Raw genomic sequence first — 55,751 nt, 5'->3', positions numbered from 1 at the left:
GACCCTGATGGTGCGTGGCATCGCGCTGGGCCAGGTGGGCCAGAGCAATGCGCGCATCCTGCTGTGGAAGGAAGCGCGCGTGGCGCTGATCAACGGCACGCTGATCGGCCTGCTGGTCGGCCTGATTGCGTTCCTGTGGTTCCACAGCCTGCTGCTGTCGCTGGTGATCACCCTCGCGCTGATCATCAACTTCCTGGCCGCCGCACTGGCCGGCGTGCTGTTGCCGCTGCTGCTCAAGCGCATGAACGTGGACCCGGCCGTGGCCGGCACCGTGGTGGTGACCGCGGTGACCGACGTGATGGGTTTCTTCAGCTTCCTCGGCCTGGCCACCCTCATCCTGCTGCACTGATTCCCCGCACGGGGTCGGATCCCTGCACAGCAGGGCTCTGACCCCAGCTGCAAGACCTTCCGGACGCCACCATGGCCACCACGATTGAAAACTACTTCCAGCCCGGCTGGCGCGACCAGATGCACACCTGTGCCGCCTGCGAATGGAAAGGCAATTCGCGCGCGATGGTGATGGAGCTGGACGAGGACGCCACCGAGTACGACTGCCCGGTGTGCGAAAACCCGCTGCTGGTGGTGCTGCACCCGGACATGGCACAGGTGCAGGCGGCGGCCGCCGAAGGCAACGCCGAGGCGCAGGAACAGCTGGACATCATCGCCAGTTTCCCGCCCCCGCAGTGACGCGCTGCACGATGCCCGGCGCACGCCGAGCGACTACCATGAAAACGCTTCCAACCCTTGGGGAAACGTCATGGTCCGTCCGTTGCTGCGCTGGCTGCCGCTGCTGTCCCTGCTGATGCTGGCCGCCTGCGCCAGCACGCCCGACAGCGCGCGTGGCCACTTCGAATCCCGTGCGGTGAAGGTGGACGGGCAGACCGCCTACTACCAGGTCTTCATCCCGACAACGGCGGCGCGCACGCCCGGCTCGCTGCCGGTGGTGCTGTTCCTGCACGGTTCGGGTGAGCGCGGTAGCGACGGCATCAAGCAGACCCATGCCGGCCTGGGGCCCTACCTGCGCGAGCATGCCACCGACTTCCCGGCGCTGGCGGTGTTCCCGCAGGTGCCCGGCGAAGAGGAATGGAGCGGCCGCAACAACCGCGTGGCACTGGCTGCGCTGGATGCGGCGATCGCCGAGTTTGGTGCCGACCCGGCGCGGCAGTACCTGACCGGCATGTCGATGGGCGGCTACGGCAGCTGGAACATCGCCCTGGACGAACCGCAGCGCTTCGCCGCGATCGTGCCGGTATGCGGCGCCGTGCTGGCCCCGCGCGCCGTGCGCCCCACCCTGTTCGTCGAACAGGTGGCGCACGAAGCTGACCCTTACGCAGCCATCGCCCAGCGCCTGCGGCAGACGCCCATCTGGATCTTCCACGGCGCGCAGGATGACGTGGTGCCCCCGGCCGATGACCGCCGCCTGCATGCCGCTTTCGAGGCCGCCGGCGCGGGCGACGTGCGCTACACCGAATACCCCGACGGCAACCACAACGCCTGGGACGCAACCTACGCCGACCCGGCGATGTGGGCGTGGCTGTTCGCGCAGAAGCGCTGAAGCCCAAACTCTGGTCTGCTGTGGGTGGGTGCCGACCGTTGGTCGGCACTGCTCGGCTTCGGTAGGTGCCGACCGTTGGTCGGCACTGCTCGGCTTCGGTAGGTGCCGACCGTTGGTCGGCACTGCCCTTACCTGCATCAAGGTAATTACCCGATAGCAAGAAACAGTCGGCGCGCACACGCTGGTGTTCATGAACCGTGCACGCCTGCGCCTTGGCCGCCATTCCCGCATCGGGCAGTCCTACCTCCTGACTACCGTAACGCATGGGCGTCGTCGCTACTTCGATGATCCCAATGCGGCGCAGTTGGTGATGGATGTTCTCCATCGGATCGACACTGAGGGCCTCACGCACTCACTTGCCTACGTGGTCATGCCGGACCACATCCATTGGCTCGTGGAGCTTCGTGCGTTCTCGCTGGACTACCTCATGCAGCGATTCAAATCGAGCAGTGCATTGCAGGTCAATCGCATGCTCGGCCTATCAGGACGTTTCTGGCAATCGAGCTATCACGATCATGCGATCCGTTCGGATGAATCGCTGTTTCGTCATGCCATGTACGTGGTGGCAAATCCGATCAGAGCAGGATTGACCACGCAGCTTGGCGAGTATCCCCACGCGTGGTGTCGATGGGAGATGGCTGGGTAATTACAGGCAATGGGGCATTCTGGATCTACGAGATAGTGCCGACCAACGGTCGGCACCCACCAAGGCAGTTCAGTGCCGACCAACGGTTGGCATCCACCAGGGCAGTTCAGTGCCGACCAACGGTCGGCACCCACCGGGGCAGTTCAGTGCCGACCAACGGTCGGCATCCACCAGGGCAGTTCAGTGCCGACCAACGGTCGGCACCCACCGGGGCAGTTCAGTGCCAACCAACGGTTGGCACCCACCCAGCAGTTCAGTGTCGACCAACAGTTGGCACCCACCAGGGCAGTTCAGTGCCGACCAACGGTCGGCACCCACCGGGGCAGTTCACAGTGCCGACCAACGGTCGGCACCCACCAGGCACCCACCCAGGCGCCCACCCAGGCAGATCAGCCCAGCAGGGTTTCCAGCACGGCCATGCGCACGGCGACGCCGTTGGCGACCTGGCGCAGCACCCACGACTGCGGGCCGTCGGCCACCTCGTCGGTCACTTCCACGCCACGATTGATCGGGCCCGGGTGCAGCACCGCTGCATCCTTGCCGGCACGGGCCAGGCGTTCGGCGTTCAGGCCGTACTGGGCGTGGTACTGCTCCAGCGACGGCACCAGGCCTTCTTCCATGCGCTCGCGCTGCAGGCGCAGCATCATCAGCGCGTCCACGCCTTCCAGCATCGCGTCGAAATCATCGCCGACCACGCAGCCCTTCAGGGTCTCGTCGTCGGGCAGCAGCGACTGCGGGCCGCACACGCGGATCTCGCCCACGCCCAGCGTGCGCAGTGCATGCAGGTCGGTGCGGGCCACGCGCGAGTGCTTCACGTCGCCGACGATCACGACCTTCAGCTTCGAGAAGTCCGGACCCTTGGCCTGGCGCAGGGTCAGCATGTCCAGCAGGCCCTGGGTCGGGTGCGAGCTGCGGCCGTCGCCGGCGTTGACCAGGGCGGTGCCCTCGCCTGCCGCTGCGGCCAGCGCGGCGACCGCGCCGTCATCGGGGTGGCGCACCACGAAGCCGCGCACGCCCATCGCTTCCAGGTTCTTCAGCGTGTCGCAGGCGGTCTCGCCCTTGCGCGTCGACGACGTGGAGGCATCGAAGTTCAGCACGTCCGCGCCCAGGCGCTGGGCGGCCAGCTGGAACGAGCTGCGGGTGCGGGTGGAGGGTTCGAAGAACAGCGTGCACACCGCCGAACCGGCCAGCACCTGGCGCTTGTTGCCGACGCGGCCGACGGCGGCATCGCGGATCTGCCCTGCCCGGTCGAGCAGCTGCAGCAGGGTTTCGCGCGGCAGGCCCTCAAGGGTCAGCAGGTGGCGCAGGCGTCCGGAAGCATCAAGTTGCTGGGCAGTCATGGCGGGAGTCGTGCAGTCAGGGAATGGGGGTGGCGTCGTCGGGGGACGACAGCCAGCGGTCGATGATCACCGCCGCGGCCACGGCGTCGAGGGCGGCCGCATCACGGCGGCGCTTGCGCCCTTCGGCGCGCTCGACGGCGAAGCGGCGGGCGGCCTCGACCGAGCTGGAACGCTCGTCGATCATCGCCACCGGCAGCTTGAAGCGTTCCCGCAGCTGGCGGGCGAAGCCCTGCGCGCGCTTGCGGTTGGGCTGGTCCTGGCCATCCAGGGTGAGCGGATCGCCCACCACCAGGCCGTCGGGCTTCCATTCCTTCAGCAGGCGCTCGATCGCGGTCCAGTCCGGCCCGTTGCCGTGCACATCGACCACGGCCACCGCGCGCGCATGCGCCGCAAAGGCACTGCCGATAGCCACGCCGATACGACGCGAGCCGACATCGAACCCCAGCACGGTGCCATCACGGCGGATGGCCGGGGCGGCAGGAACCGGGGCGGGGGCGGCCGGCTCAGACATGGCCGCTGTAATCGGTCAGCCGGAACAGGTCCACGCCGATGCGCGAGGCCGCACCCTGCCAGCGCTGCTCCAGTGGCAGCTGGAACACCAGTTCGGCATCGGCCGGCACGGTCAGCCAGCTGTTCTCGGACAGCTCGCTTTCCAGCTGCCCGGCGCCCCAGCCGGCACAGCCCAGGGTGACCACGGCATTGGCCGGGCCTTCACCGCGGGCCATGGCCTCGAGGATGTCGCGCGAGGTGGTCAGGTACAGGCCCTCGCCCACGCGCAGGCTGGAATCCCAGTCGCGCGCGTCGTCGTGGATGACGAAGCCGCGTTCGGGATGCACCGGGCCGCCGTTGAGCACCGTGCGCGCCTGCAGCTCGCCATCACCGGTGGTGATGTCCATCTGCGAAAGCACTTCGCCCAGCGTGTATTCGGAGGGCTGGTTGACCAGCACGCCCATCGCCCCGTTCTCGTCGTGCTGGCAGATCAGCGCGACGCTGCGGGCAAAGGTGGCGTCGATCAGCGACGGCAGCGCGACGAGCAGGTGATCGGCAAGGGAGGTAGGCGTTACAGGCATGGTGCCATTCTAGCCGGTGGGCGCCTCCGGCGCCTGCACGCCGCGCATAATGGGGCGCCCGCCCGCCAGGAGAACACCTTGTCCGGATACTGCCGCATCGCCCCGGGCCACCCGGTGCATGAGTTCTACCACGCCAATGAATACGGCTTCCCGCAGCGTGACGAGCGCGAGCTGTTCGAGCGGCTGGTGCTGGAAATCAACCAGGCCGGGCTGAGCTGGGAAACCATCCTGAAGAAGCGCGAGGGTTTCCGCGCGGCCTACGATGGCTTCGACGTGGACCGCGTGGCGGCCTATGCCGAGCAGGACATCGAGCGCCTGCTGTCCGACGCCGGCATCATCCGCAACCGGCTGAAGGTGCTGGCCGCGATCCACAACGCGCAGGTGATCCAGCAGCTGCGGGCCAGCCACGGCAGCTTTGCAGCGTGGCTGGACGCGCACCACCCGCGCAGCAAGGCCGACTGGGTGAAGCTGTTCAAGAAGACGTTCCGCTTCACCGGCGGCGAGATCACCGGCGAGTTCCTGATGAGCCTGGGCTACCTGCCCGGCGCGCATGCCGAGGACTGCCCGGTGCATGCGCAGCTGTTGAAGCTGGCACCGCCGTGGGTGCAGACGGCTGGCCGCTGATGCGCATCCGCGGTGGGTCCGGTAGCGCCGGGCCATGCCCGGCGAACGCGGTGTAGGGGTTTACACGCCCATGTAGCGGCCGGGGCGGTGGTTGAACATCAGCACCAGGCTGAGCACCACCGCGCCGATCGCCGAGTACATCACCTTCGACGGTGACAGCACGAAGAACGCGGCCACCATCAGGCAGGCATCGAAGGACATCTGCACCTTGCCGGCGCTCCAGCCGCGGGTGCGCTGCAGGTACACCGCCAGGATGCCGATGCCACCGAGGCTGGCGCGGTGGCGGATGAAGAACAGGATGCCCAGGCCGGCCAGCGCGCCGCCGACCAGCGCCGAGTACAGTGGCGCGATATGCGCAAAATCAGCCCAGCGCGGCAGGATGTCGGTGAGCACGCCGCAGGCAGTGACCGCGGCAAAGGTCTTGAGGGTGAATTCCCAGCCCATGCGGCGCACGGCCACCCAGTAGAACGGCAGGTTGACCAGCACGAACACCAGGCCGAAGTTCCAGCCCATGGCGTAGTGCAGCAGGAAGGCCGCGCCGGCCATGCCGCCGATCATCAGCCCGCCCTTGGCGAAGATGGCCAGGCCCAGCGAGGCCACCAGCGTGGCCAGGACCATGCCCTGCACATCCTCGGCGACCGAGTGGCGCAGCGCTTTTTCGTCGGCGGGGGTGCCGGCGCTGTCCGGGGGCGGGGTGAGCGGACCTGCGGTGACGAGGTGGCCGTCAGCGTCGTCGCACGGCGCCGGGCCATGGGATTGGAGGGACATTCGGGTGGGGACCGCAGGTGGGGAGCGGTATTAGACACGATCCGGGTGACAGTTGCAGATGAAATCGTTCAGTCAGCGAACGGCGCAGCCCCTCGTGGCTGGGCGGAACTGCGTGGTTCATGGGCTTGGCCGGGCGGGGTGGGACCGCGGGACACGCCGTGAACCCGTCCATGGGGGCTCGTAGGCGCCATCCATGGCGCCTGCGGTCCCGCGCACCCACCCCGCCCGGCCTCTGACAGGTTCCGTGGGCGTCCAGCCACGTAAGAGAAAAAGAAGAGCAAGAGCAGAAGCGGGTCGCTGCGCTCTTTTGGGCGCGGGGTCAGCGCTGGGCGTTGAGGTGGTGGGCGACCAGGGCGTTGGCGTGGCCGTGGCCCAGGCCGTGTTCGCTCTTCAGGTAGCTGACCAGTTCCATGTGCTTCAGGCCCGGCTTCTGCGCCAGCAGGCCCAGCCAGTGCGCCACCGGCTGGCCGTAGGTCTTCTCGATGGAGGGAAAGTACGAGGCCGGGCCTTTCGGCTTGGTGTCAGTGCTCATGTGCAGCTCCCGTTGAAAGTCATTCATTCGACGAACCACAGACGTGGAAATCGACATACCCACACGTCTACACAGAATGGGGTCGGAGCCCGTTGCGCAGCAACGGGATCCGACCCCGCTTCGCCCGACAGATCGCAGCCAACTGTCGAAGGCGGGGTGGCTCAGGTTGCGGGGGAGTGAGCGCCATGGATGGCGCGACCGAGGCTACATGGACGTACTTGCGCCGTCCCCCGCAACCTGAGCCACCCCGCCATCCCACGGATAGCCAGCTTCTGCCTTTGACGTTGACGTGGACGTGGATTCGGCAGGTGCCGGGCGCAGCCCGGCCGTATCATTCCACCATGCCCCGCGAAAACCTCAACGACCTGCAGGCCTTCGTCCACGTTGCCCGCCAGGGCAGCTTCACCAAGGCCGCCGCCCAGCTCGGCGTCTCGCAGTCGGCCCTCAGCCACGCCATGCGCGGCCTGGAGGAGCGCCTCGGCGTGCGCCTGCTGACCCGCACCACCCGCAGCGTCTCCACCACCGAAGCCGGCGCGCGCCTGCTCGATACCCTCGCCCCGCGCCTGGCCGAGATCGAGAACGAACTGGCCGCGCTGGCCGAGTACCGCGAACGCCCCGCCGGCACCATTCGTATCAACGCCACCGGCCACGCCGCCGAGTACCTGGCCTGGCCACGGCTGGCGCCGCTGCTGCAGCAGTACCCCGACCTGAATGTCGAACTGACCGCCGATTACGCGCTGGCCGACATCGTTGCCGAGCGCTACGACATCGGCATCCGCCTCGGTGAACGCCTGGCCTTGGACATGGTGGCGGTGCCGATCAGCCCGCCGCTGCGCATGCGCGTGGTCGGCGCGCCCAGCTACTTCCGCCAGCACGCCATGCCCCGCCACCCGCAGGAGCTGGCCGCGCACAACTGCATCACCCTGCGCCTGCCCACCCACGGCGGGCTGATGCCGTGGGATTTCGGCCAGGATGGCAACGAGCTCAGCGTGCGCGTCAGCGGCCAGTGGACCTTCAACACCATGGGCATGACCCGCGAAGCCGCGCTGGCCGGCAGCGGCCTGGCCTGGCTGCCCGAGGACCAGGTGCTGGCGCTGCTGGAACAGGGGCGGTTGCAGTCGGTGCTGGATGACTGGTGCCCGACGTTTGATGGCTACTACGCGTATTACCCCTCGCGCCGCCATGTCAGCGTGGCGATGCGCACGGTGCTGGATGCACTCCGCGGGCCGATGGGGTGAACATAAGGAGTGCGGACCAACGGTCCGCACCCACCGCCAACATTCCGCACCCACCACCAACGGTACGCACCCACAAAGGGCAGATCAGCCCTTGGCCTGTGCTGCACGCTGCGCGTTGTAGCGCTCGCCGACGATGGATACCTCTTCCAGCACCTGGGCAATGCGCTGCAGTTCGTCGGCCGACAGCACCAGCTCGGTCGCGGCCAGGTTTTCCTCCAGGCGGTGGACCTTGGTGGTGCCCGGAATCGGCACGATCCACGGTGCCTGCGCCAGCAGCCAGGCCAGTGCCACCTGCGCCGGGGTGGCGCCACGGGCGGCGGCAATGGTGCCGATGCGATCCACCAGCGCCTGGTTGGCGCGGCGGGCCTCCACTTCGAAGCGCGGCACGCTGTTGCGGAAATCGTTGTCGCTGAAGGTGGTATCGGCGGTGATGGTGCCGGTGAGGAAACCGCGGCCGAGCGGGCTGAACGGCACGAAGCCGATACCCAACTCCTGCAGGGTCGGCAGCAGCTCGCGCTCCGGCTCGCGCCACCACAGCGAGTACTCGCTCTGCACTGCGGCCACCGGCTGCACCGCATGCGCGCGGCGCACCGTCGCGGCACTGGCCTCGGACAGGCCGAAGTGGCCGACCTTGCCTTCGGAAATCAGGTCGCGCACGGTGCCGGCCACATCCTCGATCGGCACGTTCGGGTCCACGCGGTGCTGGTAGAACAGGTCGATGTGGTCGGTGCGCAGGCGCTTGAGGCTGGCCTCGGCCACTGCGCGGATGTTCTCCGGGCGGCTGTCCAGGCCGGTATCGGTGCGGGCGTCCTTGAAGCCGAACTTGGTGGCGATCACCAGCTTGTCGCGGTACGGCACCAGCGCCTCGCCGACCAGTGCTTCATTGGTGTACGGGCCATAGACCTCGGCGGTATCGAAGAACGTCACGCCGCGTTCGACCGCGGCGTGCAGCAGGGCGATGCCCTGGCGCTGCTCGACCGGCGGGCCATAGCTGTGGCTCAGGCCCATGCAGCCCAGGCCAAGGGCGGAAACCTTCAGGCCGCTGCGGCCGAGTTCACGTGTCTGCATCGTCATGCTCCAGAGGGGGAGCGATGACGATACGCCCCTCCCCCCGCTGGATTGAACGACCTGGATGGCAGTCGGTCATGACTGGATTTCATCAATCCACCCTCGTGCCGGTCACTCCATGGCCTGCAGGGCGTCGGTGCATCCGGCCAGTTCGGCCATCATCCTGCCGGCGGTGCGGAACGTCACATCCTGCGGCACCCACCGCGCGAACCAGCGCTGCTCACCGTCCACCACGGACTCGAACGTCCACGTTGAGCCATCCAGCCCCGCGCTCGAGTCTTCGCCCTGCAGGCGCGCGAACGCGGCGGTGACGGTCTTCCATTCCTGCGCACTCAACGCGCGTGGCGGAGGGCACGTCCAACCGTTGATGATGCTGGAGGGGTGCCCGGGCGAGGATCCGGGAATCTCCCACGCGCGCGCACTGCGGCCGACAATCCACGCCTGGCCGGCGGCGTTGCGCTGCGCGCGTATCACCACGCCCGGGAAGAAGGAGGGCGACCAGACGAAACGATAGGCCTGGACCGGAACGTGGCCACAGCGGAAGGACGGCTCAGGCAGGCCCGGCAGATCCCGCAGATGGACAGCGTAGGTCGCGCTCGCAAACCCGGTGAAATCACGGAACGGCAGCGGGTCGCGGCTTTGCGCCTGTGCAGGCGGAGGCAGCAGGTACCAGGCGTGCGCCAGCGGATCGCCGCAGCTTTCGGCCGCGGCTGGCGCGGCGGGCCCGGACGTGCGGGCACACCCGGCCTGCAGCACCACGATTGCCAGCACCACGCTCGTCGTCACACGCATGCAGGCCTCCCTGGCCGGTTCATGGCGGTCATCCCGAAGCAGAGGGCGCCCGCAGGCGCCCAGCACTCAACGGACCTCGGAAATCTCCACGCCATCCAAACCCTGCGACAGGGTGCGCGCATCGCCGCCCTGGCTGAGCTTGATGCGCAGGCGCACTTCGTTCTGCGAATCGGCGTAGCGCAGCGCGTCCTCGTAGCTGATCTCGCCGGCCTGGTACAGCTCGAACAGGCTCTGGTCGAAGGTCTTCATGCCCAGCTGCACGGACTCCTTCATCAGCTCCTTGAGCTTGTGGATCTCGCCTTCGCGGATGTAATCCTGCACCAGCGGCGTGCCCAGCAGGATTTCCATCGCCACCTTGCGCGAACGCCCATCGGGCGAAGGAATCAGCTGCTGCGCGACCACGCCCTTGAGGTTCAGCGACAGATCCATCAGCAGCTGGTTGCGGCGGTCTTCCGGGAAGAAGTTGATGATGCGGTCCATCGCCTGGTTGGCGTTGTTGGCGTGCAGCGTGCACAGCACCAGGTGGCCGGTTTCAGCGAAAGCGATGGCGTGGTCCATGCCCTCGCGGGTACGCACCTCGCCGATCATGATCACGTCCGGCGCCTGGCGCAGGGTGTTCTTCAGGGCGGCTTCCCAGCTGTCGGTATCGATGCCGACTTCGCGCTGGGTGATGATGCAGCCCTCGTGCTTGTGCACGAACTCGATCGGGTCTTCGATGGTGATGATGTGGCCGGTCGAGTTCTGGTTGCGGTAACCGATCATCGCTGCCAGCGAGGTCGACTTGCCGGTGCCGGTGGCACCGACGAAGAGGATGATGCCGCGCTTGGTCATCGCCAGCGTCTTGATGATCGGCGGCAGGCTCAGTTCTTCCACGGTCGGGATACGCGTCTCGATGCGACGCAGCACCATGCCCACCTGGTTGCGCTGGTAGAAGCAGCTCACGCGGAAACGGCCGACACCGGCCAGGCCGATGGCGAAGTTGCACTCGTGGGTCTTCTCGAATTCCTCGCGCTGCGCCGGGGTCATCACGTTGAGGACCAGGTCGCGGCTCTGCTGCGGGGTCAGCGGCGTCTGCGTGATCGGCGAGATCTTGCCGTTGACCTTGATCGCCGGCGGCATGCCCGCGGTGATGAACAGGTCCGAGGCGCGCTGGTGCGCCATCAACTTGAGGAAGGAGGTGAAATCGATGGTGCTGGCGGTACTGGCGGTGCTGTTCATGGCGGGCTCCCAATGGGCATGTGCCAGAGATCGGTCGGTGGACAGGACATCGCGGGACGGCGGCATGGATGCGCACCGCCCCACCGTTGCCTCGCCTTACTCGAACAGACGCTTGTCCTTGGCGTACTCGCGCGCCTGGTTGCGGGTGATCAGGCTGCGCTTGACCAGGTCCTGCAGGTGCTGGTCCAGGGTCATCATTCCGTACTGCTGGCCGGTCTGGATGGCCGAGTACATCTGCGCGACCTTGTCTTCGCGGATCAGGTTGCGGATGGCCGGGGTGCCGACCATGATTTCCCACGCCGCCGTACGGCCGCCGCCCACCTTCTTCAGCAGCGCCTGCGAAATGACCGCGCGCAGCGATTCGGACAGCATCGAGCGCACCATCGGCTTTTCGCCGGCGGGGAACACGTCGATGATGCGGTCGATGGTCTTGGCCGCCGAACTGGTGTGCAGGGTGCCGAACACCAGGTGGCCGGTTTCCGCGGCGGTCAGCGCCAGGCGGATGGTTTCCAGGTCACGCAGTTCGCCCACCAGGATGATGTCCGGATCCTCACGCAGCGCCGAGCGCAGTGCTTCGTTGAAGCCGTGCGTATCGCGGTGCACTTCGCGCTGGTTGATCAGGCACTTCTGCGAGGTGTGCACGAATTCGATCGGATCCTCGACGGTGAGGATGTGGCCGTATTCGTTCTTGTTGATGTAGTCGATCATCGCCGCCAGCGTGGTCGATTTGCCCGAACCGGTCGGGCCGGTCACCAGGATCAGGCCCTGCGGCTGCTGGATCACCTCGCGGAACAGCGGCGGGCAGGCCAGGTCCTCCAGGGTCAGCACCTCGGAGGGAATGGTACGGAACACCGCACCGGCACCGCGGTTCTGGTTGAAGGCGTTGACACGGAAGCGCGCCAGCGACGGGATCTCGAAGGAGAAGTCGACTTCGAGGAATTCCTCGTAATCGCGCCGCTGCTTGTCGGACATGATGTCGTACACCAGCGCATGGACCTGCTTGTGGTCCAGGGCCGGGATGTTGATCCGGCGAACATCGCCGTCCACGCGGATCATCGGCGGCAGGCCTGCAGACAGGTGCAGGTCGGACGCTTTGTTCTTTACGGAAAACGCCAACAGCTCGGCGATATCCATGAGCGGCTACTCCCCAATAACGGCTTCGACTGGAAGGATCTTTCCCCTGGCGGCAGTATAGCCTCCTGTCACACTGGAACGCGTTACGTGGCCACTGCCCTGCCCGAGATCCTGAGCAATCTGCACAACGCCGCCGAGGCCGCCGGGCGGCCACCGCCGCGCCTGCTGGCGGTTTCCAAGACCCAGCCGGCCGAGGCCGTGGCGGCCCTGGCTGCGCAGGGCCAGCGCGCCTTCGGCGAGAACTACGTGCAGGAAGCCCTGGCCAAGATGCAGGCGCTGCAGGCGCTGGGGCTGGAATGGCACCTGATCGGCCACCTGCAGTCGAACAAGGCCGAAGCCGTGGCCAGCCACTTCGACTGGGTGCAGAGCGTGGACCGGCCCAAGCTGGTAAGCGCCCTGGCCCGATACCGCCCGGCCGGCCGCGGGCCGCTGAACGTGCTCATCCAGGTCAACATCGACGATGAAGGCAGCAAGCACGGCTGTGCACCGCAGGAGGTGGACGCACTGGCCGCGGCCATCAGCGCCGAGCCCGCACTGTGCCTGCGCGGGCTGATGGCCATTCCGGCGCCGTGGCCGGAGGCCGAGCGCCGCCGCGATGCCTTCGTGCGCGTGCATGCCCTTTTCCAGACGCTGGCCGCGCGCCATCCGCAGGTGGACACCCTGTCGATGGGCATGAGCAGCGATTACGCCGAGGCCATTGCCGAAGGTGCCACCCTGGTGCGCATCGGCACCGCCCTGTTCGGTGCGCGTCCGCGCCCGGCCTGAACCAAGGAATCCCGCATGACAGTTGAATCGATCACCTTCATCGGCGGCGGCAACATGGCCCGCAGCCTCATTGCCGGGCTGGTCCGCCAGGGCGTGCCGCCGGCGCAGATCCACGTGGCCGAGCCGGTGGCCGTGCTGCGCGAGGCCCTGGCCGCCGATTTCGGCGTCCAGACCCACGACAACGCCGCCGATGCCGCCGCCCAGGGCCAGACCTGGCTGCTGGCGGTGAAGCCGCAGGTGCTGCGCGAGGTCTGCCAATCGCTGCAGGCGCTGGCGCAGGCGCAGGCGCCGCTGGTGGTGTCGATCGCTGCGGGCATCACCAGCGCGCAGCTGCAACGCTGGCTGGGCGGTGCGCTGCCGGTGGTGCGCGCGATGCCCAACACCCCTGCCCTGCTGGGCGCCGGAGTCACCGGCCTGTACGCCACGCCTGCCGTGGATGCGCAGCAGCATGCGCAGGCCGAACGCGTGCTGGCCAGCGCCGGGCGCACGGTGTGGATCGAGGACGAAGCGCTGATGGATTCGGTCACGGCCGTGTCCGGCAGCGGCCCGGCCTATGTGTTCCTGCTGGCCGAAGCGATGGAAGCGGCCGGCATTGCGCAGGGCCTGCCGGCTGATGCGGCCCGCGCGCTGACGGTGCAGACCCTGCTGGGTGCCTCGCGCATGCTGGACGAAGCCGGTGAAAGCCCAGCCGAACTGCGGCGCCGGGTGACCTCGCCCAACGGCACCACCCAGGCCGCGATCGAGAGTTTCCAGGCCGATGGTTTCGAGGCTCTGGTGGCCAAGGCGCTGCGCGCAGCGCAGCAGCGCGGGCGGGAGTTGTCGGCGGCGAATGATTGACCGCGATCTGTGATGTCGTGCCGACCAACGGTCGGCACCTACCGCAATGCCTCGTCAACGCGCCAATGTGGCCATGACGAAATCGATGAAACACTGCAGCCGCGGGCGCGGGCGCCGGTCCGGCAGGTAGATCAGGTGCATCGGCCGCGGTGCCGGCACGTAGTCGCGCAACAGCGGCTTCAGGCGCCCGGCTGCGATGTCTGCGGCCAGCAGCGCAGTCGGCTGCAGGATCAGGCCGGCCCCGGCCACCGCCGCTTCGCGCAGCGCATAGCCATCGTTGCTGGACAGCCGCGCCTCCCAGTCCACCTGTTCGCCATTGGCCAGCTGCCAGCCATGGCCGCCACGCCACGCCAGGTGGCTAAGGCAGTCATGTCCGGCCAGGTCGGCCGGCGTGCGCGGCGTACCGCGCCGGCGCAGGTAGGCCGGTGATGCGCACAGGCTCATCGCATACGGCGGCAGCGGGCGCGCCACCAGTTCCTGCGACGGCAGCGGTCCGACCCGGATCGCCGCATCGAAGCCATCCTCGATCAGGTCCACGCGGCGGTTGCTCAGGTCCAGCTCGATGTTGAGCAGCGGCTGCGCGCGCAACAGCCCCGACAGCAACGGCGCCAGTACGCAGCTGCCCCAGGTGGTGGGCGCGCTGATGCGCAGCAGGCCCTGCGGCTGCCGTTGCAGCCCGGCGACGTCAGCCTCGGCCTGCTGCACCTGCTCCAGTACCTGGCGGCAGCCGGCCAGGTAAGCCGCGCCCGCTTCGGTCAGGCGCTGGTGGCGGGTGTTCCGCTGCAGCAGCGCGGTGCCCAGGTGTGCCTCCAGCTGCTGGATGTACTTGCCGACCATCACCGCCGACACCTGCAACTGCACGGCGGCGGCCGCGAAGCTGCCGTGCTCGGCCACGGCCACGAAGGCCTGCATGCAGCGCAAAGTATCCATTGCTAACCCCGGGTTAGGAATGTGCGAATCATACGCCGCTTACCAAACCCGCAACCGGCGGCGCAGACTGGAGCCCTTCCCCTTGAGGACGCCACCATGAAGATCCTGCTTGTCGGTGCCAGCGGCACCCTCGGCCAGGCGGTCGCCCGCCACCTTGGCCAGCACCACGAGATCCTCGCTGCCGGCCGCCGCAGCGGTGCGCTGCGCGTGGACCTGGCCGACGATGCCAGCGTCTCGGCGCTGTTCGCGCAGACCGGCCCGGTCGATGCGGTGATCTCCACCACCGGCAACGTGCATTTCGGCCCGCTGCAGACGATGACCGCCGCGCAGTTCAACAGTGGCCTGCAGGACAAGCTGCTCGGCCAGGTGCGGCTGGCGCTGGCGGCGCAGCATCACCTCAACCCGAGTGGCTCGATCACCCTCACCACCGGCATCATCAGCGCGCAGCCGATCCGCGACGGCGTCAATGCCACGGCGGTCAACCAGGCGCTGGAAGGTTTCGTGCGTGCTGCGGCGCTGGAACTGCTGCCGCGCGGCCTGCGCATCAACGCGGTCAGCCCGAACGTGCTGGCCGAATCGCTGGATTCCTACGGCCCTTATTTCCCCGGCTTTGAAGCGGTACCCGCGCAGCGCGCGGCACTTGCCTTCCAGCGCGCGGTGGAAGGTATCCAGAGCGGCGAAACCCTCACCGTCTGGTAGAAAGCGTTCTTCACCCAATTCAGGGAGAAGGCTGGGCGGACGTTATTGACTTACTGCGCCTCGTCCCGGTATCCGTAGCCGATGCGCTTGATGACCTTGATTTAGTTATCGTTCCCCTCGAACAAACGCGTCCCGAGGGGCCATTGGCAACCCAGAGCTCCCGTTTGCGTGACGGCCCCACTTTCCCCGTGGCGCAGCGATGACCCATTCTCATTATGAGTCCGTCCATCGCAAGAATGCCCCTCGAAAGATCCACCGAGCCCAATATTTTCTGCATACTTTTAGAATCAAGGACTTGACTGCATTCAACCCCAACCCATTTCACTTGACTGTGGCATGGATCGAAATCGTGACAAGCATCAGCAATATGCCCGCCAGGAATCATCCAGGCGACACCCCGCCCTGCTGGAACGGCATGCAATCCAGCTTGGCCACACGCCGACACCAGTTTTAGTATCGACCACCACAGTCCGGTTTGTCGGCCGTGAGCCCTTTCCCTGAGATGGAAGAAGTGCCATAAGAAAAGCCCCGCTGAGCGGGGCTTTATTTTGTCAATGAACTTTCACTGACATGACATGCGCTGCTGATGGCCTAGATGATCTGAACTGTTCCGAGATCTCAAGAATGGAGTTCTGCATGAACACTTTTGACTGATCATCATCATGGCAATAGATGGCGATGTCGCCTCTGCCACTATCCCATGCGATAACACCAAAAGCACGCACGTCGCATTGCCAGTCGCTGAGGTCGTATGGGTACATCGCAATCGCCATTCGCATGAAACCACCCACGACTTCCGTGATGTCGTCCAGATCGAAGTCAAATTCGTTTCGGACTTGGTTGATCGCGGCCTTGGTGACATTCTTCAGCAGACCCTCGCTCACACCATATCCCTCGTCATCTTCACCCAAGACCTTGGCGAAGATCATGAAATGAGGGCTTAGCGTCTCAAAAAGCGCAGTTGCCTCTTCATCATCCACTTCAGAGCCGATCAGCTGTTCAACAAGAAGTCCCATTGTTTCGTTCACCCACGATTCGCCTTCGCCTTCGCCAGCGTCCGATAACCCATCAAAGCTGTTCATCGCATCCGCGCAACTTTGGAAGTGTCTGAGGGAGCGCGTGTCCACATCAATGAATAGCGCATCGCCAGTCATGCGTTCAAAATTCAGCGGCTCCAGGAAGGCTTTCCGCTCCTCGTTATCGCTGTAGTTCGTGATCAACACGAAGGACATGTTCGGCTCATAGATGAAGCCAGATACGACTTGTGCGCCCCTGAAATCACCCATGATCGGCTTGAGATAGCTAAAAACCTTGACGGGTTCAAAGTTGACGCCATTAAACTGCAGCAAAGATGCGGCGGCACGCGCATACGCCATCGCAACTTTCCAGATCGGATCGTCAGCGCTATCAGCCTCATGTTCAGACATTGCGCCACTGAGGATCGGCCTGATTGCGCTGATCGCGGTTTCCGTCGCCTGATGGTTGGTCTCACGCGCATCTGGATCAAAGATGACGGACACGGTCTCCCGCGCCAAGAGGATGCGCCGATGCTTCTCAGGGATGCCAGCGAACTGGTGATTCGGCGGAGTGATCACGAACTGATCGAAGGTCTGGGTGCGGATGTCGACGAGATGGACCACGTGACCCAGATACTTCTTATCTACGGACGACATGATCGCCTCAAGCTCAGCACGGTACGTGTCATTAGTGATGAGAACGACAGTCTTGGTCTGGGGATGAGCCCATCCACCAATGACCGTCCAACCGTCCAAGTTGGCCCAGATTATTTCAACATCTGAAAAAGGCTCATAGGTATTGTAGGGAACACCAGACAATGAAAGCGCCTTGACTGCTGCCATCGACTGAACGTAGACGGCGGTCAGCAGCATCTCATCGTCACGAGCGAGATGCTGGGGAGTGATCTCTTTATTGAAAATCTTTCGGATCAGCCCGATCACAAGTGGCTTTACTTCATGATGACTCTCGGGATCAAACGGCGTGGCCGCAAGCTTACGGATTCGAAAAAGATCAACTTCCACTTTCAATAACCCCCTGTATGAACGCACGAATGCGCCGCGATTTGTACATCAAGTTGCGCTACAAGAGCAAGTAAGCGAAGGATCGGAAGGGGCATCGAACGATCCTGGATTGCTGCTTGATTGAAGGTATCAGCAACGATCAAGAGAACTCACAATCAATTCCTTACGAAAGCAAGTCTGCCAGGCTGTTCCCTGGGTGAGACTGCCCTTCTTCTGCATGCACTTTGCAAGACAGGCTATTGATCGAGTCAACTGCTCTTTTGATGACTTCGTCTCCATCGAAGGTCTTTGGTGGTTTTTCCGCTTCAAAGACGAGGTCACCGCACTTCAGCGTCAAAGCGTCTTCGCGCTTCTGGTCTGAAATAGCTCAATCCGCGCCAAGCGCAGGCTGTTGACGTTGTCTTTGCAGAGCCCGATTGAACCAATGCTTTCAACACATATAGGGACATCGCCACCACTGGCCCTCACATCAAGATCGACGCTCTTCACTTCTCCATTCAGCCCCAGCGCATGGGGCCGTCGCCGCGCTCGCCGAGCACGTCGTCGGGGTTGGCAAGGCGGCAGCGTTTCAGCGACAGGCAGCCGCAGCCGATGCAGCCGGTCAGTTCATCGCGCAGCAGCTGCAGCATGTGGATGCGTTCTTCCAGTTCCTGCTGCCAGCGCGCGGACAGCCGCGCCCAGTCGGCCTTGGTTGGTGCGCGGCCCTGCGGCAGGGTCTCGAACGCGCGTGCCACCGCCTCCAGCGGCATGCCGACCCGCTGCGCCACGCGGATCACCGCCAGCCGACGCAGCACGTCGCGCGCATAGCGGCGCTGGTTGCCCGCCGTGCGCAGGCTGCTGATCAGGCCCTTGCGCTCGTAGAAGTGCAGCGCCGATACCGCGACACCGCTGCGGCGGGCCACGTCACCCACGCTCAGTTCCTGTTCCTGCATCGCTTGACCTCAACCATGGTTCAGGTGTCATGCTGCGTCCTTCGCCGCCGGATGACAAGCGCGGCCCGAGTACCCGTCTCCGCATGAACACCCCCTCCACCGCTCCGGCGACGGCCACCGCCGCGCCCGACTCCATCCTCTCGCCCGCCCACCGCGGCACCACCGTCGGCATGGTCGTGCTGGTCGCCCTGCTCGCCTTCGAAGCGCTGGCCGTAGCCGCGGCCATGCCTACCGTGGCCGAGGCTCTGGATGGCCTGCGCCTGTACGCATTGGCCTTCGGTGGCACCCTGGCCACCAGCGTGGTGGGCATGACCGTGGCTGGGCGCTGGACCGACCGCAGCGGCCCGGCGCGACCGTTGTGGTGGGGGCTGGCCTGCTTCGTGCTGGGCCTGCTGCTGGCCGGCCTGGCCACGCGCATGGGCGTGCTGGTGGCCGGGCGGCTGCTGCAGGGCCTGGGCAGCGGCGCGATTTCGGTGGCGCTGTACGTGATGGTCGGACGCAACTACCCCGAGGCGCTGCGGCCGAAGGTATTCGCCGCGTTCTCGGCCGGCTGGGTTGTGCCGTCGATGGTGGGACCGGCGCTCAGCGGCATGATCGTGCAACACCTGGGCTGGCGCTGGGTGTTCCTGGTCGTGCCCCTGCTGGCGATACCGGCAGCGCTGATGCTGCGCCCGGCGCTGGCCCGGCAGGCCCCCGTCGAAACCCGCGACGGGGACGATGGCGGCGATGTCGTGCGCTGGGCCGCCGGTGCATCGCTGGCGGCGCTGCTGCTGTACTTCGGTGGGCAGCAGCAGGGCGTGTCGGCGCTGGCGTGCATGGCGGTGGCCGTGGCCAGCCTGCTGCTGTGCGGGCACCGCCTGCTGCCACCGGGCACGCTGCGCCTGCGCCGCGGGTTGCCCAGCGTGATTGCACTGCGTGGCGTGGCGGCCGCCGCGTTCTTCGCCTGCGAAGCTTATCTGCCGCTGCTGCTGCAGCGCGAACGTGGCCTGTCGCCGAGCTGGGCCGGCGCGGTGCTCAGCCTGGGCGCGCTGGGCTGGTTCAGCGGCTCCTGGCTGCAGGGCCACCAGCAGCGCGGCTGGTCACGGCAGCAGCTGCTGCGCGTGGGGACGGTGCTGATGACCCTCGGCATCACGGCCACCCTGGCGGTGCTGTTCAACGCGGTGCCGCTGCCGGTCGCGCTGGCCGGCTGGACCCTCACCGGCTTCGGCATGGGCATGATCTACGCCAGCCTCTCGGTGCTGACCCTGTCGCTGTCCGCGCCGCAGGAACAGGGCCGCAACAGTTCGGCCCTGCAGCTGAGCGAAGCGCTGTGCGTGGCCACCGCGCTGGCGCTGTCCGGTGCGCTGTTCGCGTTGTTTGTGGAAACCGCGCCGCATACCGGCTATGTGCTGTGCCTGGCCATCACCGTGGGCCTGGCCGTGCTGGCCACCGTGGTCGCGCGGCGGGTGTAGCGCAACGGGATGGATTCCGCCGGGCGTGGCCCGGCGCTACCCTGCGTGTCCTTCGGTAGCGCCGGGCCATGCCCGGCGAGCGCCGCGATCAGGGTGATTCGTCGGCCCCCACTTCGTCGATGTCACGGTGCAGGATGCGCCGCACTTCCAGCACCGCCTGCGGGCTTTCCTGCACGCTGTGGCCGGAGATGATCACCTTCTCCGACTGCGCGCCCGGCAGGTGCGCGCTCCAGTACGGCACCAGGCCATCGTCGGATTTCTCCAGCGGCAGTTCCGGTTTGCGCTGGGCGATGATCGAGTGGTACTTCAGGCCCGGCTCGATCGGCAGCTGCGCGGCCGCCTTCACGAACGGATCGCTGGCCTTGAGGTTGTCGATGCTGTTGGGGATCTTCGGCTTGGCGGTGCCATCGACCTGCTGCTCGGCCTGCGCCAGCGCCAGGAACACATCCTCGAACTTGCCCAGGATGGTCAGCGGCAGGCGCACCAGCCGCCCGATCAGGCGGCCGACCTTGTTGCCGGCGATATCGGTGCCCTGGTGCGGGGCGGCGATGAAGATCGCGCGCTCCACCTCCGGCTGTGCCTTGAAGTGCAGCAGCGGCCCCAGCTTGCTCTGCACGCGTTTCAGGCGCTCCCCTTTCAGGTCGTAGTTGGCCAGCAGGTCGTTCCACAGCACATCACCCGAATCGCTCACCAGCAGCCGCGCCAGCACGCCGCCCATGCTGTGGCCGATGTAGACCATGTCCTTCGACGCACGCGTGCTGCCGTTGGGATCGAAGTGCTTCAACGTATCGTTGAAGGCAGTGGCGATCTCGTAGCGGTTCAAGGCGATGGGCGCGTTGGTGGGGTAATAGACCTGCCACACCTGGAACTGCCGGCGCAGCTCGGGGTCGCCCATGATCTCGTTGGCCAGGTTCACCCAGGCTTCGGGGCTGCTGGCCAGCCCGTGCAGCATGAAGATGATGCGGCGGTTCGGGTCCCATGGCTGCATCAGGTAGATGTGCGGTTCGCCGATGCCTTCGCTCAGGCCGAACAGCGTGCGCAGCGACTGCGTGGCGAACCCGCTCTGCGCCAGCCACAGGCCGTAGGCCGCGGTGAAGTTGCCGGCCAGCGGCACCTGCTCGCCATGCAGGGTGATGCGTTCGGTGGCTTCCGGCGAGTAGGCATCCAGTTCGACCCGCCGCGTGCGCATCACATCGTCCAGGCTGTCGCCTTCGAAGCGCAGCAGCGCGGTGACGTTGATCGAGGACATCTCGCTGAACTCGGGCACGCCGTCGTCATGCCGATGGCGGCGGCCGCGTGCCGCGTCATCGTCGTCCGCCGCGGGTTCGGCCTTGGGGCCATCGGCTGCCACCACCGGCACCACCAGCTTCGGCGGGTCCATCACCATCACCAGCTCGGCACCGAAGCCATCGCGGCGGTAGGTGCTGCGCAGGCCGACGAAGCTGACCGTACCGGCCGGCACCAGCTGCGACGGGATGCTCTTCAGCGCCAGCTGCTGGTAGTTGGCGGCCAACGTCCAGCTGCCGGCAGACATCGGCCGGGTGTAGTCCTCGCCGGCCAGCGCCGCCGCACGCGCACGCGCGAACAGCACCACCGCAGCCTTTTCCGCCGCGTAGTTGTAGTAGTCGCGCACCTGCGTCTGCCGGTCTTCGAACGCGCGGTCGGAGGGCGAGCGACCGCTGAAGAACAGGTAGGCGTAGCCGTAACGCGCCGCCTCCAGCCATGCGTCGAGCGCGGCATCGCTCATCGGTGGCTCGCCGGCGGCATGCTTCTTCGGGGTCAGCGCCAGTGCGGCCTTGACCCAGAGTTCGGACAGCGTCGACAGCCGCTGCTCGACATTGAGGTCGTCTGTCATCAACAGCGTGCTGCGGCAGACCAGGAAGTCCTTCTCGCACTGCGATTCATCCAGGCCGGCGGCGCTGAGCGTCTCGCGCGAGGCCGGGCTGAGCTTGCCGGTGTTGAGCACGTCAGCGCGCTTGTTCACCAGCGAATCGCTGGAGGCCACCTGCTTGACGGTAACCATGGCGCAACCGCTGCTTGCCAGCAGGACGCACACCGCCAGCAGCGCCGGCAGCACGCGCTGCCAGCGGATCGGGGAAACGAAGGTCATGGCTGCGGATCCTGCCCGGTGCCGGGAATGCCGCGACGGATCACGGCGGAGAAGTTGTCGCCCGGCGCCATCTGCAGCGCGCGTTCGGTGATGCGGCCCTTGGCCTGCAGTTCGGCATACGGCACGCCGGGCGCCAGCGCACCGACATCCTGTGCGTACTCGGCCAGGTAGCCGGACAGCAGCAGGCGGTAGTCCAGCGGCAGGCCCGGGGCGATGTGCCGGGCCAGGTCGAAGACGATCGTGGTGCAGTTGCTGGTGGCCGTGTTGTAGAAGGCCGGCGCGGCATCCAGCTGCCTGGCCTCATCAAGGTAGGCGGCGAACAGCGCCTTCAGCTGGCTGCGGTCCAGGCCATGCAGGCGGTACAGGTAGACATCCTCGCCCCGCGCATTGGTGCGCGTGCGCAGGATGTCGGTCTCTTCCGAGGCCACCAGGGTCATCTCGAAGCGGCGGAAGAAGCCTCCCAGCGCCGAGAACGATTCACCGCGCTCCTTGCGGATCTCCAGCGAGAACACCAGGTGGCGGCCATCGTCGAAACCGAACGAGACCAGCGTGTGGGCGATGGCCGGGCCCATCCAGTAGGACAGCACCAGATCGGCCGAGCGCAGCTGGTCCAGGTCGTACTCGCGGCGCACCCAGCGCGCGTCGTAGTCGGTCTCGCTGCGCCAGGTGAAGTCGCGCACATTGTCCAGCACCACGTGGCGGCCATCGAAGGACGCCACGTGCAGGCGCTGCGCCACATCGTCGGCCCAGTCGCGGTCCTGGCGCGGGGTCAGCAGCAGCCACCACAGGCCGGCCAGCACCACCGAAGCCACGTAGAAGCCGCTCCAGCGGCGGGTCTGCATACCGCGCGCCACTGTCCAGCTGGTCCACAGCGCCGCCAGCAGCCACAGCCCGGCCACGCCCGCCGACAGCCAGCCCGGCCCGGGCAGCTGGTAGGCAAACAAGCCGGCCATCCACAGCGCCAGCAGCGCCATGGCACATCCTGTCATCCAACGTCCTGCGGCTCTCACGGGCATCCTGTCGCGTTCGGGGGGCGGCATAGTTAGCCACAAGCGAGCTGACGCTGGCATCACCGGCCCATTCAGCAACGGGCGCCGGCCGCCGGGGCAGCGCATACTGGCCGGGTCACCACCTTCGGGAACAGCGATGGGAATCACATCTGTAGCCGGTGTTGCGGTACAGGCCCGGCACCGCGCCACCTGCCATTGCGGCGCGGTCGAGCTGCTGCTGGACCTGCCCGACGGCATCGTCGACCCGCGCCGCTGCGACTGCTCGATGTGCCGGCGCCGCGGCGCCATCGCCGCCAGCGTCACCCGCGAGGGGCTGCAGGTGGTGCGCGGCCAGGACCACCTGCGCCTGTACCAGTTCAACACCCACGTGGCTGAGCATTACTTCTGCGGGATCTGCGGCATCTACACCCATCACCGGCGCCGCTCCAAACCGGACCAGTACGGCTACAACGTGGCCTGCCTGGAAGGCATCGACCCCTTCGCGCTGGGCATCATCCCGGTCAACGACGGGGTCAACCACCCGGCCGACCAGACTGCCTAGTGGCGCGTGCGGCGCATGGCCGGGGTGACCTTCTGCCACGGTGCCATGCCGCTGCGCCCTGCCCGTACGGGGCGCTTCAGCCAGGGCCTGCGCGGCGGCGGCGGCGGGTCGACCGCCATCGGCGGCGGCAGCGGACGGCGGCTGGGCCAGAGATGATCAAGCAGCCACATGGCGGATCTCCGTGGGGGACGGGGATGATCGACTCTAGGCCTGCGGCGGCATGGACCGCGTGAGTCCCTGACGACACGACGATGACATGCCGGGCGACTCACGCGCGTTCCGCACTGGTTTCGTGCAACACCTCGCTGCGCCCCAGCAGCAGCTGCCCAGCGCGCGGCTGCGGGTGTTCATCGATTACCTGGTCGAACACCTGTTCCGTGCTCGATAGACTGGGCAGCCGCATTGGAAGCAGTTGCGCACATGGCGATCAAACACCTGGACGTACTGAAACTGCTTGCCGCCGCCGGGCTGGTCGAGGCCATCGATGGCGACGTCAAGCGCTGCGCGCACTGGGCGCGACTCGGCCCTGCGGCAGCCGAGCGCGAGCCTGCGCAGATCGGTGCAGAGGTGATGGAAAACGTACTGCTGCGCTGGAACTGCATCCTGCAGGCCGACCCGGCCGAGGTGGCGCCGCTGTATGTCCACAAGACCGCGTTGGCGCTGGCGGTGTGCCTGCATCGCCAAGGCTTTGCCGACGCGGAACTCACCGACGCAGCGGTTGCGGCGATCGCCGCCTTGAATGCCGCCGTGGCATTGAATGACACCTTCCATCGCCGCAGTGCGGACATCGAAACCCTGCTGCGCAGCCCCGCGTTGATGCCGGCACGCCGCCCCTCGCAGGCGAAAGCGCACACCGCGTGGCGCGCCGGTGACGTGGTCGGCATGCAGGTGGGCGACCGCCACCATGCCTTCCATGTACGGGAGGTCAGCCAGGGTGCGCCCATCGTCGAGTTCTACGACATCGTGCAGGACACGCCGCTGGCATGGGAACACCTGCAGGGCGTCGTCGCCCGTGGCGAACGGCTGAACGACGGCCGGGCGTACGTGGACCGGCATGCGCTGTATGGGCTGCAGTACCAGCCCGACCCTGCCCACCAGTTCCGTCTGCTGGCCAGCGGCATCGCGCAGGGGCCGGACAACGCGCACCTTGCCCGGCACAGCGGCCTGTACGCGGTCACCGATGTCTTCCGCATGGCGCGTGACCTGCTGCCATAGTCCAGGCCTGCGAAGAATGCACCGCCCGCCGCCACTCCCCAGATGAGGTGCGCTCTGCCTGCACAGAGCTGCAGCGCTCACACCCACGCTGCGGCGTGGATGGGCGGCGGGCGATGCGGGTTGGCGTACCGGAAGACTCTGGAGCGGACCGGCGGATCGGGATGATCCCCACGCATCACCCGCCACGGACCAGCGGGCCGCGCCGTCCGGAAGCCGTCCTCCCTGAACAGCCTCCGGACACGCGCCAGAGTTTTCTGGGACGCCAATCCCAGCCAGCCACGAAGGCCGGCGAAGGGATGCTGACGGCGCGTGCCGACGTTGGCTGTAGGGCTTATCCGCAGACCCGCCTCAGGAATGTGCGAATCGCCAATGCGACGCGCTGAAGCCCTTGTCCTGCAGTGCCCGCGCACCGGCGTCGCAACGCGTTGCGACCGGTATTTCAGGCACCACCGGCGCGGCAAAGACACGCCGCAATGTCGATCACGACAGATGCTGCTGGGCGGCCAGTGCCAAGAAGTGCTGCAGCACCGGCCCAGCCACGCCCTGCCGCGTGCAGAACTGCAGTTCGAACGCCGCCTCGGCGCCGTCGATCACGCGGTACACCACTTCCTGCGGACGGAAGCTGGCCATGCTGGCCGGCACGATTGCCACGCCCGCATCCACCGCCACCAGCGACAGCACCGCGTGCATGCCCTGCGCCTCCTGCACCACGCGCGGGGTGAAGCCTGCGGTGGTGCACAGGCCCAGCACCTGGGCGTGGAAGCCAATGCCCTCGCCCGCCGGCCAGGACACGAACGGTTGCTCGGCCAGCATCGCCACGGTAAGCGCCGGGCACTCCGCCAGGGGGTGCGTGCGCGGCAGGGCGATGGCCAGGCGATCCTGGTCGAACCCCTGCAGCGCCAGCTCGGTGGACGGAATGGGTGGGATCAGCACGCCCAGGTCGATGCGCTCTTCGCGCAGCCACTGCTGCTGTTGCCGCGAGGTGGCCTCATGCAGGTGCAGCTGCACCTGCGGAAACGCCTGGCGGAACTGCCGGATCAGGCCCGGCAGGCGACCGTACAGGGCGCTGCCAACGTACCCCACGCGCAGGCTGCCGATCTGCCCGGCCGCCGCTTCACGGGTGCGCTGCAGCGCCTGCCCGGCCTGCTGCAGCGTGGCACGGGCTTCCACCAGCAGGGTCTGCCCGGCGGCGGTCAGCCCCAGCGTGCGGTTGCCGCGCACGATCAAGCGCGTGCCCACGTCATCCTCCAGCCGCCGCATCGCCGCCGTCAGCGGTGGCTGCGACATGTGCAGGCGCGCGGCGGCGCGATGGAAATGCAGTTCTTCGGCCACCGCCACGAACTGGCGGAGCAGGCGCAGATCGATCATCTCGGCACGGGCAGCGGGGGGCTGCCTAGGGTACGCGCTCAGCCGCGTGCGTCGACACTCGGCCGTGCGATCACCGGCCACTGCAGGGCCACCGCCTCGATGCTGTCAGCCGCCACCGCGCGCAGGTCGCGCGGGTAGCCCACATGTTCGGCTTCCTGCAGGCGCAGCGCATGGAACTGCCCGTTACTGGCGCGCAGCACCCAGCCCCCTTCGTGGCACCGCGTCGATGCCAGGAAGGCAACGCCGCTGGCTACCGCATCGGGGTGCAGCTCGTCGGGCTCGCCGTCGACGCCCCACATGCGCGTCTTTGCCACCGGCGAAACGGCGTTGACCACGATGCCGTGCTCGGCGCCCTCCAGTGCCAGCACGTTGACCAGCCCCAGCGCGGCCATCTTCGCCATCGCGTAGCCCGCCAAGCCTTTCTGCGCGTATTGCGGGTACAGCGCGCGGTCGGAGGTGGTCACCACGATGCGGCCGCCGCCAGCGTCGCGCATCGCCGGCCAGGCGGCCTGGGCCAGCCACAGTGGCGTCTTGGCGGCCAGCCGCAGCATCTGCTCCAAGGCATCGTCATCCACCGCCTCAAGCAGTTCGTACGCGACCCAGCCGGCGTTGTGCACGATGAAATCGATGCGCCCATGCCGTTGCAGCAGTTCGCGCACCAGCGCGTGGCAGCACACGCGCGCATTGATCGCACCGGAGGCCGCCTCCACCGACAGGCCCTGTGCCTGCAGGGCGGCCACGGCGTCGCCGATGCGGTTGGGATCGCTGGCGCGGCCATCGAGGCCGGCGCCCACGTCATGCATCACCACATGCGCGCCACGCTGTGCCAACAGGCGGCTGTACGCCAGGCCAAGACCGCCGGCCGCGCCGGTCACCAGGCCGACCTGGCCTTCAAAGGATACGAGGGAAGGTTTCATCCGCCGCAGCATGGGCGATGCGCCCGCGCTGCGGCCAATACCGATTGTCCACGCGCACGATAGCCGTTGCGTATCAACCACGGGCTCAGGCTTCCGAATCGCTGCGGCTGATGCGCGACACGCGCCAGCCACCATGCGAGGTGAAGCGCCCGCTATCCCCCCACACCGCAAAACGCAGCCCGACCACCGATGCGCGCAGGCGCGAGCAGTGCCACTCGCGCGCCTTGCCGTAGGCCTTGGCAAAGCGGTGCAGCAGCCCGCGGTTGGTTTTCTCCGGGCGCTGGGCCAGTCGATCATTGCGCATGTTGCGTTTCCCCTGTTGTCCATGCAGTGCGGATGCCTGTCATGGAACAACCGGAGAAACCGCGCGGAACCTATCGCGCCCGGGCAACCTGTGTGTCGGCCAGCTGCGCGTCCAGGGCCGCCGCGCGCAGCAGGAACTCCGAATGCGGCGACAGCCCGACCAGCTGCGGGCGGGCGCGCTGCAGCTGGGCCGCGGCCGATGCCGCGTTGCCGGACTGCAGCAGGCTTTCCGCATACGGAATGCGCCACTTCGCCGTGGCGGTGGAGTCGGCACCGTAGAAGCGCTCGAAGGTGGCCACGACGGTCGCCCAGCGCGCGGCGGCATCAGCGGCACCACTCCGCTGTGCCAACAGCGCGGACTGCATCTGCTGGCGCAGCGCCAGGCTCGGCACCGGCGCAGGATGCTGCCGATCGAATGCGGCCAGCGCTTCCCGCGCCTGGGCGATGCGGCCGGCACGGGTCAGCCACTCCAGTTCCACCAGTTCCAGCGTCACCAGCTGCTGTGAATCGGCCGCCAGGGTACGCCGCCACACCACGCCCACTTCGCGCAGCAACGGCTCGGCTTCGGAGGTACGGTCCGCACGCATCAGCAGACGTGCCAGCACCATCTGCACGTCCAGGCTGCGCGGGTGCTGCGTGCCCAGCAGGCGCTGGTGCAGGGCCAGCGTCTGCCGGTAGCCCTGCTCGGCCAGCGCGAGGTCGCCGCGCGCCTCTTCCATGATCGCCCGGCCATACACCATGCCGGCGTACGCCAGGCTGTCGGCCCCATCCACCCGCGCGCTGGTGGCGATGGCCGCATCGAAGTGCTGCTGCGATTCGCCATAGCGGCCAAGATCGAGATACTGGCCGGCCAGCGCGGCTTCGGCCGAGGCCGTATAGCTGCTGTCGATGCCGAACAACTGGCGGGTGATGGCGAAGGTCTGCTCGGCCAGCCGCATCGCTTCGTCGGCACGCCCCTGCGCCAGCAGCGTGTAGACCAGCGAGCGCAGCACGCGCAGGCGCGCCGGCCCGTGCAGGGGCGAGGCATCGCCACCGATGGCCGCCGCTTCGCGCAACGTCTCCTCGGACAGCGGCAACCTGCCCTGCGACCGGTACAGCGTGCCCAGGTTGGACAGCGTGGTCATCCGGCCCGCATCGAACGCCGCGCCCGTGCCACTGCGGGCCAGGGCCAGTGCTTCGGCATAGGCCGTGTTGGCCTCCTCGAAGTGCTCGCGGCTGGCGTGGGCACGCCCCATCGCATTGAGCAGGTCGATACGCACGCCGACGTCGTCATCCTGTTCCAGCAACGCCAGCCCGCGGCGTGCCCCTTGCAGGGCGGCATCCTGCTGGCCGTCCTCCACCTGCAGCAGGGCCCGTGCCGCTTCCACCGCAGCAATCTCGTGCGCCGGTGCACCGGCCTCGCGCAGGCCCTGCACGGCGCCCTGCAGCAGCGCGCCGGCTTCGCGCGGCTGCCCCAGGTTGCGGTAGGCACGGCCGAGCGCGGCCTGCAGGCGGGCGCGCACCAGCGGCGAGGCGGACAGATCCTGCTCGATCCGCAGCGCACCGAGATCAAGCACCTCCCGCGCGGTCATCGGGCGGTCGCCACGGATGCCCGGCTCGGCCGAATCGAAGGCCGCCACCAACACGTCGGCGATGCTGGACGCGGCCGCCGCGTTTTCTTCCGCGCGTGCCCGCGCATCGCCGATGCGCTGCACGAAGCCCACCGCCACCAGCAGCGCACAGGCCGCCACCGCCGAGGCGCGCCACTGCCGGCGCAGGAACAGGCGTGCGCGCTGCACGCGGCTGGGCCGCCGCGCGCGCACCGGACGATGCTGCTGGAACCGGACCACGTCCTCGGCCAGCGCATCCACCGATGCGTAACGATCGGCGGCAACCAGTGCGCGTGCACGGGCGGCCACGGCCATCAGGTCGGCGTGCAGGCGCACCGCCGGCCCACCCAGCGCCAGCAGCTCGTCGAGCATCACTCCGAGGCTGTAGATGTCATCGGCCACCGCCGCCGGGCGCCCCGAGCGCCGCTCCGGGCTGGTATAGCGCGGCGTGGCGTAGGCACCGGCCTCGCTGCTGCCGTCATCCATCAGCCGCGAGATACCGAAATCCAGCAGCACCGGTTCGTCATCGCTGCGCACCAGCACGTTGGCCGGCTTGATGTCGCAGTGGATCACGCCCTGCGCATGCGCGGCCTGCACCGCGCGGCAGACCTTGCAGAACAGACCCAGCACCCGTGCCAGGGTGATGTCCGGCGCGCGGCAGGCTTCGTCCAGGCGCTGCCCGTCGATGAATTCCATCACCAGGTAGGGCTGGTCGGCGGCCGCACGGCCGACGTCATACAGGCGGGCGATGTTGGGATGCTGCAGGTCGGCCAGGATCTGGCTTTCGGCCTGCAGCCGCTGCGCCAGCGCGGGATCGAAGCTGCGCCGCATCACCTTGATCGCCACCTGGCGGCGATACAGCTGGTCGGCGCGCTCGGCCAGGAACACCCGGCCCATGCCGCCGGCCGCGAGCAGGCGCACCAGCCGCCACGGCCCGATCAGCTGCCCCACCTGGGTATCGCCTGCATCCAGCGAAGCGAGCACCGTATCGATCGAACGCTGCATGCCGCCCAGCGCCTGGGTCTGTGCACGCAGCAGGGCCAGCGTCTCGTGCACCAGCGTTGCGTCGCCGGTCAATGCATGCAGCTCGCGCTCCCACTGCGGCTCGGGCAGTTCGCAGACCGAATCGAACAGCGCGCGCACCGCGCGCCAGTCCACTGCGCTGCTCATGTGCTGGCATCCCCCGCAGGCGTGCCACCGAGGTGGCGCTTGAGCCAGGCCTTGGCGAAGCGCAGGTCGCGATCGACGGTCGGCACCGACACGCCCTGTGCTGCGGCGATTTCCTCGCGGCGCATGCCGCCGAAGTACATCCACTCGACCGTGGAACTGGCGCGCGCATCCACATCGGCCAAGGCCAGCAGCGCCGCATCCAGCGCCAGCACGTCCACGGCGTCCTGGTCCTCCACGCCTTCGCGATCGGCGTGGCCCAGGGTGAGATGCAGCTGATCGCCGCCACGCTTGGCCGCGCCCATCGCACGTGCGTGGTCGACCATCACGCTGCGCATCTTCAATGCGGCCAGGGCCAGGAAGTGCACGCGATCGTTGTAGGCCGTGCCGGGGTCGAGCATGCGCATCAGCGCCTCGTTCACCAGCATGGTGGGCTGCAGCAGGCCGGGCGCATCGCCACTCAGCCGGACTGCTGCCATGCCGCGCAGCTGCGCGTACAGCATCTGCAGCAGGCGGTCGCGCGCGGACAGATCGTTGCCCGTGCTCCAGCGCCGCAGCAGCGTGGTGGCGCCATCGTCAGCGGGCGATCCGGAGGCCGTCATCTACATCGCGATCCATGCTCAGGCAGAGACCGCATTATTGCCCATGGCAGGTGCCAGGCGACATCGCAGGCCGGCACACAGCGTGCCACGGGGCTTGCGCTGCCTTCAGCGGCTGAAGCGGCGTGCCCCTGCCACGCAGGCCACGGCGGCCAGGGTCACCAGCAGCATGCCGGCGCTGACCGTTTCATGCAAAAGCAGCGCCGCCAGCGCCAGGCCGAAGAATGGCTGCAGCAACTGCAGCTGGCCGACGGCGGCAATGCCGCCCTGGGCCAGGCCGCGGTACCAGAACAGGAAGCCGACCAGCATGCTGAATACCGCCACGTAGCCCAGTGCCCACCACGCCGGTGCACCGATGGCCGCCATCGACGGCGGGCGCATCATCACCGTCAGCGGCAGCATCACCGGCAGGGCCAGCAGCAGCGCCCAACTGATCACCTGCCAACCGCCGAGGCGCCGCGCCAGGCGCCCGCCCTCGGCGTAGCCCAGGCCGCACACCACGATCGCCGCCAGCATCAGCAGGTCGGCCTGCAGCGACGCTTCGATGCCGTTGCGTGCCGCGTAACCGACCACGCAGGCGCTGCCCAGCAGCGAGAACAGCCAGAACGCCGGTCGTGGCCGCTCACCGCCGCGCAGCACGCCGAACAGCGCAGTACTGAGTGGCAACAGGCCGACGAAGACGATGGTGTGCGCGGACGACGCCTGGCGCAGGGCCAGCGCGGTCAGCAGCGGAAAACCCACCACCACGCCCAGGCTGACCATGGCCAGGCCGGGCAGGTCCGCGCGCGCCGGCCGGGGCTGGCGCAGGGCCAGCAGCAGGGCCAGGCCGAGCAGTGCGGCGATGCTGGCGCGCGCGGCAGTCACGAAGCCGGCATCCAGCTCCAGCACCGCCAGCCGCGTAGCGGGCAGCGAGCCGGCAAAGATCACCACACCGATGAAGCCGTTGATCCACCCGCTTGCCGACCGTTCCACGCTGACATCCGTTTGCGAAGGGCCACGCGTGGCCCGGGCCGCCATTGGGCCATTGCCGCGCCCTGCCACCCAGCTACAATCCAGTACAGTCGCAAGTAACTGTACTGGTCACACTTCCCACACAGTCACCACCATGTCCGGATCTCCCAGCCGTATCGACAGCGTCATCCATGCGGTACGCACGCGCATCGCCGCCCGCCAGGATGGCCCCGGCGCGCGCCTGCCTTCGGTACGTGCACAGGCAGCGGCCATGGGGGTTTCGGTATCCACCGTGGTCGAGGCCTACGAGCGGCTCGCTGCCGAAGGCGTGATCGCCGCGCGTGCCGGCTCCGGCTTCTACGTGGCCGGGCCGCTGCCGCCGCTGGCCCTGGCGGCCATCGAGCCGCGCCTGGATCGCGCGGTGGATCCGCTGTGGGTCTCGCGGCAGTCACTGGAAACCCCTGCCGAACACCTCAAGCCCGGCTGCGGCTGGATGCCCAGCGAATGGTTGTACCAGGATGGCCTGCGCCGCGGCCTGCGGCGCATGGCGCGCGCCGAGCCTTCCGCACTCACCGACTACGCCAGCCCGCTCGGCCTGCCGGCGCTGCGCCAGTCGCTGCAGCGGCGCGCGGCCGGCCTCGGTATCGAAGTGCCGCTGGACCAGGTGCTGCTGGCCGAATCGGGCACGCACGCGGTGGATCTGGTCTGCCGGCTGCTGCTGAAGCCGGGCGACAGCGTGCTGGTCGACGACCCCAGCTACTTCAACTACCACGCGCTGCTGAAGGCGCACCAGGTGCAGGCCATCGGCGTGCCCTACACGCACAGCGGCCCGGACCTGGAGGCCTTCGCGGCGGCCCTGCAGGCACACGCGCCGCGGCTGTACATCACCAATTCCGGCCTGCACAACCCGACCGGCGCGGTGCTGTCGGCGGCCACCGCGCACCGGCTGCTGGGCCTGGCCGAGCGCAGCGGGCTGACCATCGTCGAGGACGACATCTTCGCCGACTTCGAGCTGCGCCCTGCCCCGCGCCTGGCCGCGCTGGACGGGCTGTCACGCGTGATCCATGTCGGCAGCTTCTCCAAGACCGTGTCGGCCGCTTCGCGCTGTGGCTACATCGCGGCGCGTGCGGACTGGATCGACGCGCTGGTCGACCTGAAGCTGGCCACCAGCTTCGGCGGCGGCCACCTGGCTGCACACCTGATGCAGATCGCGCTGACCGACAGCGGCTATCGCCGGCACATGCAGGCCATCCGTGCGCGCCTGGCCGATGCCCGCAAGCACACTCTGCGGCAGGTGCAGCGCCTGGGCATCACGCCCTGGCTGCTGCCCGAAGCCGGGTTGTTCCTGTGGTGCCAGCTGCCCGATGGCCGCGATGCCGCCGCGCTGGCCCGGCAGTGCCTGCGCGAAGGCGTGGTGCTGGCACCAGGCAATGCCTTCAGCCAGTCGCAGCGCGTGGCCGACTATGTGCGCTTCAATGTCTCGCAATGCCAGGACCCGCGCATCTGGCAGGTACTGGCGCGGGCGCTGCGCTGAAACGCTTGACGTTTTCCAGGCGTGTCGGCTTGACGAGCACGCTACAGTGGATTGTCCCCCCTGCCGCAGGAACGCCCCATGTCGACCTTCAATGATCCGCAGGCCGTCGCCCGCTACGCCGAGGGCCCGTTGCGGCAGGTGCCGGGCTTCCTCGCCCTGCAGCAGATGAGCCAGCTGCTGCTGGCCGAACATGTGCCCCGCGAGGGACGCGTGCTGGTGCTGGGCGCCGGAGGCGGCCTGGAACTGAAGACCTTCGCTGAAGCCCATCCGGGCTGGCAGCTGCTGGGCGTGGACCCGGCCGCACCGATGCTGGCGCTTGCCGAGCAGACGCTGGGGCCGCTGATGGCGCAGGTCGAGCTGCTGGAAGGCTATATCGACGATGCACCCGACGTGCGTTTTGATGGCGCCAGTTGCCTGCTGACGCTGCACTTCCTCGATGCCGCGCAGCGGCTGCACACGCTGCGCGAGCTGCACCGGCGCCTGCGTCCGGGTGCGCCGCTGGTGGTGGCCCACCACAGCGTACCGGCCGATGAAGCAGGCAAGCGCCGCTGGCTGCAGCGCTACCTGGCCTTCGCCGAGGCGTCCGGGGTGAACCACGCCGATGCCCAGCGCACGATCGAGGTCATGATCGAGCGGCTGCCGCTGCAGTCACCCGAGCAGGAAGTGGCGTTGCTGCAACAGGCCGGCTTCGACGGCGTGGAGCTGTTCTATGCCGGCTTCAGTTTCAAGGGCTGGGTGGCGTACGCCGGGTAAGGCGCCACATCGCGCCACGGCATTACGGCACCACGGTGATGCCGATGCGCTGCATCAGCAATGCCACCTGCTGCACATCCAGCCGCGCCCCGCGCAGGTTGACCACGCGCAGGTCCAGGTCGCCCAGTTCCGAACCGGTCAGGTCGCAATCGGTGAAGTTGGCACTGCTCCAGTCGACACCCTCGAACTGCCCGGCCGACAGATCCGAGCCGGCGAAACTGGCGCCGCTGAGGTTGGCGCCATCCCAACGGTTCTCCCACAGCTCGCACTTCTCCAGCGTCACCCGCGAGAAGTTGGCGTAGCGCAGGTTCGATTTCTTGATGAAGGCGCTGCAGAACCAGGTGCGCGTGGTGATCTGGTTCATGAAGCTGGCGTTGCTGAAATCCGCGCCCTGCGCACGGCACTCGCTGATTTCCAGGCCCAGGGCCTTGATGAAGTTGAAGTGGCACATGCTGATGTCGCAGCCGCGGAAGCTGGCTTCCTTCAGCGTGGCGCCATTGAAACGGCAGCCGGTGCGGCTTTCGGCATCGTAGAAGCTGCAGTTCACGAATTCGGTGGCAGTGAGATCCGCACCGGAAAAATCACATTCGTGGAACTGCTGGTCGACCACTTTCTGGCCGGTGTACTGGTCGCCGGCAATGCGCAGGCGGTGATGGACAGCGGGGGTCATGCGGTGGAATCCAATCGGGTTCGGTCATTGCGCCGCGTCAGCGGCCACGGGTCGCCAGCAGGCCATTGGCGCCGACCCACTGGTTGATGTCATCGCGCCGGATGGCCGCGGCCATCAGGCCGGGGAACGCATCGGGCGTGCAGGCGAACGAGGGTACGCCCAATGCGGCCAGCTTGCCTGCCAGCTGCTGGTCGTAGGACGGCGTACCTTCATCGCTCAGCGCCAGCAGCACGATGAACTGCACGCCCGACTCCACCAGCTCGTGCGCGCGCGCCAGCAGCTTGTCCTCCACTCCGCCTTCGTAAAGATCGGAAATCAGCACGAGGATCGCGCCATGTGGTTCGCGGATAAGCCCCTGGCAATAGCTCACCGCGCGATGGATGTCGGTGCCGCCGCCGAGCTGCACGCCAAACAGCAGATCGACCGGGTCGTCCAGCTGCTCGCTCATGTCCACCACTTCGGTGTCGAACACCACCAGCCGGGTGGACACTGCCGGCAGCGAGGCCATCACCGCACCGAAGATGCTCGAATACACCACCGAGGCCGCCATCGAGCCGCTCTGGTCGATACACAGCAGCACCTCGCGCTGCGGCTTGCGCGCCTTGCGCCCGTAACCCACCAGTTCCTGTGGCACCACCGTGCGCAGTTCCGGCTGCCAGTGCCGCAGGTTGCTGCGGATGGTGCGGTGCCAATCGATCTCGGCCAGGCGCGGCCGGCGGTTGCGGCGGGCACGGTCCAGCGCACCGGTCACCGCCGAACGCATGGGTTCTTCCAGCCGCCGCAGCAGGTCGTCCACCACAGCGCGCACGACCATGCGCGCGGTGTCCTTGGTCTCCGCCGGGATGACCTGGCTCAGGCCGATCAGGTTGGCCACCAGGTGCACGTCCGGCTGCACCTGTTCGAGCATTTCCTTCTCCAGCAGCATCTGGGTCAGGTTGAGCCGCTGCAGGGCATCGCGCTGCATCACCTGCACCACCGAGGAAGGGAAGTAGCGGCGGATGTCGCCCAGCCAGCGCGCCACGTTCGGCGCCGATCCACCGCGCCCGCCACGCCGGTTGAGGCCGCCCTGGCCCTCCGGTTCGTACAGCGCGGACAGCGCCTGGTCGATGCCCTGCAAGGGCTTGGGCAGTGCGCCGCAGCTGCCATCGGCCTGCTGGCCCAGGATCAGCCGCCAGCGCTGTTCGCGCGTGGTGGGCAGCTGGCCCGCTGTGTCATTGGACAGGTCGTCTGGCGTGCTCATCCGGCAATCCCCAACAGTTCGCGCAGCATCGGCAGCGCGCGCTCGGCGCGTGCCAGGTTCCAGTCCGGGGCCTCGCTGGCCACCGCCTTCGTCACAGTGGCCCGCGCGACCCGGGTGCCCAGGTCGCGGCGGTCAGCCGCCTCGAACGCGGCAAAGGTGCGCCGCACCAGCGGCAGCACGCGCACCAGCTGGGTTTCATCCAGGCTCACCACCCAGTCATCGATCATCCGCCACACCGCATCGTCATGCAGCAGCACGGTGGCGTTGCGGTTGAGGAAGCCATCCAGCCACTGCGCGGCCTGCAGCGGCTCGGCACCCGGCGAGAGCTGCTGCTGCAACTGGGTATGCACGGTGCCGGCGTCCAGCGCGCCGGTATCGAACAGCAGGCGCAGGCTGACACCACGCAGCAGTGCCGTGCTGGCCTGCGACAGCGCGACGCGGCGCAGCGCCTGCCGCCACGCATCGCGGCCGTCGGCATCGTCGCGCAGGCTGATCGCCCGCTCGGCAGCCAGCACCACCTCGCGCGCCGCTTCCGCGCGTGCTTCGTCCAGGCCGGTCAGCGCCAGCGACAGGCCGATCACCGCGCGTTCCAGCATGCTGTCAAACAGGTGCGCGACCTGCACGCCCTCGGTCTGCCGCACGTTGCCATAGCGATGGATGTTGGCCAGCGGCGGCAGCGCGCCAAGCAGGGCCAGCGGATCGGCATCGGTGGCCGCGCGCGCCTCCAGTTCGGCCGCAATGGCCTGCACGGCCTGCGGCAGATCGGCCAGCAGCACCTGGTCGACCAGTTCGGACAACGCCGGCAGGTCAGCCGCTGCGCGTGCCTGGCTGACCGCCAGGTTCGACGCCGCATCCACCAGCGTCTGGCCATGGCGGCTGGCTTCCACCAGCGCCACCAGGAAATGCGGCTGCCAGGCCAGCTGCCAGAGCTCGTGGAAGGTGCCGCGTGCAGCGTGGCCGGTACGCGCCAACCGGCCCCATTCAATGCCCAGCAGGCGCAGGCGGTGCAGCAGATGGCTGCGGGCCAGATCGTTGTCCTTGCGCAGGTCCAGGTCGAGGGTCTTCTCCAGTGCCTCGGGCTTCAGCCGCAGGCGCTTCTGCTGCGCTTCCAGGTCACGCTGCAGCGGCACTACCGGCACGCCGTCAGGCACCTGGCCCAGCGCATTGCCGATCAGCAGCTGCTCGCGGATCAACTGCATCGGCGCGTCGTCGCCATTGCAGATGATGCTGCGGCTGGCCTCGTCGATCTCCTCAAGGCCAGGCGCCGGGCGCCCGCGCAGGGCCGCCAGGGTATCGGCCAGGCGTGTCGCTTCGATCAGGTGCGCGGACGAGCAGTCCAGGCCGTGTTCGCGCAGCAGGCGGCCTACCCGCGCATACCAGCCCACCGCGCGCTGGCCATGCACCCCGGCATTGCGCCACAGGTGGTCGTACCAGCCCGGTGCATCGACACCGGCGCCGTAGCCGCTGCCTGCGCTCAGGTGGCGGTAGGTCCACGGCACCCACGTGCTCTGCGTTTTGCGCCGGCTCTGGCCCTTCAGCAGGCGGTTGTCGGCGGCCGCACTGTTGGCACGCAGCGCCGCCGGCTGCAGTGCCGGCACGTGCCACGCGCCACAGACCACGGCCACGCGGCTGAAACTTTTGCTTGCCGCGCGCAGTGCCGCGCGCATGTGCGCCTCGCGCATCGCTTCCTGCTCGCCGCGGCGGCCGGGATAATCCGGGGTGTGTTCGCGCAGCGCGGTCATCGCTTCGGCAATCGCCTCGAACAGCCCCTGGCCGTCGCCGCGTTCCTCCACCATGTGGTTCCACCACGCTTCGCCATCGGCGTGGCCGGCGACCCGTGCCAGCCAGTCCAGCGGATCGGCCGGTCGCTCCTCGGCGGCCTCCTCGGCGGCGGCCTCAGCAGCATCGTCTGCCTCGGCATCCTCGGCATCCTCGTCCTGCGGCGGCGCCTGCCGCGTCTGCTCCAGCCACTCCAGCGACAACGCCGGTGGCACGTCCATGAAGCGCACCTCGACCGCATTGCGCGCGGCCCATTGCAGGGCTTGCCATTCCGGCGAGTACAGCGCATACGGATGGAACACCGCCAGCTGCGGGTCGTCCACGCTGTAGGACAGCAGGGCCACCGGGGGCTGCATGGCCGCATCCAGCACGTGCGGCAACAGGTCCTCGGTACCGGCCGGGCCCTCGATCAGCACGCAGTCCGGCTGCAACGCATCCAGCGCGGCCAGCAGGCTGCGCGCGCAGCCCGGGCCGTGGTGGCGGATGCCGAACAGGGAAATCCCTTCACTCATCGGCGCGGGCCTGCTCAGGCGTGTTCGCGGAAGGCGCGGTACAGATCCTTCCACTCACTGCGTTCCTTCACCACCGTCTCCAGGTATTCCTTCCACACCAGCGCGTCCTGCACCGGGTCCTTGACGATGGCGCCGATCATGCCGGCGGCCATGTCCGCCGGGCGCAGCACGCCATCGCCGAAGTGGCCGGCCAGCGCCATGCCGTTGTTGATGACCGAGATGGCCTCGGCGGTGGACAGCGTAGCGGTCGGGCTCTTCAGCTTCGACTTGCCATCCTCGGTGACGCCGTTGCGCAGCTCGCGGAAGATGCGCACCACGCGCGCCACTTCCTGCAGCGCCGGCGGCTCGGCCGGCAGGTCCAGCGCCGTACCCAGTTCGCCCACGCGCTTGAGCACGATGGCCACTTCGTCTTCTTCGCTGGACGGCACCGGCAGGATGACCGTGTTGAAGCGGCGCTTGAGTGCGCTCGACAGCTCGTTGACGCCCTTGTCGCGGTTGTTGGCCGTGGCGATCACGCTGAAACCGCGCACGGCCTGCACTTCGCTGCCCAGCTCGGGCACCGGCAGGGTCTTTTCCGAAAGCACGGTGATCAGCGCATCCTGCACGTCGGCAGGAATGCGGGTGAGTTCCTCGATGCGGGCGATCTTGCCCAGGCGCATCGCGTTCATCATCGGGCTGGGCACCAGGGCGTTTTCGCTGGGGCCGTTGGCCAGCAGCTGCGCATAGTTCCAGCCGTAGCGGATCTGCTCTTCGCTGGTGCCGGCGGTGCCCTGCACCAGCAGGGTCGAATCACCGCTGATGGCCGCGGTCATGTGCTCGGAAACCCAGGATTTGGCCGTGCCCGGCACGCCGAACAGCAGCAGCGCGCGGTCGGTGGCGATGGTGGCCACGGCGATTTCCATCAGGCGGCGGTCACCGATGTACTTGGGGCTGACCACGAAGTCGTTGTCCAGCGTGCCACCCACCAGATAGGTGACGACCGCCCACGGCGACATCGTCCAGTTGGCCGGGCGCTGGCGGTTGTCCTGGCGGCGCAGTTCCTCCAGTTCCTCGGCGTATTGGTGTTCGGCGTGCTGGCGCAGGACGGCAGTGGTCATGGTGGCTCCGTGTGTAAGGGGTTCGATCAGAAGGGGGAATACAGGGCCTGGCGCAGGGCCAGCAGCGCACGCGCCTGTTGCGCGCAGTGCAGCATCGCGTCGGTGGCCGTGGCCGGCGGCTCGGCAATCTGCACGCCGGGCAGCGTGGATGGATGCAGCACCGCCAGCAGTTCCAGCAGGCGGTCGCGCAGCAGGTAGTCGTAGCGCAGGCGTTCATCACCGAACAGTGCGCCCACGCTGGGGGCCAGCGCCTGCGAATAGGCCGCGCTCAACGACTGAGCCGCGCCGGTGCTGTCCAGCACATCATCGAGCAGGCCCTGTGCGATCAGGTCCTGCAGCTTGGCCGGCCAGTACCGCTCGCGCTGCGCCGCAGGCAGCAACGCCAGCAGTTCGCTCTTGCGCGCATGGGTTTCCTTCAGCGCGACCAGCGCTTCCACCCACTCCGGTTCGCTGGCATCAACGCGCTCCAGCCACGCGCGCAGCAACGCCTGATACCAGTCGCCCTCGCGCGCCCAGGCCACGACCTCGGCGGCCGGCTTTTCCAGCGTGCGGCACCACCAGGCCAGCGGCAGCTGGCGCGCCAGCTGGTACAGCCACCAGGCCCGCTCGCCCAGCACTTCGCCGTTGGGCCGCTTGCCGTCGATCGCCGCGTCGGCCCAGCCCGGGTCGAGCGTGGTCGGCGCTTCCAGCGTCCACGCCAAGCGACGCAGCAGGCGGCTGCGCGACTGCTGCAGCAGCGCCGCCATCTGTGCCTGCAGATAAGCGGCGTGCGCCGAGCCCGGCAGGCGCGCCAGCATCGGCCCGGCCAGCGCGCGCACCTCGCGGCTGCGGTCCTTCAATAAGGCCTGCAGCAGCGGCGCATCGTCCGCGCCCAGGCCCGGCTGCAGCGCGGCCACGAACGCGGCACGCTCGCGTGCGGGCAGTTCCTTCAGGCTGTCCTGCAACCGCGTACGCGCCGCGGCAGCATCTTCCAGGCGCTGCTGCTGGAACACAGCCAGGCGTGCCTCGCTGCTGCCCTCGTTCCAGACCTGCTCCACCTCCTCCACGCTGGCCTGTGCCTCCAGCGGTGCAGATGCATAGCGCCACTCCGGATTGCAGGCCGCCAGCCAGTAACCGCGCACCCCCAGCACCGCACGCAGCGCATCGCGCAGCACGGCCAGGCGCGCACCTGCCTCCAGCGCCTGCGGCAGCACCGCCACCGGCAGGTGCCGGCCGTGTGCGGCCAGCTGCGCGCAGGCCTGCAGCCGCAGCCGCTTGCCCCAGGGCGAGAACTGGCCCGGCTGGAACACCGTGGCCAGCAACGCGACCCACGGGTGGTCGGCCGCCAGCTGCAGCGGGTCATCCGCCACCGGCGGTGGCACTCTCACCGCTGCGGCCGTGCGCACGGCGGCGCGCTCGCAGGCGGCCAGCACGCCCACCTGGCGGCTGTACGCCAATGCCGGTTCGTCCGCATCGGCCACCGCCTGCAGCAGCGCATCCAGCGCGCCACCCACGGCAATCACCTGCGGGCGGTCAATGCCCAGCAACGCCGGCTTCAACCAGGCCTGGTTCATGCGGCACTCCTTTCCCAGCGCTCGTCGCGCGCATTCCATGCCGACAGTGGCAACAGCACCTGGCCGTCCCACTCACCCATCACGCACACCGGATGGCCACCGGCAAACGCCATCAACGCCCACGCCTGCAGGCCCGGCAGCTGCAGCGGCAGCGCGCCTTCGGCATGCTGCAGCCAGCAGTGCGTGCCGTCATGGGCGATGTGGACGTCCTGCAGGCGCATCGGCACCTGCGGCAACCAGGGGTTGCGCGCGTACGCCTGCGAGGCCGCGTCGAAGGTATCGGTGCGGGGCGTGGTGGTTTCAGCGCGGGGCGCTTCGAATTCGGTCACCACCGCGCGCAGCGGCACACTGCCGGCATGGAAATGCAGCCGCGCCGCATGCACGCTGCCGGTGCGCCATTGTTCCTGCCAGCCGCGACCGCCGTGGCTGAAATCCTGCACCAGCGCACTGCGCCCGCTGTCCAGCCCATGCAGCCAGACGCGGCGCTCGACCAGGTTGCCCGGCTGTTCCAGCAGCCATTGCCCCTGCACGTGCCAGCGGTCGTGTACCGCCTCGCCATCGCGCTGCACCGCCTCGCGGTCCACCGGCCAGCCCAGCGCTGCGCGCAGGTCGGCCAGTCGCGCCGGCTCGTACTGCGCACGGCGGGCCACGGCCTGGGTCAGCAGCTGCAGCAGCCCCAGCCGCGCGCCCAGTTCACCCAGGCCGGCCAGGCCCGGTGTGCCCTCGCCCAGCGCAACCTCCAGCTGGCTGGCCAGCCCCGGCGCCTGCGCATCGACCATGCGCGCGACCATGGTCTGGCCCTGCGCGTGGAAATCGGCGGGCAGGTTGGCCAGGCCTTGGCGGAACTGATCGGCAATCCAGCGCTGCAGCTCGGCTGCACCGGCTTCGATGCGGCCCCAGCGCACCTGCTCGCGCTTGGCGGTGGCCGCGGCCTGCGCCTGCGGATCCGGGGGCGGCGCAACGGCGGCCGCCTCCACGGCAGCCTCCTTGCGCGCGGCGCGGTCGCGGCGCCCGTTCAGCCATTCGTCCACCCACGCCGGTCGCGCCTGTGGCACGCAGCGCGGGTTGCCGGCGGCATACAACAGCAGCAGGGCCAGCCCGTGCTTGCAGGGAAATTTGCGGCTGGGGCAGGAACACCGGCTGACCAGCGCCGCCAGGTCCACCTGGGTCTGGTAGGGCTTGGAACCACTGCCCTGGCATTCGCCCCACAGCGCCTCGTCATCGGCACCCAGCAGGCCCCATTTGCCATCGATGGCCAGGCCGCCGCCGGCCTTGGCCGACGCCGCATCCGGCGCGAGCGCGAGTACCTGCTCGCGCGTGAGTCGTACTTCCATATGCGTACCCACTTCAGATCGACCCATCATAGCGAAGGCGGATGACAATGACTGTGGCAACGATCATCACGCACGGGCGTATCACCACGCGAGACCGGGCGCCGTCATCCCCTTCGCTGGCGCGGCCGGCCGAATTTCATCCGCAGCCGCCGCGTGCCGATCACGACACCGGTCGCACACAGGCCGGTACCCGCCACGCTCAGCAGCAACAGCACGCCCAGCCGTGTGTTCTCCTGCCGCAGCATGCCCGGCAGGTCCCAGCTGTGCAGGAAGTAGAACAGCCAGCGGCCGACGCGTTCGCGATGGCCCAGGGCCAGCAGCGGATCGCCGGTGGCCAGATCGATGTACACCCGCGTGGCGTGTTCATCGCCGAAGTCGGCCACCGCCACCGGGAAGCGCCGCACCGCTGCACCGTTCATCGCCTCGGGCGCGCGTGGATAGAACCAGGCATCCGGTGTGTGCAGGATCGTGAATGCACGCAGTGGTGCCGTGCCCAACGCCTGTGCGCGCTGCTGCAGCCACGCCACTGGCAACTGCTCTGCAAGCTGCAGCTGCCCATCCACGCGCGAGACGATGCGCGTACCGCCCTGCCCGTCCAGCAGCACCGCAAACAGCTGGCCATCGATGCGCCGCCACTGGATCTCCACCGGCGCAAACCCCGCCTGCGCCGCGGCGGCCAGCAACGCCTGTGGCTGGGCCAGCGCATCATCCAGCGGCACCGGCGCGCCTCGATAACGCGCGGCATTCGTCGCATCCGCCGGGCTGCTGAACACCTGCAGCGGGTTCATCGACATCAGCCCGCTGAAGATCCAGGTGAACACGAAGGCCGAGGCCACCAGGCCGACCAGGTGGTGCCAGCGCATCCACGGCTCTACGTAGGGCGTTTTCGCACCGGAGCGGTACCGGCCACGGAAACGCCAACGCCACACACCCACCACGATGCCGCTGATGGCCGCCACCGTACACAGCCCGGACAACACGATCACCACCCACGTCCACACCGGGTCCACCGACTGCATGCGCAGGAAGTACAACCAGTGCAGCCACGCGCCCACGTAGTTCCAGCGCTGCTGGTGGTATGGCGCATCCAGCACCACTTCGCCGGTATGCGAGGACACGTACACGCTGCCCGGCTGTCGGCCGCCCACCTCCACCTTGTACAGCGGCCGGTGCGCATCCAATCCGCGCGAATGCGTCCAGCGATCCTCGTCCACGCGCACCGCGCCCAGGAAGGCCGGGCCACCGGCAAACGCCGCCGCCGCAAGCTCGGCACGCTGTGCGGACACCGGCAGCAGCGCGTGGCCGCTGCCGGCCGACCACGCACCCACGTTGGCACCGCTGCGCACCACATAGGCCGGCTCGCCACGCAGCGTGGTCAGCGCCACGCGTTCCGGTTCGGCCTGCACAGCGTCGGGCAGGATCGACAGCCCCTGCAGCGCGCGCGAGTCCTCCAGCACCGGTAATGCGGCCAGCCGCTCACCTGGGGTCAACTTCGGGTAACCGATGAACAGCATCACCATGCCGCTGACGAACCACAGCAGCATCAGCAGGCAACCCCCAATACCCAACCAGCGATGCAGCAGGTAAGTCCAACGCTTGGCGGTGGATCGCAGCGACATGGCCAGCGCCCTCAGAAGCGATGGTCGAGGGTGAACTCGACGCGGCGGTCCGCGCCCAGCAGCCACTGCGTGCTGGTGTAGTACGCCGTTGCGTAGTACGCCTTGTCGAACACGTTGAACAGTCGCGCGCTTACCCGCGTGCGCGGCGCGGCCTGCCAGGTCAGCGCCAGATCGGTGGTGCTGTAGCCGGGCAGTTCGAGCGTATTGGCGTTGTCCGCGTAACGCTTGCCCACATAGCGCGCGCCGCCGGCCACGGTCCAGTCCGGCAGGAACTGCCAGCTCAGCCACACGTTCGCCATCCGCTCGGCCACGTTAGGCGGCACGTTGCCATCGCGCGAGACCACTACCGCCGGCGAGCCAGTGGTTTCCAGGAAGTCCTCGAATTCGGCCTTCAGCACCGTGGCATTCGCATCCAGCGACCACTGCGGTGCGAACGCCCAATTCAACGAGGCCTCGATGCCGCGCGAGGTCTGCGCGCCCACCTGCACGCGGCGATCGGGCTGCAGCGGATCACGGCTGAGCAGGCCGGTCTTGCGGATGCGGTACGCCGCCAGCGTCCACTCGCCGCCGTTGAACGCCTGCTTCATGCCCACTTCGAACTGCCGCCCCTTGGCCAGATCGAACGCACCATTGGCCGGGCTGATCATCAGCAGGCCACTGACCGGATCCGCCGCCTGCGAGTACTGCGCGTACAGGCTCAACGTCGGCCGCAGCGCGAACACCGTGCCTGCGCGCCAGCCGGTGCTGCTGTAGGTCTTCGAGAATGCTGCCGCGCCACTGATCAGATCGGTGCGGTCGATGGTCGCGCGGTCATGGCGCAGCCCGCCCAGCACCGACCAGCGCTCGGTCAGCGTCAGGTGGTCTTCGGCAAACAAGGCGTACTGCTCGGCACCGTTGCGGTAGCGCGGCAGGTTCGGCGCATCGCTGGCGAACTGCCCCGGCACCGGGTGGAACGGATCGACCGGCCCGGAGCTGCCGGCGTAGGTGTTGTTGGTGTGCTTGAAATGCGCGCGGTTGGCATCCAGGCCCACCGCGAAGTTGTTGGCCAGCCCGCCCACCTGCCCCTGCACGCGCAGCGTCGAGGTCAGCCCGGTCTGGTCCTGGTTGTGGGTGATCTGCGTGTTGTCCGAGCGATCGATCAGGCCCGTGGCATCGTTGTAGACATAGGCCTGGGCATTGCGCCAGTCGCGCTGGCTGTCGATCTGGTAGACGCGCGTGCGCCATTCCACGTTAGCAGTCGGCGTCCACAGCGCATCCAGCTGGGTCCAGCGGTCGCGGAAGCGGATCTCGCTGTCGGCCACGTTGTAGTTGCGGTGGCGCAGCGCGTCCAGCTGGCGGCCGTCCACCAGCGGCGTGCCGAAGTAGCGCATCGGCTGCTGGTAGCCCTGCGCATGGGTCAGGGTCAGCTGCAGGTCGGTGCGCGGCTGCCACAACAGCGCGCCGGAAAACGTCGCATCGTTGTTGCGGCCACGGTCGACCCAGCCACCGCTGTAGTTGCCGCTCACATCCACACGGTAGGCCAGCTCCGGCGTCAGCGCGCCACCGCTGCCGAAGCCCAGGCGCGCGGTGTCCTCGCTGCCCACGGTCACGCTGATCTCGTTCTCGACGGCACCGCGCGTCGGCTTCTTCGGCACGATGTTGATGACCCCGCCAATGGCACCATCGCCATGGATGACCGACGCCGGGCCGCGCAGCACTTCGATGCGCTCGATGGACCAGGTATCGAACGGGAAGGTGACGCCCACCCCGCCGTACTGGCGCAGACCGTCGTACAGGCGCATCACCGACGCGCCATCGGTGAAGCCGCGGCTGGACAGCGCACTCAGGCCATTGCCCGGGTGCGGCATCGCACTGATCGCACCGGCACGGCTGATCGCATCGTTGAGGTTGCTGTCGCCACGCTGTTCCAACTGGTCGCGGTCGATGACGGTGAGCGCGGCCGGCGTCTGCAGCACGCTCAGGCCGAGCGCCGAGCCCGCGCTGGGCACGGCCGACAGTTCGCCATGGCGGGTATCGACCACGCGCACGGTGTCCAGGGTGGTGGGGTCTGCGGCATCAGCGCGGGCCGGTGCGGTGTACAGGGCGCAGGCGCACAGCGCCGGCAGCGTCGCCCAGCGCAGGGCGACGACGTTCGGGTTGGTTTTCATGTTTCCACGGCATGCAATGCCGCCCCATCAGACAGGGCAGCAGAAAAGGAAAGCGCACGCGCTAACGCAGGGCGATGCCCAGCAGCTTCAAGAAAATCGGTAGCGCCGGGCCATGCCCGGCGGCTTTCGCGTGCGCGGCTCAGCCAGCGAACGCCACCGGTGGCCCACGCGCGCCCAGTGTTCCGCGCAGCCGCGAGGGCAGCGCTCTGACAGATCCCGCCAATGCCCTGCACACCGGCGCCAAAGGCACCAGCAGCAGGAACGCCGCCACCAGCAAGGTGATCAGGCGTGCCGCAATCAGGCAGTACTCGCAGTCCACGCCCATTTCATGCTCGGCATGTGGATCTACGGCCGGCTTGCCAGCAGCCTCGTCGTGCGCCATCGCCATCGCATGGTGGTCGTGGTGCCCTTCCATCGCGTGCTGCGCGTGTTCCGCGTGCGCGCCGTGGCCCATCGCGCTGTGGTCCATCGCGCCATGATCCATGCCCGCCATCACCGGCGCGGCAGCCGGCGCCGGCCCATGGGCCATCCAGCGGCTCACCAGCGGGGCAAGCAGCACCAGCAGCATGGCAAGCCATGCCAAGGTCTGGAACCGGCGGTGGAATCGGGGGCGACGCACCCCGCCATTCTACGGCGCCGCAGCCAACCCTGGACCACGTTCAGGGTTTTGCCCCTGCGACACGGTGACGCAGGGGCCAGACCGTAGCCACGCCGATGACTCCGCCCTCTCGCAGTAGATCCACGCCATGCGTGGATGCTCTTGCTCCTGGCAAATCAACTCACGTACTGCGCCACCCCATTCCCGAACGACCAATTCTCCGGCTTCACTTCCACTAGATTGATGAATACGCCCTCGCGGCGGATGCCCACCGCCTCATGCAGGCCATTGGCAATACCGAGGTACAACGCATTCTTCTGCTCCTGCGTGCGCCCCTCGCTCCAGGTGATCTGCACACAGATGAAGTCATCGGTGCGGGCCACGCCCAGATAGCCGGGATCGAAGACGAGCGTACCCGCCTCGTGTTCCTGGAAGACCTGGAAGCGATCATTTTCCGGCACACCCACCGCGCGCAGGGCCTGGTAGATGGCCTCCCCCACGCGCTGCAGATAATCGGCGGATTTACCTTTGCGAAGATCGATACGGGCGAGCGGCATGGTGGAACTCCAGAGCCAGAGGGGACAACCGTGGGCCGAGACTACGCCCGCTGCGGTCGGCCGCACAGCGCATGGATGGAACGTCTGCTTTCATCCATGGCACGCTCGCGCGGGCTGTGCTTGGGCTGGACACCACAGTTCGCGTAGAAGGTGAACCCATAGCTTGTGCAAATCGAGGTGTTTGATTTACCAACCATGGCGTACATGGACCCCATAGTTAATGTGGCCCCGTTAGTGCATAGTTTGTGCACTTAGTCGATTCGGCCGGTCACGAGTGAAAGCAACATCCGCCCGTAACCACGGCGCTGGCGGCTAATCAACAAAACCAAGGGCGCAACCGACAGCGTCCTTCCGTGTAGAGGGGCTGCATGGCGAGCATTCGTTCCGAGTACCACCGCTTCCTGGCGCACTTGGCGCAGCGACAAGTGCACGACGATGTGCGCCGGCTTGCGCACCTGATTTTGGATCACTTGCAGCCGTTGGCTGAGGTTGGCGCGGCGGGCCGCAGGCGATCGGTCCGCCTAGCGCCGCTGGCCATAGCCAACTTGGCGCAGACTCCGGCGGCGTACCAAGGAGACGGCCACGGTCCCGACGCTGGGCCGGCGCTTGGGCGCCTGCTTCAGCTCGAGGTGGGCCCGTTCCGCGGGTTCATGAGGCAAGAAACGTTCGACCTCAGCCATGACATCACGTTGGTCTATGGCGCTAATGGCACGGGTAAAAGCAGCTTCTGCGAGGCGCTGGAAGTTGCGATGCTCGGGTCCATCAGCGAAGCCCAGGCCAAGCGAGTCGACCAGCGTACTTACTGTAACAACGCCCGGCTGCGGCGCCATGTCGCGCCCGTTCTCTCTTCCGGGGCGGCAGAGCGGGCCCAAGCCGTGCAGCCCGACGAGGCGGAGTATCGCTTCTGCTTCATCGAGAAAAATCGCCTCGATGATTTCGCGCGCATCGCGGCCCGTACACCGGGCGACCAGCGACAGCTCATTGCCACCTTGTTTGGCGTGGATCAGTTCAGTGACTTCGTGCGCGGATTCAATCCCACGCTCGACCAAGACCTGATGCTTGCCGGAATCCAGGCCGCCCAACTCGCGCAGCGGCGCTTGCAGTTGGCAAATTCCGAACAGACGATTGCCGGCCATCCACAAAAGATCGCAGCGATTGAGGGCATGGAACAGGCGCTCGCGCAACGCATGTTGCCCGACGCGACGTACCAGGGCTGCGTCGACTGGCTACTTGGCACGCCGCAGCTACAAGGGCGGCTTCCGTACGTGCAGGCGCAACTTGTCGCCGTCCCTCCAGCGATTCATGAAGTGACACGTGCACGTCTGCAGGATTTGCTAGACGAGGTGTACCGCCTTCAAGGCCAGTGGCAGGCCGCCACCGGGCAGTTGGCCGCGCGTGCCGGTGACGTGTCATATGCCAAGCTGTACGAGGCGGTGCTGGCCCTGGCCGATGGCGCAGCTGCCTGTCCCGCATGCGGAACCGGGTTAACCGCAGTGGCCCAGGACCCCTTCGCCAAGGCACGAGCGGGCCTGGAGCAGCTCGCACAGTTGGCCGCCCTCCAACAGCAAGAGGCCGGCTTGCGCACGCAACTGAGCGAGGCGGTGCGGGCGCTGTGGGAGGAGATGCGTCGCGTAGCCATGGCGGCGGCGGCCGTGTGTCCTGCCCAGCTGCAGGCGGCGGCGTTGCCTCTACTGCCCCCAGCCGCCACAGGTGCCTGGCTAGGAGCATGGGTCGATGGCGATCGCCGCGGGTGGACTGCGCTGCTGCAGGTCGCCGAGTTCATCGAACATGCCGACGCGCAGTCTCGCGAGGCACATGCCTTGCGTGGAGCGCTGGCTCAGGAACGAGATGTCTTGGACCAGCACCGGCTGGAGATTGAGCGGCTGAAGACTCTGCGCACGACCGCAGACCAGGAACTGGCCACTGCCCGGCAGACTGTGACCCAGTTCGATGAGGCCAACCGTGGCCTGATCGACGCTACCGCGGCCGAAGTGCCGGTCATCGCGCACCACCAGCGCATCCAGGCCGCCTACAACGGTTACCTGCCCGAGATCCAGGCCTATCTGGCGGCCTTGCCGGGCCGACTGCTCCAGGGCCTTGGAGAGCAGGCTCGCAACCTCTACAACGCGTTCAACCGCGCCGATCCACCTGGCGACCTGCTGCACGCGTTGTGGCTGCCGGTCGCCGAGAACGGAAAGATCGAAGTCGAGTTCGCCGGCGAACCTGGCATGCGCTATGACGCCTTGGTCGTCTTCAGTGAAGGGCACATTAAGTGCCTTGGACTGGCGATTCTACTGGCCAAGAATATCGCGCAAGAATGCCCTGTGGTCATCTTCGACGACGTGGTCAACGCGATCGATGATGATCACCGTGATGGCATCTGGCGCACCTTCTTCGAGGATGGGTTGCTAAACGATAAGCAGGTCATCCTCACCTCGCATGCGGAGGAGTTTCTTCACCGGATTCAGCAGGAACTTGGTGCACGCCGCGCCGGAGCGATCAAGCGCTACAAGTTCCTCCCGCACCATGGCGAACACGAGCTGCGCGTCGACAGCGACCCGCCGACGAAGAACTATGTGCTGTTAGCCCAGCAGGCGCTGGCGAACGATGAGAAGCGCGAGGCCTTGCGACAGGCACGGCCCGCGCTAGAAAGCTTGACTGACCGCCTCTGGACATGGCTTAGCCGGCGGGGAGATGGGCGCATTGAGATCAAGCTCGGCGGACCTCGCTCGCCCTTGGAGTTGAACAACAAATGCAGCAAGCTGAAATCAGCGGTAGCTCGCGTTGCGGCGCAGTATCCCGCTGCACAGCAATCGGTCGACGCACTCACTACTTTGCTTAGCGTCAACGGGGCGAGCATTGAATGGGGATACCTGAACAGTGGTGTGCACGACTCGCAGCGCGATCACGAATTCGACCGAGCTACTGTGCGAACAGTAGTGGATGCAGTCACTGCCTTGGATGACGCGCTGGAAGCACTGCAGAATCCCTGAACGACAGTACGCCCAGAGCAAGACACAGTAGTTCGTCCAAAGCTACACAAACTACGAGGTAAGACCCACGCTGGGTGACGTGATTGCCACCTACTGGTGTTGTGTAGCGGCACTCCCCGGTTCAAATAAGGCAGAGGATCGGGCTCTGGGCGGTGAAGCAGCGTCATGGCGGGCGTTGTTACAACTTTCCTCACTGACTTCCGGCTTTGCGCGAATCGATGATCGCCTCGCCAAGGCAGCACGCCTTGGTCGGGATTGGCGTCTCGAATAAACGAATGAACTTCTACCGCTGCGGTTCACGCCGCAGCAGAGAGAATGCAACGATTGCCTTCAATGGCGGCCGGTGCGTGGGGATCGACAGATCCGCCAGGCCTTCTTCTCGGTAGAAGTTCGTTTGCCTAGGTACGCCAACCCGCACCGTCCGCCACCTTCATTCCGAAGGTGGCCTTACGCCAGTGAGGGTTTTGCCATGACCAACCGAGCCGCATCGCTTCCACGCCTGTACGCGTTGATTGCCGACATCGCCAACCAGGTTCCCGACGACATCGCACGCGAGATCGAGTGCGCGTTGGACGAACAGAATCTGCCCCTTCAGGCCCCCACATTCTTCGCCTGCCTGGACGCCATCCGGCGAGCCGACGGCGCAAACGGGCAGCCCTGCAGCCCGCGCAGGCTGGCGGCCAGCGAGCACGCCTCACTCAGCCGCTCGCTGGCAGGGCTCTCCGCGCTGCTCGATATTCTGCAGGCCGCCGAGCGCGCGCGTGTCGAAGGCGGCCCGGACGAACAGATGGGCAGTTTCCACACCGATGGCCTGATCGTGGCCGCGCGGCAGCTGGTGTGCGAGGCCACCCATTGCCTGGAAAGCGGAACGCCCTGAGCGCCTTGGCTACAATCGCGCAGGGAATCGCAGGAAACCGCAATGGACGCCGAACACCTGGAGTACTTCAAGGCCGCGCTGGAAGGCCGCGCAACCATCGGCTGGAACGTGTGGTTTGCCGCCAACCAGCAGGCGCTGTCACAGCAGTTGAGCCGCCCTGCCCTGCTGCGGTTGAAGTTCAATCAGCTGGATGAAGCCGAGCGCCTGCTGGCCGAGGCAGGCATCGTGCCCACCAGCACGGCGGGCAAGCGCTACGAGATGTACTGCGCGCAGTTCGCACTGGACGTGCTGGATGAGAGAGGCCGGCCGCTGCCGGCCATCTGGCGCGCGGCGCACGGGGGTGCCATCGGCCTGCTTGCCGATGGCGAACACGAAGCGGGCCAGGCGAAGCTGCTGGCGGAATTCCGCCGCGCCCGCAAGCGCGGCTTGCCGCAGGCGCACGAATGGCTGGGCGATCTGTGCTTCGAGGGGGAGATGGAACTGCGCGGCGGCAATGGCGAGGTGGGCCGCCAGCTGCTGGCGGTGGTGGTGCAGGCCGGCAGCGGCCACGACCTGCTGGACGGCACGGCGATGATCGCGCGTGAGTTGCTGGGGGATAACGACTGAGGCAATGCGTCTGCGCCACATCACAGCCAACAAAAAAGCCTCCATTGCTGGAGGCTTCTTTCGTTCTGCAACATGGTGGGCGGTACAGGGATCGAACCTGTGACCCTTGCCGTGTGAAGGCAATGCTCTACCGCTGAGCTAACCGCCCGGTGTGTTGCTGAGCCGCTCATTATAGGGGCTTTTCAGAGGCCGTCAACAGTTTTTCACATTTGTGTTCTTGGGCGTTTTCGAGAGCCGCCGCCGGGCATGGCCCGGCGCTACCAGGTTGCGGTTCACAGCCGTTTTCGAGAGCCGGAGTCGAGCGTGGCTCGACTCTACAGAACAGCGGTTCACCGGTGTTTCGAAGGCGTCGCCGGGCGTGGCCCGGCGCTACCAGGGGCCGCGATCGCGCCCCGTTACATCGTGTGCGTCGGCTTGTCCGAGCTGGTCAGGCCAGCCAGCAGGGTCTCGATCTTGTGGCGCACGTTCTCACCTTCCTGGCCGTCGGCCAGCTGCACGCCGATGCCGGCCACGCGGTTGCCCTGTGCACCAGCCGGGGTCACCCAGATCACCTTGCCGGCCACCGGCAGGCGCTCGCTGGAATCGGGCAGGGTCAGCAGCAGGAACACCTCGTCGCCCAGGAAGTAGCGCTTGGGCGTGGGCACGAAGATGCCGCCATTCTTCACGAACGGCATGTACGCGCTGTACAGCGCGGCTTTGTCCTTTACAGCCAGGGACAGGATGCCCTGGCGGGCGTTGCTGGCACTCATCGATTTCCCCTTGCGGCAGGCCGCTCGTTCACCTTGTTCCAGGCCAGCAGCAACTCGACCACCGCAAGGTCTGCACGCACGGTGGTGCGCAGCAGGTCGCGGGTACGGTTGGCAGCATCGAACCACGCTGCAAGCTTGTGCAATCGGTCCGGCGCGGTCAAGGCGTCGGTGCTGGCCTGGGCCAGCGCCAGATCGGCGGCGAAGCGCAGGCGCAGCGCCGCGTTTTCATCGCCGCACCACTTCTGTGCCAGCTCCACCGCACCGGTCTTGCCGGCGGCCAGTTGTTCCAGTTCCCGGCCCACGTCGCGGCGCAGGCTCAGGCCGTCTTCGCGCAGCCAGTTGTCGGCCTGGCCGGGATGGCCGCGCGCCGCGTCCAGCGCTTCGCGCGCGGAAGCTTCGCTGTGACCCTGCTGCTGCAGCCACGCCATGGCTTCATCGCGCGGCGGCAGCTTGAACTCCAGGCGCTGGCAGCGGCTGCGCACGGTCTGCGGCAGGCGCGCCGGGTCGCTGCTGATCAGCCACAGGTAGCGGCCGGGTTGCGGCTCTTCCAGGGTCTTAAGCAGGGCGTTGGCGGCCGAGCGGTTGATGGCATCGGCCGGGTCGACGATCACCACCTGGGCCACGCCGTACTGCGGGGTCAGCGCCAGCTTGTTGGTGATCTCGCGCACCTGCTCGATGACGATCTCGGTGCGCAGCTTGTCGCCGCTCTTGTTCGGGATGAAGCTGACCAGTTGCAGGTCCGGATGCGTGCCTGCGGCAATCAGCTGGCGCGTGCGCGTGGCGTGCGCGGCATCGCCACGGGCCAGCACGTGGTCGGCCAGGGCCAGCGCGACCTCACGCTTGCCCAGCCCGGCCGGGCCGCAGATCAGCAGGCCATGGCCCAGCCGGTCGGCATCCAGTGCAGCAACGGTCTGGTCAAAGGCGCGCTGCTGCCAGGGCGAGAAACTGCTCATGCGCCCTCCCCGGCCTGCAGCCAGCGCTCGACGCTGGCCACCACATCGGCGGCCACGCGTTCCTGCACCTGGCCAGCATCGATCAGCGCAAAGCGCTTCGGGTCCTGCTGGGCGCGGCTGCGGAACACCTCGCGCACGCGCTGGAAGAAGTCGTCCTGCTCGCTCTCGATGCGGTCCGGCCACAGGTCGCGGCCATTGGCGCGGGCGCGGCCCACGGCCACGTCCACATCCAGCAGCAGGGTCAGGCCTGGCAGCAGGCCGACGGCGCGGCGTTCCAGGTCGGCAATCCACTGCGGGTCCAGGCCACGGCCACCGCCCTGGTAGGCGTAGCTGGAATCGGTGAAGCGGTCGCTCAGTACGTAGGCACCGCGCTGCAGTGCCGGCTGGATGACCTGGCGCACGTGCTGGGCGCGCGCGGCGAACACCAGCAGCAGCTCGGCTTCGGCGCTCAGCGGCTCGGCGGCGATCTCCGCGTCGGGCTTCAGCACCAGGCCGCGGATGCGCTCGGCCAGCGGCGTACCGCCCGGCTCGCGGGTCAGCACGACCTCGTGGCCGTGGCTGCGAAGGCAATCGCGGATGGCGTTGATGGCGGTGGTCTTGCCCGCGCCCTCGCCGCCTTCCAGGCTGACGAAACGCGGGTGGCGAAGCAGCGCGGAACTCATTGCGCCGGGGTCTCCTTGGTACGTTGCTGGCGCAGCTGCTGCAGGTAGCGGGCTACGGCGGCGTTGTGCTGGTCCAGGCTGGGCGAGAACACGTGCGCGCCACTGCCATCGCCCACGGCGACGAAGTACAGCGCATCGCCCGCCGCCGGCTGGGCGGCCGCCATCAGCGCATCGCGGCTGGGCATGGCGATCGGGGTCGGGGTCAGGCCGGCACGGGTGTAGGTGTTGTAGGGCGTATCGGTGGTCAGGTCGCGGCGGCGGATGTTGCCGTCGTAGGCCGTACCGATGCCGTAGATGACGGTGGGATCGGTCTGCAGGCGCATGCCGATCTTCAGGCGGCGCATGAACACCCCGGCAATCTGCGGGCGCTCGCTGGCCAGCGCGGTTTCCTTTTCGATGATCGAGGCGATCGTCAGCAGTTCATACGAGCTGTTGATCGGCAGGTCGGCGGCACGGCTTTCCCAGGCCTCGTCCAGCGCCTTTTCCATCGCGGCATGGGCGCGCTTGAGCACATCCATGTCACTGTCGCCGCGCTGATAGACGTAGGTTTCCGGCAGGAAGCGGCCTTCCGGGTGCTGGCCGCCGAAGCCCAGGCGCTGCATCAGCGCAGCCTCATCCAGGGTATCGGTGGTGTGCAGCAGCGGCTCGGCACGCTTGAGCGCAGCGCGCACCTGGCGGATGTTCCAGCCTTCGACAATGGTGACGCGGTGCTGCAGCACCTTGCCGGCGCGCATGCGCAGCAGCAGCTCGCGCGGGGTCAGGCTGCTGTCCAGCGCGTACTCGCCCACCTTCAGCTTGCCGGCGGCATCGAGCTGGCGGGCCAGCAGCTGCCACTGGGTGTCCTGGCCTTCATCCACACCGGCATCGCGCAGCTTGCGCAGCACAGTGTTCATGCCATCGCCGCTGGCGATGACCACGCTCTCGGCGGACGGGGTGATGTGGCGGTCGGCGAACTGGCCCTGCTGGTAGAAGAACCACGCGCCCACGCCGGCGAGGACGGCGCCCAGCACCACCACCAGCATGACCACGAACAGACACCCGCGCTTGGCTCCCGCCATGGACTACCTCTGAATGCGATTCCGCCGTGCAGGATACCGTGCCGGGTGGCGTGGGGTCATGACCGGGGTGGCGTCTGCGTGCCGACCAACGGTCGGCACCCACCTGGGCCATGGGGGCATCCGTGCCGACCAACGGTCGGCACCCACCAGCCATGCCCGGCGGGGGGCGATCGGTTACCCCTGCTGGCCCAGCGCCCGCAGCAGGCCGCGGGCCTTGGCGCGGGTCTCGTCCAGTTCCTTGTCCGGGTCCGAGTCGACCACGATGCCGGCACCGGTGCGGAAGCTGACCTCGTGCCCATCCACTTCGGCGGTGCGGATGAGGATGTTCAGGTCCAGGTCGCCATCGCGGTTCAGCCAGCCAAATGCGCCGGTATAGGCACCGCGCGGCACCTGTTCCAGTTCGCTGATGATCTGCATGCAGCGCACCTTGGGGCAGCCGGTGATGGTGCCACCCGGGAAGGTCGCGGCGATCACCTCGCCCGGGGTCACCTCGGGGCGCAGGTGGCCGCTGACATTGCTGACGATGTGGTGCACGTGGGCATAGCTTTCCACGGTCATCAGTTCATCGACCACCACGGTGCCGGGCAGGCAGATGCGACCCAGGTCGTTGCGCTCCAGGTCGATCAGCATCACGTGCTCGGCGCGCTCCTTGGGGTGGCCGACCAGTTCCTGGATGCGCGCGGCATCGTCGTCGCCTTCAAAGCGCGGGCGGGTGCCGGCAATCGGCCGGGTCTGCGCGTGGCCGGCATGCACCGATACCAGCCGCTCCGGCGAGGAGCTGACTACGTGGCGGCCGTGCGCGGTGAACAGGCCCGCGAACGGTGCGGGATTGGCGCGGCGCAACTGCGCGTACAGCGCCTGCGGGCTGACCGGCGCGGCGAACTGCGCGCTCCAGCGCCGCGACAGGTTCACCTGGAACACATCGCCCGCGCGCAGGTACTCGATCACCCGGCGCACGCCGTCGGTGAAGCGCTGCGGCGCGTCCTCGCCCACCGACTGCGGCGGCTGCCAGCCCTGCCCGGCTTCGGGCAGCACGGCCGAGGCCTGTGCCA

At 67.6% G+C, this 55,751-nt stretch carries 54 protein-coding genes and 1 tRNA gene (2 of these 55 cut by a window edge); 18 read left to right on the top strand and 37 right to left on the bottom strand.

All coding sequences use genetic code 11. From position 1 onward, the window contains the following. The 4 genes from mgtE to C1927_RS05285 form a co-directional block, all read left to right on the top strand. On the top strand, positions 1-349 hold the 3' portion of the coding sequence (mgtE, locus tag C1927_RS05300) for a magnesium transporter (RefSeq protein ID WP_079220892.1). Its footprint begins 1,013 nt before the window's first position; only the last 349 of its 1,362 coding nucleotides appear in the window; its start codon lies off the left edge, out of view; its stop codon occupies positions 347-349. Between the two features lie 71 nt (positions 350-420). Next, positions 421-687, top strand: a complete 267-nt coding sequence (locus tag C1927_RS05295) for a hypothetical protein (protein ID WP_079220891.1) — start codon at positions 421-423, stop codon at positions 685-687. 70 nt (positions 688-757) lie between these two features. Continuing rightward, positions 758-1,555 carry a prolyl oligopeptidase family serine peptidase gene (locus C1927_RS05290; protein ID WP_108746095.1) on the top strand — a complete coding sequence of 266 codons (798 nt, stop codon included), beginning with the start codon at positions 758-760 and terminating at the stop codon, positions 1,553-1,555. A 190-nt stretch (positions 1,556-1,745) separates the two neighbouring features. Further along, positions 1,746-2,201: a transposase gene (locus C1927_RS05285; RefSeq protein WP_108746094.1), complete on the top strand. Its 456-nt coding sequence runs from the start codon at positions 1,746-1,748 to the stop codon at positions 2,199-2,201. A gap of 389 nt (positions 2,202-2,590) precedes the next feature. On the opposite strand, the gene C1927_RS05280 is transcribed toward C1927_RS05285, so the two are convergent. From C1927_RS05280 to C1927_RS05270, 3 genes are read right to left on the bottom strand one after another with little or no spacing between them, the layout of a single operon-like run. Beyond that, the gene (locus C1927_RS05280) at positions 2,591-3,541 is read right to left on the bottom strand and encodes an aspartate carbamoyltransferase catalytic subunit (RefSeq protein ID WP_079220888.1); all 951 of its coding nucleotides are present in this window, start codon (positions 3,539-3,541) and stop codon (positions 2,591-2,593) included. A gap of 16 nt (positions 3,542-3,557) precedes the next feature. After that, on the bottom strand, positions 3,558-4,052 hold the full coding sequence (ruvX, locus tag C1927_RS05275) for a Holliday junction resolvase RuvX (RefSeq protein ID WP_079220887.1): 495 nt from the start codon (positions 4,050-4,052) through the stop codon (positions 3,558-3,560). After that, a complete protein-coding gene (locus C1927_RS05270; RefSeq protein WP_079220886.1) occupies positions 4,045-4,611 on the bottom strand; it encodes a YqgE/AlgH family protein in 567 nt (188 codons plus the stop codon). Before C1927_RS05270 ends, ruvX begins: the two co-directional genes overlap by 8 nt. Positions 4,612-4,689: 78 nt before the next feature. On the opposite strand from C1927_RS05270, the gene C1927_RS05265 reads away from it, so the two are divergent. Beyond that, entirely contained in the window at positions 4,690-5,235 is a 546-nt protein-coding gene (locus tag C1927_RS05265) for a DNA-3-methyladenine glycosylase I (RefSeq protein ID WP_079220885.1), read from the top strand. A 60-nt stretch (positions 5,236-5,295) separates the two neighbouring features. Here C1927_RS05265 and C1927_RS05260 read toward each other — a convergent pair whose 3' ends face one another. Together C1927_RS05260 and C1927_RS05255 are read right to left on the bottom strand one after the other, a co-directional pair. After that, a complete protein-coding gene (locus C1927_RS05260) occupies positions 5,296-6,003 on the bottom strand; it encodes a YitT family protein (RefSeq protein WP_108746093.1) in 708 nt (235 codons plus the stop codon). A gap of 319 nt (positions 6,004-6,322) precedes the next feature. Continuing rightward, positions 6,323-6,535 carry a DUF4287 domain-containing protein gene (locus C1927_RS05255; protein WP_108746092.1) on the bottom strand — a complete coding sequence of 71 codons (213 nt, stop codon included), beginning with the start codon at positions 6,533-6,535 and terminating at the stop codon, positions 6,323-6,325. A 341-nt stretch (positions 6,536-6,876) separates the two neighbouring features. Between C1927_RS05255 and C1927_RS05250 the strand changes: the two genes are divergently transcribed. After that, complete coding sequence (locus C1927_RS05250) at positions 6,877-7,773, top strand: LysR family transcriptional regulator (protein ID WP_079220882.1); 897 nt, start codon at positions 6,877-6,879, stop codon at positions 7,771-7,773. Positions 7,774-7,857: 84 nt separating this feature from the next. On the opposite strand, the gene C1927_RS05245 is transcribed toward C1927_RS05250, so the two are convergent. The 4 genes from C1927_RS05245 to C1927_RS05230 form a co-directional block, all read right to left on the bottom strand. Further along, positions 7,858-8,841 carry an aldo/keto reductase gene (locus tag C1927_RS05245; RefSeq protein ID WP_079220881.1) on the bottom strand — a complete coding sequence of 328 codons (984 nt, stop codon included), beginning with the start codon at positions 8,839-8,841 and terminating at the stop codon, positions 7,858-7,860. Positions 8,842-8,952: 111 nt separating this feature from the next. Then, on the bottom strand, positions 8,953-9,633 hold the full coding sequence (locus C1927_RS05240; protein WP_108746091.1) for a hypothetical protein: 681 nt from the start codon (positions 9,631-9,633) through the stop codon (positions 8,953-8,955). Between the two features lie 66 nt (positions 9,634-9,699). Then, on the bottom strand, positions 9,700-10,851 hold the full coding sequence (locus C1927_RS05235) for a PilT/PilU family type 4a pilus ATPase (RefSeq protein ID WP_079220879.1): 1,152 nt from the start codon (positions 10,849-10,851) through the stop codon (positions 9,700-9,702). A 96-nt stretch (positions 10,852-10,947) separates the two neighbouring features. Beyond that, positions 10,948-11,985: a type IV pilus twitching motility protein PilT gene (locus C1927_RS05230; RefSeq protein WP_004147099.1), complete on the bottom strand. Its 1,038-nt coding sequence runs from the start codon at positions 11,983-11,985 to the stop codon at positions 10,948-10,950. Between the two features lie 87 nt (positions 11,986-12,072). Between C1927_RS05230 and C1927_RS05225 the strand changes: the two genes are divergently transcribed. Then, positions 12,073-12,750, top strand: a complete 678-nt coding sequence (locus tag C1927_RS05225; RefSeq protein ID WP_108746090.1) for a YggS family pyridoxal phosphate-dependent enzyme — start codon at positions 12,073-12,075, stop codon at positions 12,748-12,750. A 15-nt stretch (positions 12,751-12,765) separates the two neighbouring features. After that, positions 12,766-13,587 carry a pyrroline-5-carboxylate reductase gene (gene proC, locus C1927_RS05220; RefSeq protein WP_108746089.1) on the top strand — a complete coding sequence of 274 codons (822 nt, stop codon included), beginning with the start codon at positions 12,766-12,768 and terminating at the stop codon, positions 13,585-13,587. Between the two features lie 54 nt (positions 13,588-13,641). On the opposite strand, the gene C1927_RS05215 is transcribed toward proC, so the two are convergent. Then, a complete protein-coding gene (locus C1927_RS05215; RefSeq protein WP_108746088.1) occupies positions 13,642-14,517 on the bottom strand; it encodes a LysR family transcriptional regulator in 876 nt (291 codons plus the stop codon). Positions 14,518-14,613: 96 nt separating this feature from the next. Between C1927_RS05215 and C1927_RS05210 the strand changes: the two genes are divergently transcribed. Next, a complete protein-coding gene (locus tag C1927_RS05210) occupies positions 14,614-15,216 on the top strand; it encodes a short chain dehydrogenase (RefSeq protein ID WP_108746087.1) in 603 nt (200 codons plus the stop codon). 551 nt (positions 15,217-15,767) lie between these two features. Here the strand turns inward: C1927_RS05210 and C1927_RS05205 are convergent. Together C1927_RS05205 and soxR are read right to left on the bottom strand one after the other, a co-directional pair. Then, positions 15,768-17,255 carry a hypothetical protein gene (locus tag C1927_RS05205; protein WP_159095297.1) on the bottom strand — a complete coding sequence of 496 codons (1,488 nt, stop codon included), beginning with the start codon at positions 17,253-17,255 and terminating at the stop codon, positions 15,768-15,770. Positions 17,256-17,752: 497 nt separating this feature from the next. Further along, on the bottom strand, positions 17,753-18,187 hold the full coding sequence (gene soxR / locus C1927_RS05200) for a redox-sensitive transcriptional activator SoxR (RefSeq protein WP_079220874.1): 435 nt from the start codon (positions 18,185-18,187) through the stop codon (positions 17,753-17,755). A 29-nt stretch (positions 18,188-18,216) separates the two neighbouring features. On the opposite strand from soxR, the gene C1927_RS05195 reads away from it, so the two are divergent. Continuing rightward, positions 18,217-19,638: an MFS transporter gene (locus C1927_RS05195; RefSeq protein ID WP_108746085.1), complete on the top strand. Its 1,422-nt coding sequence runs from the start codon at positions 18,217-18,219 to the stop codon at positions 19,636-19,638. Positions 19,639-19,726: 88 nt separating this feature from the next. Here C1927_RS05195 and C1927_RS05190 read toward each other — a convergent pair whose 3' ends face one another. Next, positions 19,727-21,748, bottom strand: coding sequence for an alpha/beta hydrolase (locus C1927_RS05190; RefSeq protein ID WP_108746084.1), 2,022 nt, complete (start codon positions 21,746-21,748; stop codon positions 19,727-19,729). Next, positions 21,745-22,722, bottom strand: a complete 978-nt coding sequence (locus C1927_RS05185) for a DUF4105 domain-containing protein (RefSeq protein WP_108746083.1) — start codon at positions 22,720-22,722, stop codon at positions 21,745-21,747. Before C1927_RS05185 ends, C1927_RS05190 begins: the two co-directional genes overlap by 4 nt. A gap of 172 nt (positions 22,723-22,894) precedes the next feature. Between C1927_RS05185 and C1927_RS05180 the strand changes: the two genes are divergently transcribed. Beyond that, entirely contained in the window at positions 22,895-23,299 is a 405-nt protein-coding gene (locus C1927_RS05180) for a GFA family protein (RefSeq protein ID WP_108746082.1), read from the top strand. On the opposite strand, the gene C1927_RS21315 is transcribed toward C1927_RS05180, so the two are convergent. Beyond that, entirely contained in the window at positions 23,296-23,469 is a 174-nt protein-coding gene (locus tag C1927_RS21315; protein ID WP_159095296.1) for a hypothetical protein, read from the bottom strand. The two genes, C1927_RS05180 and C1927_RS21315, sit on opposite strands and share 4 nt — an antisense overlap. An 86-nt stretch (positions 23,470-23,555) precedes the next feature. Here C1927_RS21315 and C1927_RS21795 point away from each other — a divergent pair, with 86 nt between their 5' ends. Next, a complete protein-coding gene (locus C1927_RS21795; RefSeq protein ID WP_301553987.1) occupies positions 23,556-23,687 on the top strand; it encodes a hypothetical protein in 132 nt (43 codons plus the stop codon). Between the two features lie 32 nt (positions 23,688-23,719). Then, on the top strand, positions 23,720-24,514 hold the full coding sequence (locus C1927_RS05175) for a hypothetical protein (protein ID WP_108746081.1): 795 nt from the start codon (positions 23,720-23,722) through the stop codon (positions 24,512-24,514). A gap of 480 nt (positions 24,515-24,994) precedes the next feature. Here the strand turns inward: C1927_RS05175 and C1927_RS05170 are convergent, their stop codons facing one another. The 6 genes from C1927_RS05170 to C1927_RS05145 form a co-directional block, all read right to left on the bottom strand. Continuing rightward, entirely contained in the window at positions 24,995-25,882 is an 888-nt protein-coding gene (locus C1927_RS05170; RefSeq protein WP_108746080.1) for a LysR family transcriptional regulator, read from the bottom strand. A 38-nt stretch (positions 25,883-25,920) separates the two neighbouring features. Beyond that, on the bottom strand, positions 25,921-26,799 hold the full coding sequence (locus C1927_RS05165; RefSeq protein WP_108746079.1) for an SDR family NAD(P)-dependent oxidoreductase: 879 nt from the start codon (positions 26,797-26,799) through the stop codon (positions 25,921-25,923). Between the two features lie 85 nt (positions 26,800-26,884). Further along, positions 26,885-27,103 carry a hypothetical protein gene (locus C1927_RS05160; RefSeq protein WP_079220866.1) on the bottom strand — a complete coding sequence of 73 codons (219 nt, stop codon included), beginning with the start codon at positions 27,101-27,103 and terminating at the stop codon, positions 26,885-26,887. Positions 27,104-27,173: 70 nt separating this feature from the next. After that, on the bottom strand, positions 27,174-29,861 hold the full coding sequence (locus C1927_RS05155) for a serine/threonine-protein kinase (RefSeq protein ID WP_108746078.1): 2,688 nt from the start codon (positions 29,859-29,861) through the stop codon (positions 27,174-27,176). Further along, on the bottom strand, positions 29,858-30,460 hold the full coding sequence (locus tag C1927_RS05150; protein WP_108746077.1) for an ECF-type sigma factor: 603 nt from the start codon (positions 30,458-30,460) through the stop codon (positions 29,858-29,860). The genes C1927_RS05155 and C1927_RS05150 overlap by 4 nt, the downstream gene beginning before the upstream one ends. Before the next feature lie 105 nt (positions 30,461-30,565). Next, positions 30,566-31,429, bottom strand: coding sequence for a DMT family transporter (locus C1927_RS05145; protein ID WP_108747773.1), 864 nt, complete (start codon positions 31,427-31,429; stop codon positions 30,566-30,568). 133 nt (positions 31,430-31,562) lie between these two features. On the opposite strand from C1927_RS05145, the gene C1927_RS05140 reads away from it, so the two are divergent. After that, entirely contained in the window at positions 31,563-32,942 is a 1,380-nt protein-coding gene (locus C1927_RS05140) for a PLP-dependent aminotransferase family protein (protein WP_108746076.1), read from the top strand. A 78-nt stretch (positions 32,943-33,020) separates the two neighbouring features. Next, entirely contained in the window at positions 33,021-33,695 is a 675-nt protein-coding gene (locus C1927_RS05135) for a class I SAM-dependent methyltransferase (RefSeq protein WP_108746075.1), read from the top strand. Positions 33,696-33,717: 22 nt separating this feature from the next. Here the strand turns inward: C1927_RS05135 and smqnr are convergent, their stop codons facing one another. From smqnr to C1927_RS05085, 10 genes are all read right to left on the bottom strand, one after another. Continuing rightward, positions 33,718-34,365: a SmQnr family pentapeptide repeat protein gene (gene smqnr / locus C1927_RS05130; RefSeq protein WP_108746074.1), complete on the bottom strand. Its 648-nt coding sequence runs from the start codon at positions 34,363-34,365 to the stop codon at positions 33,718-33,720. Between the two features lie 37 nt (positions 34,366-34,402). Beyond that, the gene (locus C1927_RS05125) at positions 34,403-35,605 is read right to left on the bottom strand and encodes a VWA domain-containing protein (RefSeq protein WP_108746073.1); all 1,203 of its coding nucleotides are present in this window, start codon (positions 35,603-35,605) and stop codon (positions 34,403-34,405) included. Next, entirely contained in the window at positions 35,602-37,896 is a 2,295-nt protein-coding gene (locus C1927_RS05120; RefSeq protein ID WP_108746072.1) for a DUF5682 family protein, read from the bottom strand. The genes C1927_RS05125 and C1927_RS05120 overlap by 4 nt, the downstream gene beginning before the upstream one ends. A 14-nt stretch (positions 37,897-37,910) precedes the next feature. Next, the gene (locus C1927_RS05115; RefSeq protein ID WP_108746071.1) at positions 37,911-38,993 is read right to left on the bottom strand and encodes an AAA family ATPase; all 1,083 of its coding nucleotides are present in this window, start codon (positions 38,991-38,993) and stop codon (positions 37,911-37,913) included. A gap of 26 nt (positions 38,994-39,019) precedes the next feature. Beyond that, positions 39,020-40,546, bottom strand: coding sequence for a DUF5691 domain-containing protein (locus C1927_RS05110; RefSeq protein WP_108746070.1), 1,527 nt, complete (start codon positions 40,544-40,546; stop codon positions 39,020-39,022). After that, positions 40,543-41,880, bottom strand: a complete 1,338-nt coding sequence (locus C1927_RS05105; RefSeq protein WP_108746069.1) for an SWIM zinc finger family protein — start codon at positions 41,878-41,880, stop codon at positions 40,543-40,545. Before C1927_RS05105 ends, C1927_RS05110 begins: the two co-directional genes overlap by 4 nt. Before the next feature lie 104 nt (positions 41,881-41,984). Further along, positions 41,985-43,499: a PepSY domain-containing protein gene (locus C1927_RS05100; protein WP_108746068.1), complete on the bottom strand. Its 1,515-nt coding sequence runs from the start codon at positions 43,497-43,499 to the stop codon at positions 41,985-41,987. Positions 43,500-43,510: 11 nt separating this feature from the next. Further along, positions 43,511-45,646, bottom strand: coding sequence for a TonB-dependent receptor (locus C1927_RS05095; protein WP_108746067.1), 2,136 nt, complete (start codon positions 45,644-45,646; stop codon positions 43,511-43,513). A gap of 139 nt (positions 45,647-45,785) precedes the next feature. After that, a complete protein-coding gene (locus C1927_RS05090; RefSeq protein WP_108746066.1) occupies positions 45,786-46,214 on the bottom strand; it encodes a DUF2946 family protein in 429 nt (142 codons plus the stop codon). A gap of 206 nt (positions 46,215-46,420) precedes the next feature. After that, positions 46,421-46,801, bottom strand: a complete 381-nt coding sequence (locus C1927_RS05085; protein ID WP_108746065.1) for a tautomerase family protein — start codon at positions 46,799-46,801, stop codon at positions 46,421-46,423. Between the two features lie 368 nt (positions 46,802-47,169). On the opposite strand from C1927_RS05085, the gene C1927_RS05080 reads away from it, so the two are divergent. The 3 genes from C1927_RS05080 (at position 47,170) to C1927_RS05070 (ending at position 51,277) form a co-directional block, all read left to right on the top strand. Further along, complete coding sequence (locus C1927_RS05080; protein WP_108746064.1) at positions 47,170-49,794, top strand: AAA family ATPase; 2,625 nt, start codon at positions 47,170-47,172, stop codon at positions 49,792-49,794. Positions 49,795-50,263: 469 nt separating this feature from the next. Beyond that, positions 50,264-50,671: a hypothetical protein gene (locus C1927_RS05075; RefSeq protein WP_079220851.1), complete on the top strand. Its 408-nt coding sequence runs from the start codon at positions 50,264-50,266 to the stop codon at positions 50,669-50,671. A 42-nt stretch (positions 50,672-50,713) separates the two neighbouring features. After that, complete coding sequence (locus tag C1927_RS05070; RefSeq protein ID WP_108746063.1) at positions 50,714-51,277, top strand: hypothetical protein; 564 nt, start codon at positions 50,714-50,716, stop codon at positions 51,275-51,277. Between the two features lie 73 nt (positions 51,278-51,350). Here C1927_RS05070 and C1927_RS05065 read toward each other — a convergent pair. From C1927_RS05065 to C1927_RS05040, 6 genes are all read right to left on the bottom strand, one after another. Continuing rightward, positions 51,351-51,425: transfer RNA gene (locus C1927_RS05065), tRNA-Val, on the bottom strand. 247 nt (positions 51,426-51,672) lie between these two features. Further along, complete coding sequence (locus tag C1927_RS05060; RefSeq protein ID WP_079220849.1) at positions 51,673-52,026, bottom strand: PilZ domain-containing protein; 354 nt, start codon at positions 52,024-52,026, stop codon at positions 51,673-51,675. Then, positions 52,023-52,979 (bottom strand): DNA polymerase III subunit delta', encoded by a 957-nt coding sequence (locus C1927_RS05055; protein ID WP_079220848.1) that lies wholly within the window; start codon positions 52,977-52,979, stop codon positions 52,023-52,025. Before C1927_RS05055 ends, C1927_RS05060 begins: the two co-directional genes overlap by 4 nt. Next, positions 52,976-53,641, bottom strand: coding sequence for a dTMP kinase (tmk, locus tag C1927_RS05050; protein WP_079220847.1), 666 nt, complete (start codon positions 53,639-53,641; stop codon positions 52,976-52,978). Before tmk ends, C1927_RS05055 begins: the two co-directional genes overlap by 4 nt. Next, on the bottom strand, positions 53,638-54,699 hold the full coding sequence (mltG, locus tag C1927_RS05045; RefSeq protein WP_108746062.1) for an endolytic transglycosylase MltG: 1,062 nt from the start codon (positions 54,697-54,699) through the stop codon (positions 53,638-53,640). The genes tmk and mltG overlap by 4 nt, the downstream gene beginning before the upstream one ends. Before the next feature lie 174 nt (positions 54,700-54,873). Beyond that, a protein-coding gene (locus C1927_RS05040; protein WP_108747772.1) for an aminodeoxychorismate synthase component I crosses the window boundary here: on the bottom strand, positions 54,874-55,751 show its 3' portion. It continues 487 nt past the right edge of the window; only the last 878 of its 1,365 coding nucleotides appear in the window; its start codon lies off the right edge, out of view; the stop codon is at positions 54,874-54,876.

Origin of the sequence: Stenotrophomonas sp. ZAC14D1_NAIMI4_1, assembly GCF_003086775.1 — a bacterium.
Lineage (GTDB): Bacteria > Pseudomonadota > Gammaproteobacteria > Xanthomonadales > Xanthomonadaceae > Stenotrophomonas.
The sequence above is the reverse complement of the archived record's forward strand: the minus strand, read 5'-3'. Positions and strand labels throughout refer to the sequence as shown.

Excerpts from the sequence above, each read along its gene's own strand:
- C1927_RS05135 (WP_108746075.1), top strand. The coding sequence starts at position 33,021 with ATGTCGACCTTCAATGATCCGCAGGCCGTCGCCCGCTACGCCGAGGGC.
- C1927_RS05195 (WP_108746085.1), top strand. The coding sequence starts at position 18,217 with ATGCTGCGTCCTTCGCCGCCGGATGACAAGCGCGGCCCGAGTACCCGT.
- C1927_RS05115 (WP_108746071.1), bottom strand. The coding sequence starts at position 38,993 with ATGACCACTGCCGTCCTGCGCCAGCACGCCGAACACCAATACGCCGAG.
- C1927_RS05255 (WP_108746092.1), bottom strand. The coding sequence starts at position 6,535 with ATGAGCACTGACACCAAGCCGAAAGGCCCGGCCTCGTACTTTCCCTCC.
- C1927_RS05285 (WP_108746094.1), top strand. The coding sequence starts at position 1,746 with ATGAACCGTGCACGCCTGCGCCTTGGCCGCCATTCCCGCATCGGGCAG.
- C1927_RS05190 (WP_108746084.1), bottom strand. The coding sequence starts at position 21,748 with ATGACCTTCGTTTCCCCGATCCGCTGGCAGCGCGTGCTGCCGGCGCTG.
- C1927_RS05165 (WP_108746079.1), bottom strand. The coding sequence starts at position 26,799 with ATGAAACCTTCCCTCGTATCCTTTGAAGGCCAGGTCGGCCTGGTGACC.
- C1927_RS05060 (WP_079220849.1), bottom strand. The coding sequence starts at position 52,026 with ATGAGTGCCAGCAACGCCCGCCAGGGCATCCTGTCCCTGGCTGTAAAG.
- soxR (WP_079220874.1), bottom strand. The coding sequence starts at position 18,187 with ATGCAGGAACAGGAACTGAGCGTGGGTGACGTGGCCCGCCGCAGCGGT.
- C1927_RS05155 (WP_108746078.1), bottom strand. The coding sequence starts at position 29,861 with ATGAGCAGCGCAGTGGACTGGCGCGCGGTGCGCGCGCTGTTCGATTCG.
- C1927_RS05090 (WP_108746066.1), bottom strand. The coding sequence starts at position 46,214 with ATGCTGCTGGTGCTGCTTGCCCCGCTGGTGAGCCGCTGGATGGCCCAT.
- C1927_RS05280 (WP_079220888.1), bottom strand. The coding sequence starts at position 3,541 with ATGACTGCCCAGCAACTTGATGCTTCCGGACGCCTGCGCCACCTGCTG.
- C1927_RS05230 (WP_004147099.1), bottom strand. The coding sequence starts at position 11,985 with ATGGATATCGCCGAGCTGTTGGCGTTTTCCGTAAAGAACAAAGCGTCC.
- C1927_RS05160 (WP_079220866.1), bottom strand. The coding sequence starts at position 27,103 with ATGCGCAATGATCGACTGGCCCAGCGCCCGGAGAAAACCAACCGCGGG.
- C1927_RS05070 (WP_108746063.1), top strand. The coding sequence starts at position 50,714 with ATGGACGCCGAACACCTGGAGTACTTCAAGGCCGCGCTGGAAGGCCGC.
- tmk (WP_079220847.1), bottom strand. The coding sequence starts at position 53,641 with ATGAGTTCCGCGCTGCTTCGCCACCCGCGTTTCGTCAGCCTGGAAGGC.
- proC (WP_108746089.1), top strand. The coding sequence starts at position 12,766 with ATGACAGTTGAATCGATCACCTTCATCGGCGGCGGCAACATGGCCCGC.
- C1927_RS05110 (WP_108746070.1), bottom strand. The coding sequence starts at position 40,546 with ATGAACCAGGCCTGGTTGAAGCCGGCGTTGCTGGGCATTGACCGCCCG.
- ruvX (WP_079220887.1), bottom strand. The coding sequence starts at position 4,052 with ATGTCTGAGCCGGCCGCCCCCGCCCCGGTTCCTGCCGCCCCGGCCATC.
- C1927_RS05170 (WP_108746080.1), bottom strand. The coding sequence starts at position 25,882 with ATGATCGATCTGCGCCTGCTCCGCCAGTTCGTGGCGGTGGCCGAAGAA.
- C1927_RS05245 (WP_079220881.1), bottom strand. The coding sequence starts at position 8,841 with ATGCAGACACGTGAACTCGGCCGCAGCGGCCTGAAGGTTTCCGCCCTT.
- C1927_RS21795 (WP_301553987.1), top strand. The coding sequence starts at position 23,556 with ATGCCGGGCGACTCACGCGCGTTCCGCACTGGTTTCGTGCAACACCTC.
- C1927_RS05185 (WP_108746083.1), bottom strand. The coding sequence starts at position 22,722 with ATGGCGCTGCTGGCGCTGTGGATGGCCGGCTTGTTTGCCTACCAGCTG.
- C1927_RS05125 (WP_108746073.1), bottom strand. The coding sequence starts at position 35,605 with ATGAGCACGCCAGACGACCTGTCCAATGACACAGCGGGCCAGCTGCCC.
- C1927_RS05105 (WP_108746069.1), bottom strand. The coding sequence starts at position 41,880 with ATGGAAGTACGACTCACGCGCGAGCAGGTACTCGCGCTCGCGCCGGAT.
- C1927_RS05120 (WP_108746072.1), bottom strand. The coding sequence starts at position 37,896 with ATGAGTGAAGGGATTTCCCTGTTCGGCATCCGCCACCACGGCCCGGGC.
- C1927_RS05150 (WP_108746077.1), bottom strand. The coding sequence starts at position 30,460 with ATGACGGCCTCCGGATCGCCCGCTGACGATGGCGCCACCACGCTGCTG.
- C1927_RS05215 (WP_108746088.1), bottom strand. The coding sequence starts at position 14,517 with ATGGATACTTTGCGCTGCATGCAGGCCTTCGTGGCCGTGGCCGAGCAC.
- C1927_RS05075 (WP_079220851.1), top strand. The coding sequence starts at position 50,264 with ATGACCAACCGAGCCGCATCGCTTCCACGCCTGTACGCGTTGATTGCC.
- C1927_RS05290 (WP_108746095.1), top strand. The coding sequence starts at position 758 with ATGGTCCGTCCGTTGCTGCGCTGGCTGCCGCTGCTGTCCCTGCTGATG.
- C1927_RS05095 (WP_108746067.1), bottom strand. The coding sequence starts at position 45,646 with ATGAAAACCAACCCGAACGTCGTCGCCCTGCGCTGGGCGACGCTGCCG.
- C1927_RS05140 (WP_108746076.1), top strand. The coding sequence starts at position 31,563 with ATGTCCGGATCTCCCAGCCGTATCGACAGCGTCATCCATGCGGTACGC.
- mltG (WP_108746062.1), bottom strand. The coding sequence starts at position 54,699 with ATGGCGGGAGCCAAGCGCGGGTGTCTGTTCGTGGTCATGCTGGTGGTG.
- C1927_RS05270 (WP_079220886.1), bottom strand. The coding sequence starts at position 4,611 with ATGCCTGTAACGCCTACCTCCCTTGCCGATCACCTGCTCGTCGCGCTG.
- C1927_RS05180 (WP_108746082.1), top strand. The coding sequence starts at position 22,895 with ATGGGAATCACATCTGTAGCCGGTGTTGCGGTACAGGCCCGGCACCGC.
- C1927_RS05210 (WP_108746087.1), top strand. The coding sequence starts at position 14,614 with ATGAAGATCCTGCTTGTCGGTGCCAGCGGCACCCTCGGCCAGGCGGTC.
- C1927_RS05085 (WP_108746065.1), bottom strand. The coding sequence starts at position 46,801 with ATGCCGCTCGCCCGTATCGATCTTCGCAAAGGTAAATCCGCCGATTAT.
- C1927_RS05175 (WP_108746081.1), top strand. The coding sequence starts at position 23,720 with ATGGCGATCAAACACCTGGACGTACTGAAACTGCTTGCCGCCGCCGGG.
- C1927_RS05055 (WP_079220848.1), bottom strand. The coding sequence starts at position 52,979 with ATGAGCAGTTTCTCGCCCTGGCAGCAGCGCGCCTTTGACCAGACCGTT.
- C1927_RS05250 (WP_079220882.1), top strand. The coding sequence starts at position 6,877 with ATGCCCCGCGAAAACCTCAACGACCTGCAGGCCTTCGTCCACGTTGCC.
- C1927_RS05260 (WP_108746093.1), bottom strand. The coding sequence starts at position 6,003 with ATGTCCCTCCAATCCCATGGCCCGGCGCCGTGCGACGACGCTGACGGC.
- C1927_RS05240 (WP_108746091.1), bottom strand. The coding sequence starts at position 9,633 with ATGCGTGTGACGACGAGCGTGGTGCTGGCAATCGTGGTGCTGCAGGCC.
- C1927_RS05295 (WP_079220891.1), top strand. The coding sequence starts at position 421 with ATGGCCACCACGATTGAAAACTACTTCCAGCCCGGCTGGCGCGACCAG.
- smqnr (WP_108746074.1), bottom strand. The coding sequence starts at position 34,365 with ATGACCCCCGCTGTCCATCACCGCCTGCGCATTGCCGGCGACCAGTAC.
- C1927_RS05080 (WP_108746064.1), top strand. The coding sequence starts at position 47,170 with ATGGCGAGCATTCGTTCCGAGTACCACCGCTTCCTGGCGCACTTGGCG.
- C1927_RS21315 (WP_159095296.1), bottom strand. The coding sequence starts at position 23,469 with ATGTGGCTGCTTGATCATCTCTGGCCCAGCCGCCGTCCGCTGCCGCCG.
- C1927_RS05100 (WP_108746068.1), bottom strand. The coding sequence starts at position 43,499 with ATGTCGCTGCGATCCACCGCCAAGCGTTGGACTTACCTGCTGCATCGC.
- C1927_RS05235 (WP_079220879.1), bottom strand. The coding sequence starts at position 10,851 with ATGAACAGCACCGCCAGTACCGCCAGCACCATCGATTTCACCTCCTTC.